The following is a 57,671-nucleotide window of genomic DNA, read 5'->3' as shown; positions in this document are numbered from 1 at the left end:
CCAATAACTACGTCTAATAATGATAATAAAATACCTGAAACAATTAGTATTTTCGTGCTAAACCATTTAATAAGGTATGATGACGCTGGTACTAAACAAGCCATGACGAGTAAGTACCCAGTCGTTAACCATTGCACCGTTGCCGCTGATACTTTAAAGTCAGCCATAATATCGGTTAATGCCATATTGAGTGCTGTTTCACTGAACAGTCCCATAAATCCACCAATCATTAAGACCAGCGCAAACATTTTCGGGCTTTTTACGTTTACTTGTGTTGCCATTTGATATACTCCTTTTTGATGGTAAATGAAGTATAAGTATAAATGAGAGTGTTAAGTATGGATGAGACAAATCAACTGTTTCCATAATCATCGATTGCTTTCTTTTACTTAATTCATCTACATAAGTTATGACTTATTCCTATATTTCCATTGAATTTTTATTATGCTAAGAATGATGCATGCTATATAGAAGATGTTTGATGTTACTCAAGATCCCTTTGTAAAGAAACTTTATGCCACATACCCCTGAATTCAAGCCATCTTTATGCAACATTGTTTCATCATTATGCGACAATCTTCTATATAAATGCTCTAGCTATTTATGTAGTCGAAAAGACTGACCAACTTACTTTAGCAAAATTTCGCCATTATTGTCAACCTAGTTGACAATAATGAATTGCAAAAAAAAATTAGAGTATGTAACGTTGTGTTTATCGTTTTATATACTCTAATTATTCATCTGGCTTATCATTTTCTAATTGCCAGTCTGCTTGTAACAATTGCTCTAAATGTGCAACTTCTGACGCACCGATCACTTGACCAATATGTTCAATGATGTGTTGTTTGTTTTTAATATATTTCTCATAGCACATGATACCAAATTCCGTTAAGGTTACACGTTTTTCTTTCTTATTATTGGGCACACTTTCAATTTGAACAACTTGTTTCTGTTCTAATTGTTTCACTGCTTTATGGATTGCCTGACGCGTTAAATTGATCTTATGCGTGAGTTCTGCAAAAGTAGGCTGATCATATTTAATGATCATAATTAAATACCATTCAGAACTACCTAAATGAACCTGAGGTAATTGTTGTGCCGTCATATATTCTACTTTTTGTCTTAAGTCATGGTGTCGACCACTGATGAGGTTAATCAAATCTGTTTCTTCTATATGCTTATGATTTGTCATTTATTTACTCCTCATTTTAAATTTCACTTCATTGTAAAAAAGCTTATTCATTCATTAAATAGATTCCGACCAAAACATACGATAAAGTATTGCTCATCCACCATATTACAATATGATATAAAAAATTATCTAGCAAAACTTATACATTTCTATATTTACGCATAAAAAAACCCATCCTATTGGATGGGTTTATACGGTCTCGACGGGAATCGAACCCGCGATCTCCTGCGTGACAGGCAGGCGTGTTAACCGCTACACTACGAGACCTAAAAATGGTGACTCCTACGGGACTCGAACCCGTGTTACCGCCGTGAAAGGGCGGTGTCTTAACCGCTTGACCAAGGAGCCTGTCTTAAGCACAAAATAAATTATATCAACTCTTATACCGGATGACAAGCTATTTTTTTAATTTTATTAGTATAATTTTCTATATTAATTGTATAAAGTTCAAATACGGTGCTAAAACGCTTAAAAAGTCTGTCATATTGGTATGGCAGCACATTCATTTTTATCATTTCAGTCACTAAAATATAAGAAATTGATAATTTTTTAAAAACTATTAAAATTTAAATCTTTTTTGTTTTCAATACTTTTTGATAAACTAGTTAAATAAAATATGAGGAGGGCTTATGATTGGCTAAGGTATTATTTATTAATTCAGGATCCATTGGACATCTTAATCCTACGATTGCCGTGTGTAAAGAACTTGTGGCGCGTGGTGAAGAGGTGGTTTACTACATTGGAGATCAATATCAAGATAAGCTAAAAGATACGGGTGTGGAAATACGTACACTACCAACAGATGAGATTATACAACGCTTTACAGCATACGGCTCTGGCAATTTATTCCACGTCGTCAACGGCTTATTGAATACTGCGGATGTAATACTTCCAAAGATTTTGGAAGATACGAAAAATGAACATTATGATTATTTAATTTCTGACTCCATGTTTAGTTTTGGTAACTTAATTGCGCAAAAATTACATATTCCTACCATTTCGTCGATTACGTCTTTTGCACATACTGCAGAAACGTTTGAAGCGGCACTCAACTATAATGCACAGGCGTTATCAGAAACAGAAATGAATGACGTAGAAGACACTTTTGATCATTTACAACAGCATATTCAAACAACCTATGGCGTCGAGGTTAACTCACGTTATGAAACAATGAATAATCCGGGCTATTTCAATATTGCTTATATCTTGGAAAAATTCCAAATAAATCCTGAATTATTTGATTCAACACATTATCGTTTTGTTGGACCATCTGTGATGCAACCACAGTCAACGGATTTTATGAGTCAAGTTGATCAAAGCCGACCAATAGTTTACGTTTCCCTTGGCACGGTATTTAATCAAAATATTGGTTTCTTTAATCAATGTTTTGCCGCGTTAAAAGATCTTGATGTATCTGTCATCGTATCGATTGGTGAAGCAAATAACGCGGCTGACTTTGATACAGTCCCTGATAATGTATTATTGAAATCCTATGTACCTCAGACAGAACTATTACAGCATACAGCACTTTTCTTAACACATGCTGGAATGAATAGTACAAATGAAGCATTATTAATGGATGTGCCTTTATTGGCTTTTCCACAAAATGCGGACCAACCGCTCGTTGCGCAACAAATTGAAAATATCAATGTAGGTCAACAACTGAATTCTGAAACTGTCACAACCGAAGATTTGAAAGCAAAAGTTGTGGAAATGTTACAGAATCGCGCAACTTATCAAGCACAGATTAAAAAAATCAAGCAAACACAAGCCTTGGATCAACCTGGTTACGTAACGGCAGTTGATCAAATCCTCACTTTTCGCGATCATCACATAAATTATTAATATAGATAAACAAAAAACCTTGTAGAAGTACCATCCACTCATTGTGTGATGACATCTACAAGGTTTTTATAATATCTAATCTACAATCTTACCATAGTGATTTTAATAGGTTTGTTTGATTACGGTCTGGACCTACTGAGAAGATTGAAATCTTCACGTCACATAATTCAGAAATACGTTCTAAGTATCTACGCGCATTATTAGGTAATTCTTCTAATGAACGACAACCTGTCACATCTTCTGTCCAACCTGGTAATGTTTCAAAAATTGGCTTACAACGTTGTAAGTCTTTCAAGTTAGCTGGGTATTCCGTAATTTCTTTACCGTCTAACTCATAAGCAGTACAGATTTTAACTTCTTTAAGGCCTGTTAATACATCAATTGAGTTAATAGATAAATCTGTAATACCACTTGCACGACGAGAATGACGTAATACAACTGAGTCGAACCAACCTACACGACGTGGACGTCCTGTTGTTGTACCGTATTCACGACCTACTTCACGGATGTGGTGCCCATCTTCGTCAAATAGTTCTGTTGGGAATGGACCATCGCCGACACGTGATGTATAGGCTTTACACACACCGATAACTTTAGAGACGAATGTTGGACCTACACCGCCACCGACAGTCACATTACCTGCAACTGGGTTACTTGATGTAACGAATGGATATGTACCATGGTCGATATCTAACATCACACCTTGTGCGCCTTCGAATAATACTTTTTCGTCAGCTACAAAGGCATCATCTAAAACTTTTGCAGTATCTGTCACGAATGGTGCTAAACGTTGACCAGCTGCATAATATGTTTCAAAGATTTCTTCAAATGTTGGACATGCTTTGCCAAACATCCCTTCGAAGTATGCACCTTTGTATTCAATATTATCTTTTAATAATTTTTCAAATGTTTCTTTATCTAATAAATCTGCGACACGGATACCAATACGTTGTGCTTTATCTACATAAGCTGGACCGATACCTTTTTTCGTTGTACCGATTTTATTATCTCCGCGACGTTCTTCTTCATATTCATCTTGTTTAATATGATAAGGTAAAATAACTTGCGCACGGTTTGAAATGCGTAAATTATCCGTTGAAATACCTCTTTCGTTTAGCGCGTCTAATTCTTTTAATAGTGCTACTGGATCGACAACGACACCATTACCAATAACTGCTAATTTTTCTTTATAGAAAATACCAGATGGTACTAAGTGTAATTTATATGTTTCTCCACCAAATTTAATTGTGTGGCCTGCATTGTTACCGCCTGAAAAACGTGCAATAACATCTGCTTGTTCTGCTAAGAAATCTGTAATTTTACCTTTACCTTCGTCTCCCCATTGTGTCCCAACGACTACTATTGATGACATATGAGCACCTCCAAGTTTTCTCGATTAACCATTACGTATTTTACCAATACACCAACCATATTGCAAACCAAAAATCGAACATTAATTTATTTATATTTTGAAAATTTTGATGGTGTTCAAAGTGGAAAGAGATACAGTTTAAATCCAGTCACACCAAGTATTAAGACCATTTTTTACATTTATAAGGACACATACTTACTGCGAATACACGGCAATAAACACAAACAAAAACCGTACAATGAAATACGTATTTGTATTATTGTACGGAAATTAACAAGAAAATTATTTTTTTACCTTATCCAAAATCAGCATGTGCATAATCTATATCTGTAAATTTATTATATTGTTTCATAAAGTGTAACTTAACGGTGCCTGTAGGACCGTTACGTTGTTTCGCAATAATGATTTCAATTTCACCATTATCGTCATTCGTTTGTGGTTCGTAATTTGAATCATCATCGTCGTCTTCATCTTCGCCACGATTGTAATAATCATCACGATATAAGAAGGCTACGATATCGGCATCTTGCTCGATAGAACCCGACTCACGTATATCACTCATCATCGGACGTTTATCCTGACGTTGTTCTACACCACGAGATAACTGACTCAATGCAATCACAGGACATTCTAATTCTCTGGCAATCGCCTTTAAAGTACGTGATATTTCTGATACTTCTTGTTGTCGATTGTCAGAAAAACGAGAACCACTACCTGAAATTAACTGTAAGTAGTCAATAACAATCATGTCTAAGCCATGTTCTTGTTTCAAGCGACGACACTTTGAACGAATATCTGTGATACGAATCCCAGGTGTATCATCAATAAATATCTTTGTACGTGATAATTTACCTACAGCAATTGTGAAACGATTCCAGTCTTCCTCAGTCATCATACCTGTTCTTAAGCGGTTCGAATCCACATTGCCCGAGCTACAAATCATACGTGTTGCTAACTGATCTGCGCCCATCTCTAAAGAAAAGATCCCTACAGAAAAATGATCTTCATGTGTTGCCACTTTTTGTGCAATATTAAGTGCGAAGGCAGTCTTACCTACCGAAGGACGTGCTGCTAAGATAATTAAATCGTTACGGTTAAAACCCGCTGTCATTTGGTCTAAATCGCGATACCCTGTTGGAATACCTGGCGTTTGACCACTGTTCTGATCTAATAGTTCTGCATTTTCATAAACATCACCTAAGACATCTCGAATGTCTTTAAATCCATCACTTTCACGTGTGGATGATAGTTCTAATATACGACGTTCAGCATCGTTAAGTATCGTATCTAGTTCCAGTTCATCATTATAGCCATCGTTCGCAATACTATCCGCAGTTTGAATTAATTTACGCTTCGTGGCGTGTTTAAACACAATTTCCGTATAATATTGAATATTACGTGTGGTCGGCACATTACTTGATAATTCTGCAAGATATTGAGGACCGCCCGCTTCATTCAATCGTCCTTCTTGGGATAACTGATCCATAATGGTAACGACATCGATATCTTTATTATCTTCATTGAGGTTCATCATTGCTCTGAAAATGTGCTGGTGTGCCCCTCTATAAAAGGACTCAGGAAGTAATACTTCCTGAGTAGTGTTGATTAATTCTGGATCTATGATAATGGCACCTAAGACAGACTGTTCAGCCTCATTACTGTGTGGCATTTGATTTTGTTCGTACATTCCATCCATTCCATCCATTGCGCTTACACCTCATATCTCAATCCGTTATTATTGTTCAACTGTGTGTACACGAATTGTACCTTCAACTTCTTTGTCTAATTTAACTGGTACGTTAGTGTAACCTAATGCATGGATACCATTTGGTAAGTCCATTTTACGTTTATCAATCTTAATGTCATGTTGTTGTTGTAATGCTTGTGTGATTTGTTTGGTACTTACTGAACCAAATAATTTACCGCCTTCACCTGTTTTAGCAGATACTTCGACTTCAATCTCACTTAATTGTTCTTTTAATTTTTTAGCATCTTCAATTTCTTGTTGACGTTCTGCTTCAGCAGCTTTATTTTTTTGTTCTAATTGTTTTAAGTTACCTGGCGTTGCTTCAACTGCCATGTTTTTCTTCAATAAGAAGTTATTTGCGTAACCAACTGGTACGTCTTTAACTTCGCCTTTTTTACCTTTACCTTTAACATCTTGTGTGAATATTACTTTCATGAATTTTCACTCCTACTCATTTGTTCTGTTATAGCTTGTTGTAATTTTTCAATTGCTTCATCAACAGTCACATCTTTTAATTGTGTGGCTGCGTTCGTTAAATGACCTCCACCACCAAGTGCTTCCATTGTTAACTGAACATTGACTGCACCAAGTGAACGCGCAGACATACCTACGACATTGTCTTCTCTTCTTGCAACTACATAAGAAGCTTCTACACCATCTAAACTTAACAGTTCATCGGCAGCTTGTGCAACTGTAACAGGATGGTAGATTTTCTCATCTGAACCATGTGCAATGGCAACACCATTATCTTGTAGTTTCACTGTTTGGATCAATTCAGTACGATTAATATACGTATCAAGGTCATCTTTTAAGAAATGCTGCGTCAAGATTGTATCGGCACCATGTGCACGTAAATAACTTGCCGCATCAAATGTTCTAGAGCCAGTACGCAATGTGAAGTTACGTGTATCTACAATGATGCCGGCAAACATGACCGTTGATTCTAAACGTGTCAGACGTTGTTCTGTTGGTTGATACTCGAGTAATTCTGTAACGAGTTCTGCTGTTGAACTTGCATAAGGTTCCATATATACAAGTAATGGACTCGAAATGAAACTTTCACCACGTCTATGATGGTCAATGACTACTTTACGATTGGCTTTATTCAAAATATTTTCATCGATGACCATTTCTGGTTTGTGCGTATCTACAACGACAAGCGTTGTCTTGGAAGTCATAATGTCCCATGCTTCATCTGAAGTGATGAAACGATCTTTAAGTTCTGGTTTTTCATTTACCGCATCCATAACACGTCGTAACGTCGGATCGATATCAGATTCATTTAAAACAATATAGGCATCTAGATTATTCATCATCGCAAAACGAGATACACCAATTGCTGCACCAATTGCGTCTAAATCAGGACTCTTGTGCCCCATGATAATCACTTTGTCGCCTTCCATTAAGATATCTTTAAGTGCATGTGAGATAACACGCGCTCTTACACGTGTACGTTTTTCCATTGGGTCAGTCTTACCACCATAGAAACGTACATTACCGTTCACGTGTTTAATTGCAACTTGGTCGCCACCACGACCGAGTGCTAAATCTAGTCCAGATTGAGAAAGTTCTCCAAGATCAATTAGATTTTCAGAACCTTCACCCACACCAATACTTAATGTTAATTGCGCGCGATAACCTACGCTCTTTTCACGTAATTGGCTTAAAATACTAAAGTTAGTTGCTTCAATTTCGTTTAAAATATTTTGGTTTAAATATGCCACGAATTGATCCGAACTATAGCGTTTAAAGTAAATATTATGTTCTGTTGCCCATCTACTGATGACGCGCGTAACCATTGAGTTGATTTCTGATTTTTGCGTATCATTCATATTTTGGGTAATTTCATCATAATTATCCAAGAATAATGTCGCTATAATTGGTTTAGATGATTCATATAATTCATTTGTATAGACTTCTTTTGTAATGTCGAAGAAATAAAGCACGTGTTCTTTTTCTGAATAACGCACACGATAGTGGTATTCATTTTCATTAATTTCTATTTCTTGTGTTTTTTCTAATTGTTTTAAGATATTAGGATATACTTCGTTGACTGGGTCGGAAATTACATTACGATTTAAACGTTCCGACATAAATCTATTCATCCACTCTATGTTTTCATTTTCATCTAAGATAATCATTCCGATAGGTAGATTTTTAATTGCGATATTACTACCTTCAGAGATATGACCACTTAAATTGTCCACATAGCTGTCTAATTTTTGTAAAGCTTGTCTTACCATAAATGCTGTCCCTATAATAATAATCACTAATACAATCGTCGCTATACCTGCTACGAGTTGGTTAAAAACAAACCAAACTACAACCAGCGCAATTGCGGTGAGCGTCATAATTACAAATGGTAAAATCAACGCTTTTTTAGTGGATTGACGGTTCATTCTTCCACCTCAAATCATTTTTTAATGATACTTTTTAAGTTAAAACATAAATCGATTACACCCAGGAGACTTACAATATGTGTTAATGGCATTAAAATTGTCCCTATAACCATTAGTAACACAGTAAGTACGAGTGGCATTGATTTTGCTTTGCCGAAAAAGTGAATAACACTTAACCCCTGAATATACATACATAATGATAACACAATTTCAAAGTTTAAAACGATACTTTGGAAAGTACCAGCTTGGCTTGCAAACATAACACAAATCAAGACAATAATATATATCCATAATAATGAACGGCTCATCTGCCAAGCATATAATGGTTTAAATATTGGTGTAGCGATTTTGAATTTACGTAAAATTGGAAAAGTAATAATTAAATTGATTAAAATAAGTAGAAAAACTGCAATGATTACCATACTTGGTAACTGAACTGCCAATTGACGGAATCCCTCTTCGAGCATTTGTTTATACTCGTTACCAACTGAAGCACCTGAAATAACCTGATGCATTTGATCTTTTATTGGGTTCATTAAAACTGTCGCGCTTGGTATCTTATCAAACGTTTGCAGTCCCATAAATGCAATTAATGAAATCATACTAATATATGTAGTCGTTATATATAGTATACGTTCTTTAGATGTTCTTTCTTTTAATAATTGGCCAACAACGAAACTCGTAATGAGCACGAGGACCATGATACTTAATACAAATATATTACCCAGTAAAGTTGTTAATACAACCGTTACGACAGCTGTCAATCCGAATGATTCAATTGATTTATGCCATAAGATAATGCCCGGAATTGTCGCAAACGCGCTCAATACAAGACCAAGCGGTGGTAATATATGCAAAGCCAAAGCGACTACGATTAGCGTTAGAATACTAAGCACAGTTGCTTTAGGATATATTTTAGAAAACAAATTCGCCACTCCCATACTATTTTTGACTATACCCTTTATTTTAACCTCTTTAAAACTTTTATACAATTATTGGCAACCCATTTTATATAGAAGTTCTATTCAGAAAATACACCTTCACTATAATCCTTAGAAATCATTGTTATATATCAATCGCTTCTTCACTAACAACAACTTATTTATATTTCACACAAAAATAGGATGTAACCAACTTGTTTCTCACCTCTATTTAGTAGTAAGAAGACAACCGGCACATCCCAAAAATTAAATCTATTTAGTTAGTTCATTTACGTTTGATGTTATAGACTTTTAAAAAGTGATATAGATTCGGCGCCCAATCATTGAAGTTAAGTAAAAATCCATCATGTCCTACATTGTCAGGAACGAAAAAGTGTTTATGAAATTTAAAGCGCTCGCCGACTGCTCGAACAAGGTCATCAGGATAAAGTAAGTCATCGGTAAAGCCCATTGTCATAACCTTCGTATCTAAATTACGGAATACTTCATCCACATCATCACGTCCTCTATCGACATCATGACTATCCAAGACATCCAGCAGTGTTAAATAACATGCATAATCAAAATGATTCATAAACTTATCACCTTGATGTTTTTGATAGGCGACAACTTGATCTGGTGAAAAGCGTTTATCATAACTTTTAGATGATCGATAAGTTAAGAAACCCAATTGTCTAGCGATACTCATACCATTTTTAGGATCTAAATGAATGGCTTGCCTCGCTATCTCGTTAAACGCTCGACTGTAGGATGATGTTTTATCCGTTGCAGCAAGTATAACGGCTTTATCGACATTAAATTTGCGATTATATAATAATTCAATCGCTTGCATGCCTCCTAAAGAACCACCAATGAGAATATTAATGTGTTCAAATCCTAACGTTTCTATGCCTATTTCAATTGCACGTACAATGTCTCTTAACGTGAGCGTTTGAGGGAAATCTGCATCTGTTAATGCCGAACTTGAACCATACGGACTACCAATTACATTAAAAGTTAAAAACTGATAATCATTGATAGGCATATAGCCCCCATCAATGATACCTCTCCACCATCCTGGTTGATCATTTGTCCCATATGTTAAATGGTTACCTGTCAAAGCGTGACAGACAACAACTAAAGGTTGTCCTTTCAACCCCACATGTTCATAGCGTAGTTTCAAATTAGATATGAGTTCTCCAGATTCTGTTGTAAAAGGCCCTAATTCTAAAGTATCTACCGTATAATTCGTCATGATTTCCCTCCTACTTAATAAAAAACTTCTCACTCATATAAAATAAGTAAGAAGTTATAATTACTTATCATTCGAGTGTATCGTTGGTTTTAGCACCGTACTACACAGCCGGTTGCTGAAGCATCACTGGGCCAAGTCCCTCAGCTTCTCGAAATAAGATTTGATTTTAATTGTATAAAACGAAAGTATGACAGACTAAAAATCGGAAATATCATAATTTTCTAATTATTCTAATTCTAACGGATATCCTGTGTTTCATCAATGATATTCTTTAAAAAACCCATCTCAACAATGCCATAATAATAATCCCACTTAGAATCGTTATCGTTAAACTCCTTGAAACGATGGCAATTACAATCGTAGGTATCATCGTTATCAAAAATGCCATATTGATTGTGTATCCCATTACACCATCTTGTTGGACCAAGACACCATCAATAATCAACGCTGTAAACAATGTAATTGGGATAAAGGAGAGCCATTTGACTACACGTTCAGATAAATGAACTTTAGAAATCATCACAAACGGTATAATTCGAGTCAACCACGTCACAATTCCGCATAAAATAATAATCGTTAACATATGTATCGTTGTCGTCATCGTTCCATCACCACCCCAAGTGCTGCCGTTATTGTAGAAGCTAAAATAATTGCTAAATATGATGGCATAAATAAACTTAATCCCAACATCATCACAATGACACAAATAATCAGAACTAAGTAAATCTTAACTTTTGAGCGCCTGATTGATTCAAATTGGGAGACGGCAAGAAAAATAAACATAGCCGTTATTGCAAAGTCTAAGCCTAATGCGTCTGGGTCATGGATGTACTTACCAAATAAAGCACCAATAATACATGCAATCGTCCAAAAAACATAAGCTGTTATATTCAAACCGTGTAGCCATCGATCATTACTTTTTTCGCCTTTTAGATGTGGTGTCACTGCAACCCCAAATGTTTCATCTGTTACCAGTGTTGCCAACCCAATTCTATTTAGTAAACTATAATCCTTATAGCTTGGCGCGAGTGTCATACTTAATAAGAACATCCTAGAATTGACGATGAACGCAGTTAATACAATTGCGGATATAGGTGTACTTGCAATAACAAGCGCGCAAATTATAAATTGTGCTGCGCCTGCGTATACAAGCAAACACAGTAAAATAATTTCCAACAAGCTAAATTCTGAAGCAACTGCAACAATTCCAAAAGATAAACCCACGCCTGCGTATCCTAACAAGGTAGGAATACACGCTTTGACACCTTGTTTAAATGTTACATGCGCTTCATTTTCCATACACACCCACCCTCTCATGGCACTTCAAAAATAATATATCAATTCTAATACAACTCATTCTAAATGCGCAATATCTTTAGACATCCGTTTGTGTGATGTTAGACTAACGATTGTCTTAAAAAGCTTAAACACACGTCGTTTATATTTATCTGAATTTTTAGAAATAATTAAGACATACCTCTAAAATATATCTGAATTCCGCCTAATCATATTTGCTATTTTATACTTTTTACACCTCCCCTACCCTTTCGATAGTGCACAAAAAACGCATAGGACCTATTGTCGCTACGCGTTTTTAGCATTACTTTCAGTTTTTTATTTAGTCGGACGGATGACTGTTTTACCACCCATAAATGGAACTAACACTTCTGGAATTGTAACTGAGCCATCTTCATTTTGATAGTTCTCAACGATAGCTGCAAAGGTACGACCTACAGCTAACCCGCTACCATTTAAAGTATGCGCTAATTCTGGTTTCGCATTTTTATCGCGTTTGAAGCGAATGTTTGAACGACGTGCTTGGAAATCTGTAATATTTGAACAAGAGCTGATTTCTTTATAATCATTATAGCTTGGTAACCAAACTTCTAAATCATATGTTTTACTTGAACCAAAACCAATATCTCCTGTACACAAGATAACACGGCGATATGGTAAACCAAGTTCTTCTAAAATCGCTTCTGCATGATGAGTCATGTCTTCAAGTGCTTGCCAAGAATCTTCAGGTTTTTCAATACGTACCATTTCAACTTTATCAAATTGGTGTAAGCGAATAAGTCCTCGTGTATCACGACCAGCAGATCCAGCCTCACTACGATAACAAGCTGATTGAGCTGTAAATTTAGCTGGTAATACGTCAGGTGCAATGATTTCATTGCGGTAATAATTCGTTAATGGCACTTCTGCAGTTGGAATGGTATAAAGACCTTCTTTTTCTACTTTAAATAAGTCTTCTTCAAATTTAGGAAGTTGACCTGTACCATACATAGAATCGGCATTAACTAATTGTGGTACCATCATTTCCGTATAGCCATGTTGTGTCGTATGTTTCGTAATCATGTAGTTCATTAACGCTCTCTCTAATTGTGCACCGTCACCTGTCAAGAATACGAATCTCGCACCAGAGACTTTAGCTGCTCTTTCAAAATCAACCATCTCTAACTCTTCTACTAAATCCCAGTGTGCTTTATCTTCAAATTCAAAAGTTCTAGGTGTACCCCAACGTTTAACTTCTATATTATCTTCATCCGTAGCACCTTCTGGTACATCGTCGTGAATGATATTTGGAATACGAGACAATTTATCATTAAGGTCAACATCTACTTGATTTAAAGTATCATCTAGTACTTTAATTTCATCACCTAGGTTACGCATAGCTGCGATTGCATCGTCTGCATCTTCTTTATTACGTTTTTTCTGAGCAATTTCTCCACTTACTTTATTACGCTCTGCCTTCATTTCTTCGGCTTGACTGATAAGTTGACGACGTTGCTCATCTAGTTCTAATACTTCATCTACTACTTTTGAATCCATACCACGTTTTGCAACTTTTTCTTTAAGGAATTCTGGATCATTACGGAATAATTTGATATCTAACATGCTGCTCATCCTTTCAAATTTCAAAATTTATTGGATAATAACACAAAAAGACCACGTCCCTGTACAAGGGACGTGGTCTACGCGTTGCCACCCTATTTAACAGTCCAAAATTAGACTGCACTCTCACTAAATAACGGCTATAACCGATTGTTCTCATATAGTAGGTAGATTCATATTAAATATGATTACTTGTTCACACTAACCACAAGCTCTCTGAAATCAAAATTCAATATTACTTATCCTACGAACAATAGCATAATTAAGTTAATTTAAATATAGCAAATAACATCAGCTATTTCAAGGGTGACAACGTTTATGTCAATTAAAGTCCCTACATATAAGCAAGATCTTGTAAATATTGCGATACCGCTTCAATATCTTTATGGAACTGTCTATCTTCTGTAATTGATGGTACGATGTGACGTAATTCTTGATACTTTTCATATGTTTTCGGTGATAATTTATCAATATCTTTATATTCAACGGCTTGTAATGCAATAATCGTTTCAATTGCTAAGACACTTCTCGCATTTTCAATGATGTGATAGCCATGACGAGAGGCAATTGTTCCCATCGAAACGTGATCCTCTTGATTAGCTGACGATGGTATTGAGTCAACACTTGCTGGATGTGCGAGTGTTTTATTTTCTGATACTAGGCTCGCAGCAGCATACTGCATAATCATCGCACCACTCTGTAATCCTGGTTGTGGGCTTAAAAAGGCAGGCAATCCATTATTTAATTGAGGATTTACGAGTCGTTCTAGACGACGCTCTGAGACATTAGCCAATTCACTTACACCTAACTTTAAGAAATCTAATGCAAAGGCAATCGGTTGCCCATGGAAATTACCTCCAGAAATAACAAGCGTTTCATCGCCTTCATCAAATATTAATGGATTATCATTAGCAGCGTTCATTTCAAATTCTAATTTTTCTTTCACATAATTAAATACTTGAAAACTTGCGCCATGTATTTGTGGAATACAGCGTAATGTGTATGCATCTTGTACACGTATGTCACCTTGTGTAGTGGTTAACTCTGAGCCATCTAACCAATCTAACATTCTAGCTGCAACATCTATTTGTTCTTGAAAATTACGTGCTTTATGCACTTTTTCATTATAAGCATCTGTAATACCATTTAATGCTTGATGTGTTAGAGCTGCAATCCATTCTGCTTGGTAACCTAAGGCTTCCGCTTCAATATAATTAATCACACCTTGCGCAGTCATCGCTTGCGTGCCATTGATGAGTGCAAGCCCTTCTTTAGCTTGTAATTGTAATGGGTTACGATTTAATTGATTTAAGACATACCAGCTGTCAACTTCTTCACCTTTAAAAAATACATTGCCTTCACCAATTAAAGCTAATGCTAAATGAGATAATGGCGCTAAATCCCCTGATGCGCCTAAAGAGCCTTGCTGTGGAATCACTGGTACAATTCTGTGATTGATATAATAAACAAGTTGCTCTAATAACGCGACTGTCGTACCAGAATGACCTTTCAACAGAGTATTTAATCGTAAGACCATCATTACTAAAGCAACTTCTTCTGAAAATGGTTTCCCAACACCACAAGCATGTGATCGAATTAAATTTACTTGTAATTGATTGTATTCACCTTTATCAATTCGCACATCACTAAATAATCCAAATCCAGTTGTAATACCATAGATTGTTTCTTTGTTTTCTATAATGTGTTCCACCGTTTGTCTACTTTTCTTTACGCGTTCCAGTGCTTCTTGTGTTACTTCAACGGTATCTTCCTTATTTAAGAACATTTTAATATCATTGATTGTCAACATTTCACCATTAAGTTGTAATGTCATTTCCCCATCTCCTTGCTTATCTATTTTGTTCAATTAATTCGAGTATACGCTTACATTTTCACACGAACAATAGGATTGACCATATCCGTAATATGGTATTAAATTACTGATTTAATGGGATAAAGTCGTATCAAAATTATGTTTTCTAAAATTAATATTTTCTTTACGACTTTGCCTATTGACTAATCTCGAAACCAGGTATAATATTTCTTATTGTATTTATAAATGAGCACATGAAAATAAGATATAAGTAACTTAAAAGAAAATGGTTTTAAAATTCTATAATATAGAGAATATAAGATAGCCAACTTTAACATTTATCATTTTAAGCAGATGCTTATCTTTTTCAAGTCAACGTATTAAATTAACGCTAAATGTTTAAAAGGAGGTTTCAAAATGGAAACTTTATCACAAGTAAGCATTCCAAAACGTAAAGATGAAACACATAAAGGTGATTATGGGAGAATTCTTTTAATTGGGGGCAATGCGAACTTAGGTGGTGCAATCATGCTTGCAGCTCGAGCGTGTGTTTATAGTGGTAGCGGATTAATCACTGTAGCTACACATCCAACAAATCATGCCGCTTTACATTCACGTTGTCCAGAGGCCATGGTGATTGATATTAACGATACTAAAATGTTAACAAAAATGATTGAGAACACGGATTGTATCTTGATCGGACCGGGACTCGGTTGTGATTTTAAAGGCAATAATGCCATCACTTTCCTATTACAAAATATTCAACCACATCAAAAATTAATTGTAGATGGGGATGCTATAACAATTTTTAGTAAATTGAAACCAGACATTCCTACGTGTAAGGTTATCTTTACGCCTCACCAAAAAGAGTGGGAACGTTTAAGTGGTATTCCTATAGAGGAACAAACGTATGAACGTAATCGTGAAGCCGCAGATCGCATTGGTGCAACCATTGTTTTAAAAAAGCACGGAACTGAAATCTATTTCAGAGGTAAAGACTACAAACTGCCAATAGGGACACCTGCAATGGCTACAGGTGGTATGGGTGATACTTTATCTGGTATGATTACAAGCTTTGTCGGCCAATTCAACGACACAGAAGAAGCCGTTACAAGTGCTACGTATACGCATAGTTATATTGGAGAACAGTTAGCAGAAAAAATGTATGTCGTGCCACCATCCAGACTAATCAGTGAAATACCTCATGCTATGAAAGCTTTAGAAAATTAAGCCAAAAAAGACCTACCTCATTGAGGTAGGTCTTTTTTATAATGACTATTATCGCATAAAATTACTCTTCTTCGTTATCTTCATTGTCCGCATTATCAATATCTTCATTCACACGGTCCATAAAGTCTTGTCGTACTTCTTGACGATCATCATCATCTGATACCTCACTATCTTCAACTTCTGTATGAATAGCGTTGCCTGGTGCATCGTCCTCTATCACAGCTTCACCTTGTTGTGAATCTTGTGCTATTTGTTCAGTTGCATCAGTATTTTCTGAATCGGAGGCAATTGCTTCAGTTTCTGTTTCAGCTTCATCTTCCTCATTTACTTTAGCTACTGTAGATACGAATTGATTTTCACCTAATTTAATCAATCTCACACCTTGTGCTGCACGGCCGTTTTGTGAAATATTCTCTACATCAATACGGATAATCACGCCAGAGTTTGTAACAACCATCAAGTCTTCTTCACCAGTCACTGATGTGATACAAACTACATTACCATTACGTTCTGTGATAGTCGCTGTTTTAATACCTTTACCACCACGGTTTGATAATCTGTAATCTTCAACTGGTGTACGTTTACCGTAACCATTTTCAGTCACGACGAGTATTTCATCATCGCTTTCGACTTTTGTAACATCTAAACCGACTACTTTATCGTCTTCTCTAAGTGTAATACCTTTCACACCGGCTGCGGTACGGCCAAGTGGACGTAAGGCAGTTTCAGGGAAGCGAATTAATGAAGCATGCGATGTACCGATTAGAATATCAGTTTCACCATCAGTTAAACGTACTGCAATCAATTCGTCATCCTGTTTGAAACTAATCGCAATTTTACCGTTTTTATTAATATGTGAGAAGTTACTTAGGGCAGAACGTTTCACTCTACCTTTTTGAGTAGCAAAGACTAAATAATCTTCTTCACTTTCTAAATCTTTAACAGCAATCATCGTACTAATCGATTCGTCATTGTCTAACTCAATTGCGTTAACTACTGGAATACCTTTAGACTGACGAGAAAGCTCTGGCACTTCGTAGCCTTTAAGTTTATAGACACGACCTTTATTCGTAAAGAATAGCACGTTGTCATGTGTACTTAACGTCACAAGTTGACTTACAAAGTCTTCTTCTAGCGTATTCATACCTTGAACACCACGACCACCACGGTGTTGTGCTCTATAAGTTGAAACTGGTAATCGTTTGATGTAGTTATTATGACTTAACGTAATCACAATTTGTTCTTCTGGAATTAGATCCTCATCTTCAATGTCATCTAAACCACCAATTTGGATTTCAGTCTTACGTTCATCACCATAACGCTCACGGACATCAATCAATTCATCACGAACAATTTGTAATAGTTTTTCTTCGTCTGCAAGGATAGATTTCAATTCTTCAATATAAGCAATTAGTTCATTATATTCAGCTTCAATCTTATCTCTTTCTAAACCAGTTAAACGTCTTAAACGCATATCTAAAATCGCTTGTGCTTGACGTTCAGATAATTTAAATTGTTCTTGTAAACTTGCCATGGCAATCTTATCGTTATCTGATTCACGAATAACTCTGATAATTTCATCAATATGATCAAGCGCAATTCTCAAACCTTCTAAGATATGTGCACGATCTAAAGCTTTTTTCAAATTATATTCGGTACGTCTTCTTACAACGACTTTTTGATGTTCTAAGTATTCAACTAAGGCATCTTTAAGTGAAATAAGTTTTGGTCTGCCATTAACTAAGGCAATCATGTTTACACCAAATGATGTTTGTAATGGTGTTTGTTTGTATAAGTTATTTAAGACAACACTCGCGTTGGCATCTTTACGGATATCGATTACTACACGGACACCTGTACGTAAACTTGTTTCATCTCGTAAGTCTGTGATACCGTCTATTTTCTTATCACGCGCTAATTCAGCAATCTTTTCTATCATACGTGCTTTGTTAACTTGGTACGGTACTTCTGTAACAACAATACGTTGACGGCCGCCACCACGTTCTTCTATTTCTGCACGAGAGCGCAATTGTATTGATCCACGACCTGTTTCAAATGCACGACGAATCCCACTCTTTCCAAGGATAATACCTGCAGTCGGGAAGTCTGGCCCTTGTATATCTTCCATCAATTCAGCAATGGTAATATCGGGATTATAACTTAAACTTAAAATACCGTTGATGACCTCTGTTAAATTATGTGGTGGAATATTTGTAGCCATACCAACAGCGATACCTGATGCACCATTAACTAATAAGTTAGGGAATCTAGCAGGTAAGACTGACGGCTCTCTTTCATTACCATCATAGTTATCGATAAAATCAATGGTATCTTTATTTAAATCTCTAAGTAATTCAAGTGTAATCTTAGACATACGTGCTTCTGTATAACGCATCGCAGCCGCACCATCGCCATCCATAGAACCAAAGTTACCTTGTCCATCAACTAAAGGATATCGATAGCTGAAGTCTTGTGCCATTCTAACCATTGCTTCATAAATTGATGAGTCACCATGTGGGTGATATTTACCCATTACGTCCCCAACAATACGCGCAGATTTCTTGTATGACTTGTCTGGTGTCATACCTTGTTCATGTAATCCATACAATATGCGTCGATGTACTGGTTTCAAACCATCTCTAACATCAGGTAAAGCACGTGAGACAATAACACTCATCGCATAGTCTAAGAACGACTCGCGCATCTCACTCGTTATATTTCGTTCATTAATTCTTGATTCAGGTAATTCAGCCATCAAGATATCCTCCTTCAAAAATTCAGTTCATCGTATTAGAAATCTAAGTTGGCATAGACTGCATTATCTTCAATAAACTGTCTACGGTTCTCTACAACGTCGCCCATTAACATTTCGAAGACTTGGTCCGCTTCAATCGCATCATCCAATGATACTTGTAACATGGCTCTATTTTCTGGATTCATGGTAGTTTCCCATAATTGATCCGCATTCATTTCACCAAGACCTTTGTAACGTGAAATCGACCATTTTGGCGTTGGTTCTAACTCAGCTTTAAGTTTTTCTAATTCACGTTCATTAAAGACATAGTATTTTTGTTTACCTTGTGTCAGTTTGAATAAAGGTGGTTGTGCAATATACACATATCCTGCTTCTAACAATGGTCTCATAAAGCGATAGAAGAATGTTAATAACAATGTTCTAATATGTGCACCATCGACATCAGCATCTGTCATAAGGACAATCTTATGATAGCGTGCTTTACTTAAATCAAATTCGCCACCAATACCCGTACCAAATGCCGTAATCATCGAACGAATCTCGTTATTATTTAAAATTCTATCTAAACGTGCTTTTTCAACGTTCAAAATTTTACCACGCAATGGTAATATAGCTTGTGTTTCTGAATCACGACCGGATTTTGTAGACCCACCGGCAGAGTCACCCTCGACGATAAAGATTTCACTACGTGATGGGTCTTTACTAGAGCAATCGGCCAATTTACCAGGTAAGCTTGATATTTCTAATGCTGATTTACGGCGTGTGACTTCACGTGCTTTTTTCGCAGCAAGACGTGCGTGCGAAGCCATGATACCTTTTTCAACTACAATACGGCCTACTTGAGGATGTTCATATAAGAAGCGCTCAAATAACTCGGAGAATAGTTTATCAACGATTTGACGTACTTCAGAGTTACCTAATTTTGTTTTTGTTTGTCCTTCAAATTGTGGATCACCGTGCTTAATTGAAACAATTGCTGTCAAACCTTCACGTGTGTCTTCACCTGAAAGTCTTTCTTTATCTTCTTTGATAATTTTACTATTTAATCCGTAACTATTAAGTACACGAGATAGCGCACGTTTGAAACCTTCCTCGTGTGTACCGCCTTCATATGTGTGAATATTATTCGCATACGTCAACAAGTTTGTTGCAAAACCTTTGTTGTATTGTAAGGCAATTTCAACTTCAATATCATCTTTCGTTTGATGCACGTAAATAGGTTCTTCATGTAAAGGCTCTTTGTTATCATTTAGCATTTCAACATAAGATTTAATACCACCTTCATAGTGATATGTGTCTTCACGAACTTCTTCACCGCGTTCATCTCTTAAAGTAATTGAAATACCTTTATTTAGGAACGCAAGCTCTCTTGTACGTTGTTGTAATGTTTCATAATGATATGTTGTCGTTTCTGTGAAAATTTCAGGATCCGCTTTAAAACGAATGACTGTACCTGTATTATCATCATCTGTTTCTTCAATGACTTTCAAGTCAAATTGAGGTACACCTTTTTTATAACCTTGATGATAAACTTTGCGGTCTTTATACACGTATACTTCAAGATCTTCTGATAACGCGTTGACTACTGATGAACCTACACCATGTAAACCACCAGAAACTTTATAACCGCCGCCACCGAATTTACCACCGGCATGTAATACAGTTAGAATAACCTCAACTGCAGGACGTCCCATTTTTTCTTGAATGCCAACAGGTATACCACGGCCATTATCCGTTACCTTAATCCAATTATCTTTTTCGATCACAACTTCAATTGTGTCGGCATAACCTGCAAGTGCTTCATCGATACTGTTATCGACAATTTCCCATACAAGATGGTGTAAACCTTTTTCTGAAGTTGAACCAATATACATACCTGGTCTTTTACGTACCGCTTCTAGACCTTCCAATACCTGAATCTGTCCAGCACCATAATCTTCCGTGTTGTTCACATCTGACACTGCTTCCACCTTCACTTTCCATTACTTTATAATTTCGCCCTGATTAATGCGATAAAGTTTAGCGTTTTTCATAATTTCATGTTCTATACCGTCTACGGATGTCGTAGTAACAAAAGTCTGCACTTTATGTTGAATAGTGCTCAATAAATGAGATTGACGTGAATCATCTAACTCACTTAATACATCATCTAGCAATAGAATTGGATACTCACCTACTTCAATATTCATTAACTCAATTTCAGCGAGTTTGATTGATAGTGCAGTAGTTCTTTGTTGACCTTGCGAGCCATAAGTCTGAGCGTCCATTCCATTCACATTAAAACCTAAATCATCTCTGTGAGGTCCGTATAAACACACACCTCGGTCTTTTTCTCGTTCCATATTGTCATTAAGTATCGTTAAGACTTCCTCTAAGCGTTCCGTCTCACTTTTATCTTTATTTTCTAGTTTAATACTAGGTAAATAGTTTAAAGACAATGTTTCACGATCATTTGTAATCCCAGAATGGATAGGTTTCGCTAGTGATTCAAGTTCATTAATAAAATGTTCACGTCTTAGCGTAATTTTGAATGCGTATTCTGCAAATTGTTGGTTTAAGACTTCAAGCATCGTGCTGTCTGTCTTTTGTCCATATTGCAGTTGCTTCAAATAATTATTCTTTTGTTTTAAAATACGTTGATACTGTGACAAATCATTTAAATATACTGCTGAGATTTGTCCAAGTTCCATATCTATAAATCTACGTCTAATCTGCGGTGATCCTTTGACAATATTTAAATCCTCAGGCGCAAACAAAACGACGTTCAAGTGCCCAATATACTGAGTCAGTCTACTTTGTTCTAAGTGATTGATTTTGACTTGTTTACCTTTTTTAGTGATGTACATCGTTAAAGGCATCTCACCATATCTATAACTAAGGTCACCCTCTATTTTAGCATAGTCGCTATCGAAACGTATGAGTTCTTTGTCATTAGACGTTCTGTGACTTTTAGCTAGTGCTAACGTATAAATAGATTCTAATAAATTAGTCTTCCCTTGAGCATTTTCACCAATCAATATATTGACATCGGGATGACAATTTAAGGAAATCGACTCATAATTACGATAATTTTGTAACTGGAGTGTCTTTAATTTCATTCTTCACCTTGATGTAATATCAAAAATGAACCGACTTCTGGTATGACAATGCTATCTCGATGATTTAATTTCTTACCGCGACGCGTTTCACGCTCATCATTGATCATGACATCAAAATCTTGTAAGAACCATTTTGCTTGTCCGCCAGATTCGATAATACCTTCTGTCTTTAGAAATTGCCCTAAAGTAATGTCTCCATCAACAATTACCTCTTCAACCAAATCAATCACTCCATTTCTTTTAAGCTCACTTATATATTATACCTTTTTTTGCGGAAAATTTCATGCAAAATACAGTGAGTAAGCGATTTCTTTTAACTTATTTTAACTATTTTTAAATAATTAGTTTCAAAGTTATTTTTAAAGTTGTTTCATATGTCATATTATATCAAAAATAAATACATTATATGGGCATTCTTTACAAATAATATTAATTTTCACTAAATACCTTAATCTGCTTAAAAATTTATGTATGATAAACGGACTATATTTATTTTGCATTTAGAGCTGTTTTAAGACACTTTTATTACTTTTAAGTATTTTCCCCCTAAGAAAATGTTCAAAATGCTTATATTTGCCCTTTAAATGTCTTTAATCATGAAATTAAGTAATAACATTAGCAAATTTCTATTTATCTCTTACTATCTGCTTTTAAACTCAGACTCTTTTTTTCAAATAAAAACAGGAACAAACCAGAAATCACTAAGATTTCAAAGGCTTGTTCCTGTTAAGTTGCACTTTTATGAGAAAAGTAATTGTATTAATCTATTTAACAATACGATTAATACGTTCTAATCGGTAAGATGAGTTGTGTAACTGAATCATCGTCTTTTGGTTTTAAAATAAATGGTTTCATTGTACCGAAAAATTCTACTTCCACTTCATCGTTATCAATGGCTTTTAAAGCATCCATCATATATTTTGAGTTGAATGAGATTTTTAAGTTGCCACCATCTACATTACTTGCTTTAACATCTTCTTTTACCGTACCAATTTCTGGTGATGTTGAAGATAATTCTACAAGTTCATTACCTGTACTTAATTTAATGACATTATTGCCGCCTTCACGTGCTAATAAAGATGCACGATCGATGGCATGATAGAATTCACCATTATCAATTCCTAATTTAATTTCGTAATTCTCTGGGAATAAACGAGATGTATCAGGATAATGACCTTCTAATAAACGTGAAATAAAGTTTACGTTACCCACTTTGAATAACACTTGATTTGAAGCAAAGAAAATATCGATGTCTTCTTCACTGTCTGACATAATCTTATTTAACTCAGATAATGCTTTACCAGGAATGATGACATTTTTATTTTCTGAGTCATCTTCTAATGCTACCTTTCTTACAGCCAAGCGGTGTGAGTCAGTGGCTGTGCATATTAATTCATTTTCTTGTATAAGCCAGTTGACACCAGTAAGCACTGGGCGTGTTTCTGAGGTGGACACTGCGAAATTAGTCTGTGCGATAACGTTTTTAAGCACTTTAACTGATAATTGGATCGCATCATCACGAGAAACTTGTGGCAATAACGGATATTGATCTGGGTCTAAACCACTTAAGTTAAATTCAGAATGTCCAGATGTAATAAGTGTTTGGAACTGTTCATTTGTAGAAAGTTTAACTTCTTTACCTGGTAATTTTTTTATAATGTCTACGAAGAAACGACCAGGAAGCACGACTGATCCAGTTTCAGCAATATCAATAATATCTTCACCATCGACTTGTTTAGGAATAGTGATTTCGATTGAGATTTCTGAATCAGAACCAGTTAGTATAACTTCGTTGTTTTTAACTTCAATTTTGATACCAGTTAAGATAGGTAATGTTGTTCTTGGTGAGATGGCCTTAAGTGTGTCATTTAATTGATTAATAAAATAATCTCTTCTTATTGTGAATTCCATCTTTATTAAACTCCTTCCAGTCGTTTATATATTAAATTATATAGGTTTTAAAACAGTAGTAATAGTAGTAGGGCTTGTGGATTAGGGGATAAGTTAATTTTAGTGAACAGTGACGTCGATTAAAGACTGTGGATAACTTGTGCACTGTGTGTATGACTTTTTAACATTATCCACAATAACGTTTATAATCCCTCTATTAACTATTCCTCAAAATACCTACGATTAATCTGTTATAGTACAGTTTATTTTATTGGTTTCTTATTTCTTTTTCTAAATTTTCAACTTCTTGTTTAAAAGTTGGATCATTTTGTATATCTTTAACTATTTTTTCATGTGCATGAATAACCGTTGTATGATCACGACCGCCAAACTCTTCACCAATTTTTGGTAATGAAAAATCGGTTAACTCACGTGATAAGTACATTGCAATTTGACGCGGATAAGCGATGGATTTTGTTCGTTTTTTAGCGCTAAAATCTTCAATTCTTACACTATAATACTGACCAACAATTTTCTGAATATCTTGTATCGTGATTTTTTTAGATTTAGGTGCTTGAATAATATCTTTAAGTGCTTCAGCTGTTAACTCAGTCGTAATGGGTTGTCCCTGTAATTTTGAAAATGCTAAGACACGTGTTAATGCACCTTCAAGTTCACGAATATTAGACTGAATTTGATTGGCGATGTAAGTAAGCGCCTCAGTTGGAATGTTAAGATTTTCTTCGCCAATTTTCTTCTGTAAAATCGCCATTCTTGTTTCATAATCAGGCGGCGTAATATCTACGATTAATCCCCATTCGAAACGTGAACGTAAACGATCTTCTAGTTTAGCAATTTCTTTTGGAGGTCGATCACTAGAAATTACAATTTGCTTATTTGCTTGATGTAATTCATTAAATGTATGGAAAAATTCTTCTTGAGTCTGTTCTTTATTTTGAATAAATTGAATATCATCAATTAATAAAACGTCGATATTACGGTATTTTTCCCTAAAACGTTCAGTTTTATTATCACGAATAGACTTAATAAATTCATTTGTAAATTTTTCACTAGACGTATAAATAACTTTAGCGTCTGGATTGTTATCCAATACATAATGACCAATCGCATGCATTAGATGGGTCTTACCTAAACCAACACCCCCATAAATAAATAATGGATTATACGCTTTAGCTGGTGCTTCTGCCACTGCAAGACTTGCAGCATGAGGGAATCTATTACCTGGTCCAATGACAAATGTTTCAAACGTATTATGTGTATTGAACTGTTCACCGCCAATGACAGCTTCATTAACGCCTGGCGTATACTTTTTGGCTGGTTGTTCTGGTTGATTTTCTTCTTTTTGCTCACTTGTATGTAAGCTTTTTAGCTCTTCTTCAGTATAAAAGACTGGTGCTATCTCATGACCAATTGCTTCATATAAAGCAGCTTTAATAATTTCTGCGTAATTCATCTTTAACCAATTAGCAACAAAATCGTCATCAGTAACTACAATCGCTTGCTTATTCTGCAGTTTAAACAATTTTGTATCTTTAAGAAATGTTTGGTAGCTTGCACTACTTACTTTTTCTTGAGCCAAGGTTAGAACTTTTTCCCATATTTCTTGTTCTGACATAATAACAAACTCCAACTTTCGTAAATTTTAAAGTTATACACAAAAACAACAGGTACAAATAAAAAGAATCACAGGCTGTTGATAATTATCCACAAGTTACGCACAATCAGTGGATAACTATTACCTAACTTTGATTTATACACAGGCTTTTGTTGTATAATTTATTAATTTAAACCCTGTAGCAATCAATATCTACATAACTTATCCACATAATTATACTTTTTAACAACAACCTCTGTCAAATGGGTGTGAATATGTTCTTAAATGCTGAGGAACTCTGTGAATAACATTATACTTATCCACAAATTTGAGGTATAGCGTTGTGTACAAGTGGATAACTTTGAGCAATAGACAGTATACCAAATTTTAAGGTGTTTGTGGGTTTGGGAAATAATTTATAAAGATTGTATGAAAAATGTATAACACAAAATGGATAAATGCAGGGGTGCTGCAAAAGGGGAGTATTTACATAGACAGAAGCACTTTTGGAGTGAAACATAGTAAATGCTTGATTGTAATATAATAAAGGAAGTGTATGATGTAACTCATATATTTTAAATCAGTCACTTAAATTGAGACTTGCTTTATAAAATAGATTTTGTTATATTGTAGTAGTTGCTTGAATTATGACTAGAAATTAATAACAGTTAAATCAAGACTTGAAGCAGAAGCGTATATTAATTTATCTATTATAATAGTATAGAACCGAATAAAGATGGAGGTGTTTTTGCATGGTAAAACGTACTTATCAACCAAATAAACGTAAACATAGTAAAGTTCATGGTTTCAGAAAACGCATGAGCACAAAAAATGGTCGTAAAGTGTTGGCGCGTCGTCGTCGTAAAGGCCGTAAAGTATTATCAGCATAAGATCACTGACTCATCAGTGGTCTTTTTTTTGGTTTTAGTGAAGTAAAATTGCTAAAAATTACGTAGATTTCTACTATTAATTTATGATAACGAATGAATAGAACGAAACATAAGGTTCGTTGGTATATGTATTGAAAAGATATGATAAGTGAGTGATGCTTGGTGGAGAAAGCTTACCGAATAAAAAAAAATAGTGATTTCCAGTTTATTTATAAGAAAGGGAAATCGGTTGCAAATAGACAATTTGTAATATATACGCAACCTAATAAAGCGTTGAATCATTTTCGCTTAGGTATTAGTGTTTCTAAAAAGTTAGGTAATGCAGTCGTAAGAAATAGAATTAAACGTGCCATTCGCGAAAATTTTAAAATCCATAAAGAAGATATCTTACCAATGGATATTATTGTGATAGCGAGGCAACCAGCAAAAGATATGGACACATTACAAATACAAGCGAGTTTGGAACATGTACTCAAAATAGCAAAGGTATTTAATAAGCGTGTTTAAGTAGGGAAGGGGAAGAAAGATGTTAGACAACCGTAAGTCTTACCTCAGACAAACCGAAGAATAACTTTTACGAAATGGTAAACAAGATACTCGCTTTTTAATAGGAAACTATTTACAATATTATAATGATAAAAATGAAGTCGAAAAGGAGGCGAGATGGATGATGGATTTAGATACGATAACGAGTATATCCACACCAATGGGTGAAGGTGCAATTGGTATTGTACGTTTATCAGGTGTAGATGCTGTAGATATTGCAGATAAACTTTATAAAGGTAAAGAAAGACTTGAAGATGTAACGTCTCACACAATTAACTATGGTCATATTATTGATCCTGAATCGAACGAAGTGGTGGAAGAAGTTATGGTTTCCGTACTACGTGCACCAAAGACGTTCACACGTGAAGATATTGTCGAAATTAACTGTCATGGTGGTATTTTAACAATTAATAGAATACTAGAATTGACGATGACCTATGGGGCCCGTATGGCTGATCCAGGTGAATATACAAAACGTGCTTTCTTAAATGGCAGAATAGATTTATCTCAAGCAGAAGCGGTGATGGATTTTATTCGTTCTAAAACCGATCGTGCGTCTAAAGTTGCAATGAATCAAATAGAAGGTCGTTTAAGTGATATGATAAAACGACAGCGACAATCCATTCTCGAAATCCTTGCTCAAGTCGAAGTGAACATAGATTACCCAGAATATGATGATGTCGAAGATGCGACTACAGAGGTATTATTAGGGAAATCAAATGAAATTAAAACAGAAATTAATAAATTACTCGATACAGGTACACAAGGGAAGATTATGAGAGAAGGGCTTTCTACGGTTATCGTTGGTAAGCCTAATGTCGGTAAATCATCGATGCTCAATAACCTCATTCAAGATAATAAAGCCATTGTGACTGAAGTGCCTGGTACTACAAGAGATACTTTAGAAGAATATGTCAATGTCCGTGGTGTACCATTAAGACTTGTCGATACAGCAGGTATACGTGAAACAGAAGATATCGTCGAACGTATTGGTGTAGAGCGATCAAGAAAAGCGTTAGGCGAAGCGGATTTAATACTATTTGTACTTAATTATAATGAAAGATTAACAGATGAAGATCGTAAGCTGTATGAAGTGATTAAGAATGAAGATGCGATTGTTATTGTTAATAAGATGGATTTAGACAAGCATTTAGATCTTGATGAAGTCAAAGATATGATTGGCGATATGCCATTGATTCAGACATCGATGCTCAAACAAGAAGGCATTGATCAATTAGAAATTCAAATTAGAGATTTATTCTTTGGTGGCGATGTTCAAAACCAAGATATGACTTATGTTTCTAATTCAAGACATATTTCATTATTGAAACAAGCAAGAAATACCATTCAAGATGCAATAGATGCAGCAGAATCAGGTGTACCGATGGATATGGTACAAATCGACTTAACAAGAACATGGGAAATTTTAGGTGAGATTATCGGTGAATCTGCAAGTGATGAATTAATTGACCAGTTATTTAGTCAATTCTGTTTAGGAAAATAATAAGGAGGAAATAATAATGGCTCAAGAATATGATGTGATAGTAATAGGAGCCGGACATGCTGGTATTGAAGCTGGATTAGCTTCAGCACGTCGTGGTGCCAAAACGTTAATGTTGACGATTAACCTAGATAATATTGCTTTTATGCCGTGTAACCCATCAGTGGGTGGTCCAGCAAAAGGTATTGTCGTACGTGAAATCGATGCATTAGGTGGTCAAATGGCGAAAACCATTGATAAAACGCATATTCAAATGCGTATGTTAAATACTGGTAAAGGTCCAGCAGTAAGAGCGTTACGTGCTCAAGCAGATAAAGTCTTGTATCAACAAGAAATGAAAAAAGTAATTGAAGATGAAGAAAACCTTGATATCATGCAAGGTATGGTAGATGACCTCATTATTGAAGATGATGTCATTAAAGGTGTAAGAACAAATATCGGTACAGAATACTGGTCAGAGGCAGTTATTATTACAACAGGTACATTTTTACGTGGTGAAATCATTTTAGGTAACATGAAGTATTCAAGTGGTCCAAACCATCAATTACCTTCAATCTCTCTAGCTGATAACTTAAGAGGATTAGGTTTTGAAGTCGTTAGATTTAAAACAGGTACACCACCACGTGTAAATGCCAAAACGATTGATTATTCTAAAACGGAAATCCAACCTGGTGATGATGTTGGAAGAGCCTTCAGCTTTGAAACAACAGAATATATTTTAGATCAATTGCCATGTTGGTTAACTTATACAAATGGTGATACACACCAAGTGATTGATGATAACTTACATTTATCAGCTATGTATTCAGGTATGATCAAAGGTACTGGTCCAAGATATTGCCCATCCATTGAAGATAAATTTGTAAGATTCAATGACAAACCACGCCATCAACTATTCTTAGAACCAGAAGGTAGAAATACAAACGAAGTTTATGTCCAAGGTCTATCAACAAGTTTACCTGAACATGTGCAACGTCAAATGTTAGAAACGATTCCTGGTTTAGAAAAAGCAGATATGATGCGTGCAGGCTATGCCATCGAGTATGATGCGTTAGTTCCAACACAATTATGGCCAACACTTGAAACTAAAAAAATCAAAAACTTATACACTGCTGGCCAAATTAATGGGACATCAGGTTATGAAGAAGCGGCTGGACAAGGTATCATGGCTGGTATCAATGCAGCAGCACGTGTTCAAGGTAAAGATGAAGTTATCTTAAGTCGTTCAGATGCCTATATTGGTGTATTAATTGATGATTTAATTACCAAAGGTACAAACGAACCTTATCGTTTATTAACTTCTCGTGCTGAATACCGTCTATTATTAAGACATGACAACGCTGATTTACGTCTAACAGACTTAGGTTATGAATTAGGTATGATTTCAGAGGAACGCTATGCACGTTTTAATGAAAAACGCGCTATGATTAAAGCAGAACAAGAACGTCTAAATGGCATTCGCGTCAAACCAAACGACCGTGTGCAAGAGATTATTGAGGCTCAAGGCGGGTCTCGTTTGAAAGACGGTATCCTTGCTTTAGAATTATTACGTCGTCCTGAAATGACATACGATTTAATTCTAGAAATTTTAGATGAATCACATCAATTGCCTTCAGACGTTGAAGAACAAGTTGAAATTCAAACTAAATATGAAGGTTATATCAATAAATCTTTACAACAAGTTGAAAAAGTTAAACGTATGGAAGAGAAGAAAATTCCAGAAGATCTAGATTATAGTAAGGTAGATAGTTTAGCGACTGAAGCACGTGAGAAATTAGCAGAAGTTAAGCCGCTCAATATTGCACAAGCTTCACGTATATCTGGTGTCAATCCAGCCGATATTTCAATTTTACTTGTATATCTTGAACAAGGTAAAATCCAAAGGGTGAATAACTAAGATGAGTGTAGCATGGTTAACACAGCAACTGAGTACACATGGAATAGAACTTTCAGATAAACAACAACAACAGTTTCAAACGTATTATCAAATGCTTGTTGAATGGAATGAAAAAATGAATTTAACAAGTATTACTGAAGAACATGAAGTATATTTGAAGCATTTTTATGATTCAATTGCGACAAGTTTTTATACGAATTTAACTAAAGAATTAACGATATGTGACGTGGGTGCTGGTGCTGGTTTTCCTAGCATTCCTTTGAAAATCATTTTTCCGAATTTGAAAGTTACAATTGTAGATTCACTGAATAAACGCATTCACTTTTTAAATCAATTAGCGGAAGCTTTAGAGTTAGACAATGTGAGTTTTGTACATGATCGTGCCGAAACTTATGGTAAGGGAGACTACAGGGCGTCTTACGATATCGTTACAGCACGTGCAGTTGCTAGACTTTCTGTATTAAGTGAGCTATGCTTACCATTAGTTAAAAAAGGTGGTCACTTCATAGCACTGAAATCGTCTAAAGGTGAAGAAGAATTGGAAGAAGCACGTTTCGGTATTGGCGTATTAGGTGGTAAAGTACTTGATACAATTTCATATGAACTACCTGAAGATGCAGGTGAAAGACAGATGATTATCATAGACAAACGTAGTCAAACACCTAAGAAATATCCTAGAAAACCAGGAACACCAAATAAATCACCGTTACTTGAAAAATAGTAAAATTCAATACAATTAATTTAGAGGGAGCGCATAGTAAATGAAAAAACCTTTTTCTAAATTATTTGGTTTAAAGAACAAAGATGACATCGTTGGTTATATTGAAGAGGATTATAATAATAGCGTTGAATCTATTCATACGGAACGTATTGTGCCAAACCGTTATCAACCAAGACAAGTATTTGAGCCAAATAAGATTAAAGAACTCGCAGAATCTATAGAAGAACATGGTTTGTTACAACCGATTGTCGTACGTCCAATTGAAGAGGATATGTTTGAGATTATAGCAGGTGAACGTAGATTTAGAGCTTTACAGAGCCTAAGTAAAACGCACGCTGATGTAATTATTAGATATTTAGATGATGAGGAAACTGCTGTAGTCGCACTCATTGAAAATATTCAACGTGAAAATTTATCTGTTGTTGAAGAAGCCGAAGCTTATAAAAAGTTACTAGAAATCGGGGATACCACACAGAGCGAATTAGCTAAAAGTGTCGGTAAAAGTCAGAGCTTTATTGCTAATAAACTTCGTTTATTAAAATTGGCGCCTAAAGTATTGGAACGTTTACGTGAAAGTAAAATTACGGAACGCCATGCGCGCGCGATGCTCAGTTTATCAGAAGAAGATCAAGAAATATTAGTTGAAACGGTTATAAGTCAAAAATTAAATGTAAAACAAACAGAAGCACGCGTGAAACAAAAGATAGGCCCTGAAAAAGTAAAAGCACAAAGATTTGAATTTGAAAAAGATTTAACTGATGCGCGTGAAGCGGTTGGTAAAAGTTTAGATTCTATCGAAAAAAGCGGTATTAAATATGAGCATCAAGCCAAAGATTATGATGATTATTATGAAATTAAAATAAAATTATTTAAACATTAATAGTGATAGAGGTTTACCTATGATAAGACGAGGTAAGCCTCTATTTTTTGTACTAAAATATATGATTAGGTATTAATTAAGGTTTAATAAAATCAAAAATACATATTTATAAAATTAGAATAAAAAACAAATGTAATATTGTGAAATTTTACCATTTATGATTAAATTAAGAAAACGCTTTCAAGTTATCTAAGGGGGAATGGTAACATGATTACTTTTATTGTAGCTATTATTTTATTGGTGGTGGGTTATTTCACTTATGGAAAATACATAGACAAAATGTTTGGACCAAATAAAGAGCGACCCACACCAGCGTATGATCAAAGAGATGATGTTGATTATTTACCAATGAAAACGCGATCTAACTCGCTTATACAATTGTTAAATATCGCAGGTGTTGGACCTATATTTGGACCTATTATGGGAGCACTTTATGGACCCATAGCATTTATTTGGATTGTTGTAGGCTGTATCTTTGCAGGGGCAGTACATGATTATCTGACCGGTATGATTTCAATTAGAAATAAAGGGGCGCACTTACCAGAACTTGCAGGGAAATTTTTAGGTCAAGTGATGAAGCACTTTGTTAATATATTTTCTATTTTATTATTACTCTTAACAGGAACTGTATTTGTGACTAGTCCGGCACTTCTATTACATAATTTAATGGATGGACGCATTGCACTGGGTATTATTATTTTTGTTATATTTGTGTATTATATATTATCTACAATTTTACCTATAGATAAGATCATTGGTAGAATTTATCCAGTGTTTGGCGCATTATTATTAGTGAGTGCGGTAGGTATAGGTTTCCGTCTTATTCAAACAGGGGCACCTATTCCAGAACTAAATTTTAGTAATATGCATCCTGATGGGGCGCCAGTATTTCCATTACTATTCTTTACAATAACTTGTGGTGCATTGTCTGGATTTCATGCGACACAGACACCGATTATTTCTAGAACAACAAATAAAGAACAGAATGGTAGATTCATCTTTTACGGTATGATGATTGCGGAAGGTATCATAGCAATGATTTGGGCTGCAGCGGGTATGAGTTTATTTAATGGCTATAATGGTTTGAATGATGTCTTAGCACGTGGTGAAGCTGCATTAGTAGTGAGCCAGGCATCACATCTATTACTGGGCTCTGTATTCGGTACGATCGCCGTGTTAGGTGTTATCATTTTACCAATCACTAGCGGGGATACGTCTTTCAGAAGCGCTAGAATGATTATTGCAGATTATTTAAACTATGGTCAGCGAAATATTGTTAAACGTATTATTGTAGCAGTGCCATTGTTCGTTATTAGCTTTGGTCTTACACAAGTTGATTTCACGATTCTATGGAGATATTTCTCTTGGGCAAATCAAACAACAGCGGTTGTTGCACTATGGGTAGGTGCGATGTATCTATTGATTGCGAAAAAGAATTTCTGGGTGGCAGCAATTCCAGCTGTGCTTATGACATGGAATATTTTTACTTATATTTTAAGTCAGAAAATTGGATTGGGTTTAGACCTCAATTTAAGTTATATCATAGCCTTTGTGCTAACGATTTTATGGGTAGCTTATTTCAGTTATCAATACAAAAAAATCACAGCAGGTGCTAAATTTGAATTGGATTATCAAATACCTTATAAGCAACAACAAACAACATAATATTATATTAAAGGATAGGGGCTTGCTAATATAACAAGTTTCCTATCCTTTGGTATGTCTAAAAGGTAGTATTGATTCCCTGTGACAACAGTATGTAAAAATATTTAAGCATGGCAAAATGATGCAGATGTCAACGAACTTTGATAGTCTTATATTGAAAATCATCATAATCTCTACTTAAAGGAGCAGAACAATGAATTTAGGACATCAAATTAAATATTATCGGCAACGCGATCATTTATCTCAAGAAAGTTTAGCTGAAAAATTATATGTTTCACGACAAACAATTTCTAATTGGGAGAATGATAAAAGCTATCCAGATATTCATAATTTATTGATGCTAAGTTCATTGTTTGATGTTTCTTTAGATGACTTAGTCAAAGGAGACGTGGAGATTATGGAGCGTAAGTTGAAAGAAAGCAGATTTAATCTATCCTCGCATTTAATGATATGGCCGATGTTGATAGCAGGAATATTAATTGGACCTGCGATGTATTACTGGGGAGCATTTGGTTTAATACTAGAAATATTATTATTAGGTACTGGTATTATTGCATCATTTAAGGTAGAGCGTTTTAAGAAATCATATCAAATACAAACCTATGATCGTATCGTAGCTTTTATGAATGGAAAGGAACCAAATGAAGTACATTCATCTAATTTAAGAAATTTAATTACTTCGATATATAGTTTCGTATTAGTCGTGGGTATTTTTATCGCAGTTGTATTAATTAGTATATATCTATTTAAGCCATAAGTATGATATAAAACATGTGGATGATAGTTCGATTTTTAAAAATTAGAAATTTCTCCTTGAGGTTGACGTAACGTAAGGGTGTAACGTGTTATTTGTCAGGAGGTGAATTATGGAATATACCGTAAGTCAATTAGCTAAACTATCAGGTGTAAGTCCTCGCACATTGCGCTATTATGATCAAATTGGATTGCTTAAACCAGATAGAATCAATTCATCAGGATACCGGATATATGGCAAAGAACAAGTAGACATGCTTCAACAAATTATATTCTATCGAGAGTTGGATGTAAGTATTGAAGAAATAAAGAACATCGTTCAACAACCTGGATTTGATCAAGTAACTGCTTTAGAAAATCATTTTCAAAATTTAAAACAAAAGCGTGCACACCTCGACAAAATTATAGAAACCGTTGAAAAAACCATTGCGTATACGAGAGGAGAAATTAATATGCAAGATAAAGAAAAATTTGAAGGATTGAAAGTACAAGCAATTCAAGAAAACGAACGTGAATATGGTACTGAAATCAGAGTAAAATACGGGGATAAGTCTGTAGATGAAAGTAATGCAAAATTTAAAGATATGACTGAAGCGGAATATAATGAATGGCGTAAATTAAAGAATGAAATTATTGAGTTATTACCCAAAGCATATCAAACCGGCGATCCATCATCTGAAGTTGCGCAAATGTTAGCTGCGAAGCATAAAGCATGGTTAATGTATACATGGTCTGATTATACTAAAGAAGCACATTCAGTTTTAGCTGAAATGTACGTGGCTGATGAACGATTTTCTAGATATTATGATAAATATGTAGAAGGTGGTGCTCAATTTTTAAGAGATGCCATAATCGCTTTTGTTAAGAAATAAAGATAGATAAGACGGCGGGGTGTCTTAGATAATATCTTTTGAGCTATAGATTATATATTAATTAAGAAGTTAGACAACACAACGTTGTTTAGCTTCTTTTTATTATTTCGGGATGGTAAAAGTAGGGAGTTAATCAATTTTAAGTTTATAGTTTTTGGTAGTAAAAGTGTTGGAAATGAGGCATTCTTTAATATGCTTCAACGTAGTTTAAGTAGGTACGCTGATACATTAGCAGGTGGTATAATAATAGAGTCGCCTTAACTTCCGGCGGGCGATATTTTCGGCGGGAGGAGGTGTTTAATATGCTTATGATCTTCGTTCACATCATTGCACCAGTCATTAGTGCCTGTGCAGTTGCGTATTTTACTTATTGGCTTAGTAGTAAACGCAATAAATAGAAGGCGACGTTAAGCGGCATCAAAAAATCCCCTCACTACCGCAAATAGTGAGGGAATTGGTGCTTATATGCATATAACCTTCGTTAATTGAATTATAACATCATAGTGCGTAGGAATGCAAAATCGAAATTGTGAAATATAAATATTTAATATAAAGGGAATGGGATAGTAGAAATATATACTTAACTATTTAAGTGAAAGATTTTATATAACCTTTATAAGCGTAATAAAAACACATGCAATATTATGCATGTGTTTTAATTTTTTATTGACTTTATACTTAAAAAAACGAATGTGTATGATATATCACCAATTAATAAGACCTGAATATAATTTATATGATTTAACAGCATTTTTGTTTTGTTTGTCTTCACTATTTGAACATGCTGCAGCTAAGAGGAGTGTAGAAATTAGTATGGCAATAACTTTAATTGCATTTTTCAATTGATTCCCTTCTTTCTAATTGTATAAATATAGTTTACGTTAATTGATAATAGTTATCAATTGAATGTTTTAAATATAAATTAAAAATATTCCGTAAAAAATATAAAACACCAAGTTTAATGGGTATTATTATATTGAAAAGTTGAGTTATTTTAATAATTTATATAAATAAAAAAGGTACGGCAGACATATGGCTATCTGCTGTACCTCTTTTTAAATTTCTATTTAATTGTTATGCCGAAAGTCATTTAAAGTTCACTTTTTCACTGGTGTGACAACCTTCTTTTATACCACAAGACGTACACTTACCGGCTTTTGATTTTTTCAAGAACCTAGTGAGCGCATAAATCGTGTAACTGAAAATAGCCAAAATAATGAAGATGTTGATGATTAATGTCATAAAATCACTTCCTTACATAAATAGATGACCGATTTGATAGAATACCAGTGTCAAAACGTAGGCAGTAATCAGTGGATAGGCGACTGCGAAGACGGTCCATTTTATAGAATAGGTTTCTTTACGAATCGTTGCGACCGTGGATAAGCACGGAATATACAATAGAATGAAAATCATAAATGCATACGCTGATAAAGGCGTAAACTGGTGTTGAATAATATTAACTAATCCGGATTCATCAGATGCATAGATAATGGCCATTGAACTTACGATGACTTCTTTAGCAAGGAAACCAGGTATTAAAGTTGCGCCTGCTTGCCATGTACCGAAGCCTGATGGGGCGACTAAAATGGCAAAGAAGCTACCAATTGAATGTAAAAAGCTATCATCTACATCGACATTGAACCCACCCGGGCCAGTATAATTGAGTAACCAAATGACAACAGAACCAGCGAAGATAAAGGTACCGGCTTTTTTAACGAATCCTTTAGCTTTTTCCCAAGTACTTCTCCAAAGTGTTTTACCTGATGGCATTCGATATGTTGGTAACTCGACAATAAATATCGAATCATCATTTTTCATTACTGTTTTAGTAATCAGTACACTGGTAGCCAAGGCAACCACGATACCTAATACGTATAGGCTAAGGACGATAAGGGCTTGATGTTGTTCGAAGAATACACCAACAAATAATGCATAGACGGGTAAGCGCGCAGAACATGACATGAAAGGTGCGATTAAAATGGTTGTGAGACGTTCTTTTTCACTTTCAATACTACGCGCTGCCATAATGCTCGGCACATTACAACCAAAGCCAATAATCATGGGAATGAAAGATTTACCACTTAAGCCAAAGACTTCCATAATACGATCCATGAGCACAGCGATACGTGCCATATAACCTGAGTCTTCAAGTAAAGAAATAAAGAAGAACAGCACTAAAATTTGTGGTACGAATACAATAACCGCACCTACACCAGCGATAATGCCATCCGTAATTAAATCTTGTAAAAATGGAAATAATCCTATGTTATCCATGACGGATTTAACTGTATCGGTGAGTGTACCACCTATGAATTCGTCGATTTGGTCTGATAGGGGTGTACCAACCCATGTAAATGTAATTTGAAATATCAGCCACATAATGCCTAGAAATATTGGAATACCTAAAATTTTATGAGTTAAAATTTTATCTAAGCGTGAAGAGAAATATTGACGGTCTTCGTCTGGATAAGTGATAGCACCTTCTAATAAATGGTCTATATAAGCGTTACGTTTTTGTTGGATTGTTTCTCTAATAGATAGCGTTAATGGAGCGGCTAATTGTTGACGTATAGGGGCTATGATATCTATTAAATTTGTTTCAAGGAGGTCTAGCACTTTGGGATTGTCTAACAAGAATTGAATGGCGATAAATCGATAAAGGTGTGATTCAAAGGTACAATGTTGTTTTAAATGTTGCATTATTTTAGTGATTGCTGCTTCAATATTAGCACCATAATCAATATGTAAAGGACGATGGTTAGATAGACGATGATCTTTTAAAGCATTTAATAATTGTTGTGTGCCTTTACCATTTCTTGCAATGATAGGCAGCAAAGGTAATTTTAATTTTTTAATCAATGCACTTTGATCAATATGAATGCCTCGTTTTGCAGCGACGTCTACCATATTTAACCCGATAATCATTGGTGCGCCTAATTCCATTAACTGTACCGTAAGTTGCAAGTTACGTTTTAATTGACTGGCATCTACGATATTGATCATGCCAGAAAAAGATTCGTTTAATAAATAGTCAGTCACTACGGTTTCATCTTTGGAAATCGGCGATAATTCATAAATACCAGGTAAGTCTATAAGATTCCCAGCATTTGATTTAAGACGTCCGACCTTCTTCTCTACCGTTACACCGCTCCAGTTACCAACGTATTCGTATGTACCAGTGAGTGCATTAAATAATGATGTTTTTCCTACATTAGGATTTCCAATAATACAGTAATGATTAGCCATGAGATTCCTCTAAGAAAATCTGACATGCGTCACAACCACGAATACTTAAATTTTGACCATTCATTTCTAAAATGTAGGGTCCCTTAAATAAACATTTTTGTTTGATTTTTATCTTGGTTCCATGAGTTAAACCTAATGCATGGAGACGCTGAAGCATGTGCTTGTTTCTAATTTTTAAATCAGTTACTGTGTAATTTTTTTCTAAAACGCCAGTCTTTAAATTCAACATATACATCACTCTTTCACAATAATAATCATTATCAATTATATAATTAGGTTTAGTGCAATAGAAGTGGTATAAATATTAAATTTATGAACATTTTGTTAAACTTTATTGCTGTATGCATACAACTTTAACGTGGATAATGATATTAAAAAAAGGGTATAGAAAAGTGAGCAAAGAGATTGTATTTACTTATATGTAATATTACACTATAGATACTATCGAAATATGAAACAATAATGTTTTACCTTGAATGTGTACATGACTATACATAATGATTAACGGCAACTAGGTGATTTGATCTCAATCCAATAAGTAGCAGATGTGATAAAAATGAAGTTGATGTTTGTCAAATGCACATGAATGTTAGGAGGGATTCAAATGGCTATCCGTGAAAATAAACGTATTAAAGTAAAAAGAGTAAACGAAACACGTTCAAATGGTATTTCTGTCATGATTGAAGAAGGTGGATTGGGAGCCGATCAATACTATCAGATAGAAAAGCAAAATGCGAAGACCTCAGAAGAACATTTGCATCAATTTGAACATGAAGTCAGCGAGAAAAGCGACGTAGAATTGGTTGATTTATTAATTATTAATGCACAAGAAAGTACAAATCGTGAATATAATGAAGCATTAAAAGTGATACAGTTAGAAGTGTTACAACGCATGAAGCATTAATCGTATAGTGTACTGTATGATCTGCTGAAATAGAATACCAATAAACTTTGGAATGAAGTAACGATACGCTAAAGTTTATTGGTATTTTTTTAATGTTAAAATAAACGCGTATGAAGTATAACCTACAAGTCTATTGTAAATTCAAAGAATTAGGGTGAACACATGTATAATCCTCAAATCAAAACATTTATTAAAGTTGCTGATTTAGGAAGTTTTAATTAATTACAGAATGAATAGCATCTTTTTTCAAAGACAACTTAGAATTGAAAATAACGGAGAGGGACAAAAATCCAATTTTCTAATAGAGATTTTGTAGTCCTACCTATGCAATCAAGGCAAGGATGACTAGAATTGAAAAAAGCTTGATACAAAGGTATTTTTAATTCAGTCATCTACTGCTTAATTGAAAAAGAGCCTTAGACATCATTAAATGTCTAAGGCTCTTTTATGAGGAAAAATGAGTATACTATCCGTTGAATTCTAAAGGATTTGGTCCAATTCTATGATCTTGATTTAACGCATCGATGCGTGCGATTTGTGCTTGCGTTAATGAAAAATCAAATATATTTATATTTTCTTCGATTCTATGTGGTGTGACTGATTTAGGTATAGTCACCACACCATGCTCAATATTCCATCTGATAACGACTTGAGCTGGGGATTTTCCAATTTCATCAGCGATTGCGACGATTGTCTCATCTGTAAGAATTTCAGCATTCATTAAAGGAGACCAAGATTCCATTTGAATAGATTCAGAAGCAAGATAATCTCTTAATGATTGTTGTATAAGGTATGGATGGAATTCCACTTGATCGATGACCGGTTTGATAGAAGTATGTGCTTTTAAAGTTTCAAGGTGTTCAATATCAAAGTTACTGACACCAATATTTTTTACTTTTCCATCATTATATAATGCTTCCATGCCTTCCCATGTTTTTATCATTAGCGACTGATCAGTACCTGGCCAATGAATAAGATAAAGGTCTAAGTAATCTAAACCTAAAAGTTTTAATGAAGTTTCATAACCTACTTGAACGTTATCTTTACCGTAGTGGTCTAACCATAATTTTGATGTGATAAACAAATCTTCTCTTTGAATACCAGCTTCAAGGATACCTTCTTGAATGCCCTGACCGACCATTTCTTCATTACCGTATACGAAAGCAGCATCAATACTACGGTAGCCACTAACAATTGCATGTTTAACAGCATCCTTTGCCGTATCATTATTTTCCACTCTAAAAACGCCTAAACCTAGTTGAGGCATCGTATGTCCATTATTAAATGTTGTATATTGCATCAAAAAACTCCTTTTTATCTAAATTCGTAATATGACGATAATTATTATTTTAAAGGGCATACTTTAAAAAAGTAAGTACGCACTTTAAAGTACCCGTGCAATAGATAATGCCAAGAAAATAAGTGATGTAAAAAAGTCCCTGAATATAAGGTGGGTGATTAACGGATAACTTTGTAAAATATATGAAAATACAATAAAAGTTAATTCTTTCTTCAATAGCATATACATCAGATTCAAAAATCATTATACTTAAAAACATGTTTGTTTTAAAAATAGCAAGGAGAAGTAAAAAATGAATCTTATACAAAGCTTATTACGAAAAGAAGATGTATCTCGATATCAAAATAAAGATGCGCATCTAGAACGTACACTCCGTGTAAAAGACTTTTTAGCGCTAGGTGTAGGGACAATTGTTTCTACAGCGATTTTTACACTGCCTGGTGTTGTATCAGCAGATCATACGGGGCCATCTGTCAGCTTATCCTTTTTAGTGGCGGCGATTGTTGCTGCAATGGTCGCATTTGTCTATGCTGAAATGGCAACGGTAATGCCTTTTGCGGGTTCTGCATATACTTGGATTAGTATTTTATTTGGAGAGTTCTTTGGATGGATTGTTGGATGGGCATTAATTGCTGAATATCTGATTGCCGTATCCTTCGTTGCTTCAGGTTTTTCTGCTAATTTAAGAGGGCTGTTAGACCCCTTCCATATTTCATTACCGAATTCACTTTCTAACTCATTGGGTACGGATGGCGGTATCTTAGATTTGATAGCAGCAGTCGTCATTGTTATTACTGCCTTGTTATTATCTCGTGGAACTTCTGAAACAGCACGTGTTCAAAATATATTAGTAGTACTTAAAGTACTCGCGATTTTTTTATTTATTATTGTAGGGGTATCAGTGATAGATCTTGGAAATTATGTTCCGTTTATACCTGAATATAAAGAAACTGCAGCAGGTGCATTTGGAGGATGGCAAGGTATTTATGCTGGAAGTTCAGTCATCTTCGTAGCATATATCGGTTTTGATTCAATAGCAGCTAATTCTGGTGAAGCGATTAATCCACAGAAAACAATGCCAAGAGGTATACTAGGTTCGCTACTGATTGCCGTAACGCTCTTTATTGTTGTAGCTCTTGTGCTAGTCGGTATGTTTGACTATAGTTCATATAAAAATAATGCAGAGCCAGTTGGTTGGGCATTACGTACAAGTGGTTATGGTACGATTGCTGTCACTGTTCAAGCCATTTCAGTTATTGGTATGTTTACTGCCTTAATCGGTATGATGTTGGCTGGTTCCCGTTTATTATATTCATTTGGTCGGGATGGTATCCTTCCGTCTTGGCTTGGAAAATTAAACAATAAAAATCTACCGAACCGTGCATTGATTGTACTTTCTATTGTTGCTGTAGTTATTGGTGCAGTCTTTCCGTTTGGTTTCCTTGCACAATTAATTTCTGCAGGTGCTTTGGTAGCATTTATGTTCGTTACGGTTGGTATCTATGCCTTACGTAAGAGAGAAGGAAAAGATTTGCCAATGCCAGCATTTAAACTACCATTTTATCCAATCATGCCAATCATTATCTTTGTGTGTGTATTCGCTGTATTTTGGGGCTTAAGTGGACAAGCTAAGCTCTATACATTGATTTGGTTTATCATTGGTATTGTGTATTATCTATTTTATCTAGTGAAAACGAATCGACAGCAAAAATAAGTAGTTCAAATAAAAATAAAATGATTCAATTGAGCAATAGCATTCACAGTAATTAACATTGAAGTTGCTATTGGTAGTGTAAGTTGAGTGATATTATAACCTTTATCTATAAGGCCCCTCGTTAATTTAGTTTAGTAGTATTTATTAAATTATACGAAAGGGCCTTATTTTTTTAAAAGCATTGTGATATAAAAGGATAATAAACTTATGCGAATGCTACAACTATATAAAATGTTTATAAAAGCAACGATGTATAAAAATAATTAATATTTTTGTAACGAAAATATTAAATAATATAATGTCGAAATCTAAGTTTTAAAAAAATAGAAATGCTGTAAATAATCACCATTAATATAGTAAATATGATGAGTCAAATAGACGAGATGTGTTAAAACATTGATTTGAATTTATTTATGCTCAAACCGCGTTATAAAGACATAAAATAGTTAATCTTGATTTGTAAAATTTAAAATTTTTGCATAATTTTCAAAAATAATGGTATATTACATGTAAGGGTTTACATTTACATAAAAAGGAGCGCTTTTTAAAGGGGAAAGCTTATAACAGATTGGATTAAATAAAGATAGGAGACACCTATATGAAAATTATTCCATTTTCAAAATTGACAAGCATCATTAATAAAGGTGATGTTATAGCTCTGGCAGCCTTATCAACGGCTAATTTACCAGCTGAGATACTCAAAACGTTAGTCGAATATAATGATGAAGATCAATCGTTAACAGATTTTACATTTATGTTAGCAAATGATATTAGTGATTATCGTGGCGATAGCTATGACTTAGATGCATTTACAACAAGGGGTATGATTAAGCGATTAATCACAAGTATCATCACAGCGTCACCGGCAACAATCAATGCAATGCGCAATAACGAGATCGAAGCGTATTACTTACCTCAAGGCGTGATTACCACGCATTACAGAAGTAAGACGCAAGCCTCACCAGGTACCATATCTAAAATTGGCCTGAACACCAATGTAGATCCTAGGTATACAGGTGGTAAAGTCAATGAGCGCACGACCGAAGATTTAGTCTCGTTGATTGAAATTAATCAACAGACATATTTACAGTATGACTTTCCAGACATAGATATTGCGCTATTAAGAGGTACATATGCGGACATGGATGGCAACATATACATGACACATGAAGCACATCTTGGTGAAGGATATAGCTTAGCATTAGCAACACATAATAATCGCGGAAAAGTGATTGTTCAAGTTAAAGCAGTTGTTCAAAATGGTAACTTTAATCCCAATGATGTATTTATTCCAGGAAAACTGGTCGATTATGTTGTTGTAAACACGAATCCTAAACTGCATAGGCAAGTGATGCAAACGCAATATGATCCAGCACTATCAGGACATTATCAAATTACAGAAATGCGAGAACCATATATAGCATTAGGTACCCGTAAAGTGATTTTGAGACGTGCGGCTCAATTTTTATTAGAGGGTGACGTAATCAGTATTGGTTTTGGCATAAATAATGAATTATCTAATGTCTTATCGGAAGAACAAGTCAATCATTTAGTTCAGCCTAATATTGATACGGGCGTATTTGGTGGATTAATCAGTAGTCGAGAACACTTTGGTATGAATTACAACTTGAGTGCACGAATGAGACATGATATGACTTGGGATTTTATCTATAACAATGGCTTGGATGTTGCCTATTTAAGCTTTGCTGAAGTTGATCAGATGGGTAATGTCAATGTGTCTAAGTTTGGTGAAAAAATGAACGGCTGCGGTGGTTTTATAGATATTAGTCAGACAGTAAAGACAATTGTATTTTCAGGAGCGATGGTTGTTGGGGGTCAACTATCATACGAGAATAATAAAGTAACTGTAGAAGCGCAAGGACGCGCTACAAAATTTGTGGATAAAGTGGGTAGTATGGACTTCAATGCTGAAAATGCAATTAAATTTAATCAAGAGGTCTACTTCGTAACGGAACGTGCAGTATTTGAATTAACGCACAAGGGTTTAAAACTTATTGAGATTGCACCAGGTTTAGATTTAGAACAAGATATTTTAGCCAACATGGCTTTTAGACCGATTCTTTCTGATGATATCAAGCTAACACAGAGTGATATCTATCAAGCGCACTGGGGAGGATTGGCTCAAGCAATTAAGTCGGATTATCGTATTTAAATAAGGGGGAGAAAAATATGAACTACGACTGGATTAAAACAAGAGCAACGTTTGACGAACCAAAAGCAGCGGTCATTGATCCATTCAAAGGTACAGAATGGACATATCAAGATTTAAATATTAGAGCAGAGAACTTGGCGAATTATCTACAAGAACAAGGGGTTCAACGTGGTGATGTTGTTGGTATTTTTTCACCAAATGATGTTGCGCTATTAGACCTATTGTTTGCTTCATTCAAACTAGGCGCTGTGTATTTGCCCATTAATTGGCGATTAAAGACACAGGAAATTGAAAGCGTGATTGCTGATTCTGATGTGAAATTAATATTTTATTCAGCAAAGCATTTATCAAGTTTAGAAGGCATCGCAGATGAACTGATTCATATGGATATTGATTCTAAGACATATGATGATATCGTTGATCCAACCCATCATCGTCCTTTTACAACGGTTAGTGTTGAAGGTGATGATTTAGCATCTTTAATGTACACGAGTGGTACGACAGGATTACCAAAAGGCGTAATGTTCTCTTATGATTCATTTGTAAATAATCCAATTACCATAGCATTGACATACAAAGTATACGCATCCTATACAACCATTATTTCAACACCGATGTTTCATGTACTAGGATTTAATGACTTAACGATTCCATTATTAATGGCAGGTGGAACATTGGTATTACAACGGTACTTTAACGGTGAATCATTAAATGATTTAATGGCTCAATATCAACCGAATTTCTTAATTCAAATCCCAACGATGTACTACGCCATGTTGGTTGCTGACAACTTTGATTTAAAGAACTTTGCCAATATTGAATTCCTCATACAAGGGGGGGCAGCGCCTTTACCAACTGTACAGAAAAAATTTGTGAGCTTGGGAATTCCTATTATTACAGGTTATGGTTTAACAGAGGCACCACTTGTCAGCGTCAATACAGCAGCGAATAACGAACGTAAACCAGCGAGTATTGGGCAACCCGTGATGTTCACAGATATCCGTATCTTCGATGATCATTTTGAAGAAGCACAAGTTGGAGAAATTGGAGAACTGGGCGTTAGAGGTAATAATGTGACACCAGGTTATTGGAATAAACCAGAAGAAACAGTCAAAGCATTTAGTGGTGAATTTTTCTTAACAGGAGATTTAGCCAAGATAGATGAAGATGGAGATGTTTATATAGTGGATCGCCGCAAAGAGATGATTATTACTGGCGGTGAAAATGTTCTCCCTTCCGAAGTTGAAAGGGTACTATCAGAACATCCACTTGTCGCTCAAGGTGTTGTGGTCGGTTATGATAGTCCGAAATACGGGGAGTCAGTTTCAGCAGCAGTTGTTTTAATAGAAGATGATCCAGATTTTGAACAGAAATTAGATGCACATATGCGAGAACATATTGCGGGTTATAAAATACCGAGATTGTATCTCAAATTAACACATATTCCATTAAACTCAACATCGAAACCAGATAAATTAGAAATTCAAAAATATATGAATGACAAAGCGCAAAAGCAAGACCAAAGTAAAGACGAATTAACATAACCCGTCGATTTGAAGCAGGATGTATTTAAAAGTTGGAAAAATTTTTAACTGTAAATGTAAGCGCAATCATAATAAATGGAGGTTTGTATTATGCCAACAAAAGAAGAAGTAATCAAAGCATTATACCCAGAAGATATTTTAAGTATCGCAAAAGATTTAACGGAAGGAGAAGTGAAATTATTAAAACAACTTAACGATATGTTAGAAGAAAAATATCGTGATTCTGTTAATGAACATTGGTTAAATGCAACTGAGCCTGAAGACTATTTTGAGGAATTAGGAAAATTAAATTACTTCCAAAATCCATTGCTTTTTGAGGGACGTGAAGGCGAAAAAACGCCTAGCCAATTATTCCAATTCTTTATGTCGTATACAATAGCGAAATTTGATGTATCTCTAGCAACATTACTCGGTGTACACCAAGGACTCGGTCATAATTCATTTTGGTTTGGAGGCAGTAAAGAACAACAAGCTTACTATTTACCGAAATTACAATCACATGAATTACGTACCTGTTTCGCATTAACAGAACCCGAACATGGCTCTGATGTTGCTGGCGGTCTTGAAACCACTGCCAAACGAGATGGTGATAAATGGATTATCAATGGACAGAAGAAATGGATTGGCGGTGCCAATGTAGCAGATGTGATTCCAGTCTATGCAGTTGATGTAGAAACTGGCAAACCTAAAGGCTTTATTATCGAACCCAGTCAAGAAGGTGTCGAAATCGATGTGATTGAAAATAAAATCGCCTTACGTATCGTACCGAATACAAATATTCATTTGAACAACGTAGTCGTCAAAGAAGAACAACGTCTACAAAATATTAATAGCTTTAAAGATATTGCACGAGTACTTTACTCAACACGTGCAGGTGTTGCATACATGGCGACAGGCGCTATGGCAGGTGCGTTAAAAGCCACAACAGATTATGTAACGAAGCGTAAACAATTTGGTAAAGAAATTAGTAAATTCCAGTTAATTCAAGAGAAATTAGCCATGATGCAAGGAAATCTTGCACAAGCCATGGCAACATGTGCACAATTGGCGCGCATGCAGGCAAATGGAGAATATGATGAAGTGGCTACTTCTACAGCTAAGATGATGAATGCCTTACGTCTAAGAGAGTCTGTTGCGATGGGCAGAGGGGTTCATGGCGGAAATGGTATTCTAGCTGGTGAGTATGATATTGCCCGATTCTTTGCAGATGCAGAAGCTATCTACACATATGAAGGTACACATGAAATTAACGCACTTGTCATAGGCCGTGCATTGACAGGTGATTCCGCGTTTATCTAATAGATGAACGCATTGATATAACGCATTAATTCAGAACATTAAATTTGGAGGGTTTAGTATGACAATAAGAAAAGCAACGGTGTTAGGTGCAGGAACAATGGGGAGTCAAATTGCTGCGCTACTAGTCAACGCAGGATTAAAAGTAAAATTACTAGATATTGTGATTGACGAGAACGAACCAAATAAAATTTCAAAAAAAGCATATGAAATTATCACAAATCCTAAACGTCCACAATTATTCGATTTATCATTTGCCTCTAACCTGACGTACGGTAATTTTAATGAGGATTTAGCAGGGGAAGACGATGCAGATATCTATATTGAAGCAGTAAAAGAAGAAGTTGATATCAAACATCAAATTTGGAAAAAAGTGAAAGACGTGGCTAAAGACGAAGCAATATTTGCCACGAATACGTCAGGTATTCCAATCGAATCAATTGCAGATGTCTTTGAAGATAGTGACAAAGAAAGATTTTTCGGAATGCATTTCTTTAATCCACCACGCATCATGAAATTAGTTGAAGTGATTCCTAATAGCAAGACTTCGAAATCGGTTGTGGATCGCGTGCAACGTTTTGCGGAAGATGTGTTAGGTAAAGGTGTCATCGTTGCTAACGATGTACCTGGATTTGTAGCGAACCGTGTAGGTACACAAACAATGAACGACATTATGTATCGCGCAGAAGTACAAGGATTTTCAATCACAGAAGTAGATGCACTGACAGGTCGCAGTATCGGTCGTCCAAAAATGGGAACTTATGGTTTATCAGATTTGGTAGGTCTTGATATCGCGATTGCAGTTATTAAAGGACTACAACAAATACCTGAAGAACAACCATTCTTCCATGATGTGAAACTATCCGAAAAACTTGCAGAAAAAGGTGCACTCGGCAATAAAACAAAACAAGGATTCTATAAAAAGGTAAACAAAAAGCGTTACGTCTTTGATCCTAAACAAAATGATTATGTTGAGCCACAGAAACCACAATTAGAAATATTAGGTCAATTCGGCAAAGATTTAGCTAAAAATTTAGATGTCATTTTTAATGCACAAGATGATGCTGGTGTGTTTTTATGGGAGACGCTAAGAAATAACTTCTATTATTCAGCAATTAATGTACCTAAAGCGGCAGAATCTTTCAAAGACATTGATAGAGCGCTTGTATGGGGCTTTAACTGGAAACAAGGTCCATTCCAATTATGGGATTTAATGGGCTTCGAACGTGTGAAAGCACGTATGAAAGAAGAGATAGGACAGTTACCTGATTGGATAGAGCAACGCAATGAATCATTTTATGCGCAAGGTGAGTCTATAGAGCGCATTACGCCCGTAGCGGAATATGTTGATCAAGAACTATGGGATAGATCAGATTCTAATCTGTCTGTAGCAAATAAAGATCAATTATTATTAAAACTACAAAGTAAGAATAATGTTATTTCAAATAGCTTCCTGGATGACTTACTTGAAGCTATCGATACATTAGAGCGTGAAGACTATAGTAGCATGGTGATTTACGCAGGTGGATTTAATTTCAGTGTCGGTGCAAACTTATTCCAAATGAAACAAGCACATGAAGAAGGACGCGTTGTAGAAGAAGTCGGTGCAGCCGTTGAGCAACTGCATCATGTCTTTGCAAGATTAAAATATGCGCTTAAACCGATTGTTACAGCTGTACAAGGTAAAGCGCTTGGTGGTGGCTGTGAACTTGTACTACATTCACCAATTGTTGTTGCTGCCAGTGAATCATATATTGGTCTAGTTGAGACAGGTGTCGGATTATTACCTGCAGGTGGCGGTCTTGCAGAGTTAACAGATAGAGTCTTGCGCACAAATCATAAAAATGATGACAAACAAAAATCAATTACCGATATACTCATGCAAATCGGTTTTGCCAAAGTATCAACTAACGCATATGAAGCGGTTAGATATGGTTATTTAAGAAATACAGATACAATTATTTTAAATACAGAAAAACGTGTCGAAGTTGCTTTAAACCGAGCGCGTTACGAATCGCAAACAAATTATATTCCAACACCAAAAGCACAATATATTGCTTTAGGTAAAGACTTTAAAGCGCTGGCAGAAGGACAATTGGATGCGCAGCGTATAGGTCATTTCATTAGTGACTATGATTATGAGATTACGTTGAAAGTGGCTGAAGTATTAGGCGGTGGGGATATTCCTCGTAACACATATATCAATCAAAGATATTTGCAAAAGCTTGAAAAAGAGAGATTTTTAGAATTGTTACAAAACAAAAAAACATATGACAGAATTTCTCATATCTTAGAAACTGGTAAACCACTACGCAACTAATTATGAATCAGTACAGGAAGGGTGAATTTAAATGCGAGACGCATATATAGTAGCTTACGGACGTTCAGCAGCTGGCAAAGCCAAAAACGGTGCTATGGCACATGAAAGACCAGATGAGGTTGCTGCAAAAGTATTAAAAGGTGTATTAGAAAGAGTCGGTGGTTCGTTTGAACCGAGTATGGTTGAAGATGTCATTGTAGGGAATTCATTCCCAGAAGGTTTACAAGGGCAAAATATCGCTAGAACCATTGCTTTGCTAGCAGGTCTACCGAATGAAGTGCCAGGTCAAACGGTCAATCGTTATTGCTCATCAGGACTTCAAACTATTGCACATGCAGCAAATCAAATTATTGCCGATCAGGCAGATGTGATTGTCGCAGGTGGTATTGAATTGATGAGCGCTGTGCCAATGGGTGGTAATGAACCAACGAATAATCCGATTCTTCAAGATGAAGATTCAGGCGTTTCATACCCGATGGGACTTACAGCGGAAATGGTAGCAGAAACATATCATGTTTCTAGAGAAGATCAAGACGCATATGCAGTTCAGAGTCATCAACGCGCAGCAGAAGCGCAACAATCTGGTAAATTTGATGATGAAATTATACCTATTGAAGTCAATCAAGTAACATATGACGACAATGGACCTGTTGTTAGTAAAGCAGTATTTAAAGAAGATGAACTCATTAGACCAGATACAAATAAAGAAACTTTAGCTAAATTACCAACTGTATTTAAGGCTGACGGTACAGTGACGGCAGGCTCCTCGGCCCCATTAACAGATGGCTCAGGTTTTGTCGTTGTGATGTCTGGTGAAAAAGTGAAGGAGCTAGGCGTAGAACCTATTGCACGCTTTGTTGGATTTAAAGCAGTAGGGGTAAACCCTAAATTAATGGGTATCGGTCCAGCATATGCGATTCCAGAAGTATTGGAACAAGCTAACTTAGACGTTAATGATATTGATTTAGTAGAATTAAATGAAGCATTTGCTTCTCAAACATTGGCTTCTATGAGAGAAGTGGGATTAGATGCTGAGAAGACGAATGTGAATGGCGGTGCCATTGCACTTGGACATCCACTTGGTGCTACAGGTGCGATGTTAGTAGGACGCTTATTGTCTGAAATGAAGAAACGCCCAGAAACACGTTACGGTATGGTTACCATGTGTATCGGTGTAGGTATGGGCGCAGCTGGAATTTTTGAATATGTGAGATAGCACATGGATTAGTAAATGAAGTTATAACAATAAATAAAATATTTGGGATATAAACATTTCAAAATAAAAACGACAATTTCTGCAGTAATGGAAATTGTCGTTTTCTTTTTATGCGAATGACATTTATGAATTTCAGTAAAAGATGCTATCGCTATCTCGTAATAAATGATGGTTATTGTGACAGTACGTATGCCTTTGACATTTCAACTTCAACTCTATGATTATGATATCGTTTGATTTAAAATACGCGTTAAGTATGTTTTTTTAGTCGTTGTTTTGCAGTATGTGTGGCTTTGCTTACAGGTTCATTACCGAGTGCTTTGCCGAGACCGAAATCAGGCATATTGATATAAATATTTTCATATTGATGGGAATCTACATTATATGTTTCATGGTAAAAACCAACGGCTTCATTATGCTTTAATTTTTTCGAGAATTTGCGCCAAGCTTTTAAATGTACAGGCATTTTTGCATAACTAAGCAATTTTTCGTTTGTTTCCCAATATTGAACGATCATAACACCACGATATTTAAACAACATTTCATAAGATAAACAACCGAGTGATTTATCCTTTGATAATTCGGAGAGCATTGGTGGCATAGCTAAAAGTACAGGCAACCAGTGATGAACTTTATACCACTTGTTGATGTGAAGACCAATCAAAAATACAGTGACCGATTCATTAGGTAGTACAGTATAACGACCTTGATTCATATCAAATCATCCCTTCCGTTTTGAGAGCATGGCATTAATTTCGTCTATATCTTGTTGATTACGTCTTGTTTCAATACCCCAAATGATAAAATAAACAATTGTATAAATGACCACAAATAGTATGATTGCTGAAAGTTTAAGAGGAAACCATCCAGCTAATATAGCCAGTGGGAACATGATGATGAGCATTAAACTAAAGTGAGTTAATGTTTTAAACCATAATGTCTTTCGTGAATTCGAAAAGATAAGCGCGCCATAACTGAATGTGATACCGATTAATGCCCATATCACAACAGCAATAAACATAATTTGTAATTCAGTTAAATGTGCAAAGTAAATGCTACCCATCGTTGATTCTGGAGAAACTGGATGAAATTGGTGGTGCGCAAATAGTGTTGAAAATATTAAAGAGACAAAGACGCCAATCGTAATACCAATGGTTACACCGTGAAAGAATCGTTTCATAGCTTTAAAGCCTCCTTAATTAATGGTAAGTATCTTCTAGAAGAGTACGTAAATGATTGATCAGTAAAACGAATTTCAATCGTGCCATTTTTATTTAATGTTAGATAATCAATGAAGTTCACATTGATGATTTCAGATTTTGAAATTTGTAGAAAGCTATGATTAAGCTGTGCTTTTATTTCGTATAAACGTTGATTCATCGTATATTGACGTTGAGCGGTGATAACATTTAATATCTTATTTTCTATCCGAAAACAAATGATATCTTGTGGTTTAAGATAATAGATGGTTTCGTTGTATTTTCCGGGAAATAATATATTTTGAGATAATTGTTGAATTGAGTTGATAATATCTGATAAATTGTTGGCATCTTTATGCGCGTATAGCATGATTTCATCTTCGTCTAATGTTTGATCATAAACAACCTTTACTTTCATGTTCAGTCCCTCCCCTTACATTAAGTAAAACAAATTTTTGATTGTAATACTATATAGAACAGCCAAGTGGCTTCTATATGAAGCTAAGTGGCGCGATTAAGGGTGAAAACGTGTGAATAAAAACACCCAAAAGATTGAATTTATCATACAATCTTTTGGGTGTTTACTTATATCATCTATACTAACATTACTTAGTCTAAAGTGATCAATTGATAAACATGTTGCTCTGTTAATTCATTTGGCCATGTTATGTTCAAAGGATGCCAACTTTTACCACCATTGTCGGAAGAGAAGATACCTTTATTATTCGCAATATAAAAGATACCATCTCTTTCAGTGACAGCGGAGATAAGCGTGCCATTTGTGGAAGGTAAGCCTTCAGTTGCTTCAATCCAGGCATTATCTTGTGATTTATCAATGGCATAAATGGTTGAAAATGTATGACTTCCATAACTATGGGCATTCATTGGCGAATTTGATGTTGAGATGACGATATTCTCAGCATTATTTGAATTGATTGCCAAGCCATAACCATATCTATGCTCAATGCCATCTATAAATGTTGTCCATGTTTTACCGTAGTCATCACTTTCAATAAAGGTATCTCTACCACCATTTAAAAAGGCATCTCCGAGAACGCCATATAATTTGTTGGGATGTTCGTCATGACTTTTGAGTACGTGAATATCGATAGGCGCATGATCCGTTTGCGGTACTTCCCAATGTTGTCCAGAATCTGTAGATTGAATCAAACCACCAGCCTCAATTGTAAGAGAAATGATATTGGGCGAGCGATGATTGTTATCTAACCATTTAACGTGATGTGTGTGCGGTCTTGGAGGGAAAAACCATTGTTCTTTTCCAGGAATATGTGCGAAATCTGTCAGTAATTCAAATGAGTCACCTTGATCATAGGAAATAAAGAGTGCACTTGGTTCTGTACCTACTAATACCGCACCAGTATTGTTACCTGTATCTATGACTGAGACTGCAGTAATGGATGTCATAGGAATGTCTTGCTTTTTAAAAGGACTATTATACGTAAAGCGTGTGCCAATAGGTAACCATGAATCGCCTTTGTCCACGCTTTTCCACAAACCGCGATCAAACGTGCCACAATATAATATGTCAGGATTGAATGGATCCTGAGCGATGGCGATGGGGTTCATTCCTTCTAGTTTCTTTTCTATATGAAAACGACCATTAACTTGTTTAACTAATAATAGTGTATTTGCATATGTTGCTATGAATTGACTCATCAGATTAGCCCCTTTTTTATCATTTTTTGAAGTCTATTTGTGACGTACTTAATATACATCACGTTGGTAACGTTGATTTTTAATCATTTCTGTCAAATAGGCTTCGGCTTCAGTTTCATCCATGTTACCTTCTTTGATGAGTACTTTAATTAATGATTCGTGTACACCGCTTGCCATCTCATCTTTATTACCGCACAGGTAAATTGTGGCACCTGCCTGAATCCATTTATAGAATTCAGCACTATTTTCTTCGATGCGGTGTTGGACGTAAATTTTATTTTCAGTTTCTCTTGAGAAGGCTAAGTCTAATTTGCTTAATACACCTTCTTCGAGCCATTGTTCCAAATCATCTTTATAAAGGAAATCATGATGATAATTTTGATTGCCAAAAATCAACCATTGCTCACCTTTAAGATTGAGATAGGCTCTTTCTTGAAGATAAGCACGATAAGGCGCAATGCCTGTACCTGCACCAATCATGATGACAGGTGTTTCTGTGTCATATGGAAATTTGAAATTTGGATTCTTTTTCAAGTATACAGGTAGCTTATCCCCAACAGACGTACGATCTGCTAATTGGACAGAACAAACACCAAAGCGTTCACGACGATGTGCTTCGTATTTCACAACACGTACAGTAATGTGTACACTATTAGGATTTACCTTGTTACTACTTGCAATTGAATATTCTCGTGGCGGTAATTTTCTTAACAGTTGTGGTAGCATGTTGGGTTCAAGCGCAACAGGCGTAAAATCTCTAATTAAATCAATGACATCTTTACCGTAAATATAGTTTTGGACCCATTCCGATTTTTGAATATTAGCATTTAACATGGGATTACCTAATAATTCTGCAGCATTTTTCATCAGCACAGGCGTTAATTTTGCAATTTCAAAATCATGTGTTAAAGCCTCTTTAAGCGAACGCATTGAATCACTGTCGTTCATTTGAATAGGTGTTTCAGCATCCCAATTAAGTGCATCGATGAGTTGGTTCACGAGTACAGGATCGTTTTGTGGGATAACGACTAAGCTATCACCGGGTTCATAGGCCTCACGATAACCTTCAAGTGATATTTCAAGGTGTCTTACTTCTCGAGAAGCTTCTGGTTGTGTAAGAATGGTATTTTTCAGTACTTCTGCTTGAAAAGGATTAGATTTTGAATAAGGTGCTTGAGGTTCTTCTATTGTGACGTCCTCATTTTCAACGCTAGGCGTCTCTTCATTTGTATTGGATGAGGCTTGTGTTAATAGCTCAAGCATATTGGTAATCCATTGTTCAGCTGTCTCTTCATAATCAAAGTCGCAATCCACTCTATCTGCCACTCTATTCGCACCGAGTTGACCTAAGATATGATCAAAGTCTTTACCAGCTTGGCAAAAATCAGGAAAATCTTGGTCACCAAGTGCTAGTACCGCAAAGTTGACTTGATCTAATTGTGGCGCATCATCACCGTGAAGGTAATCATATAAATCTAACGCATTGATAGGTGGTTCGCCAACGCCTTGTGTTGAACAAATAATAAAAAGGTGTTCAACCTCAGGTAATGAATCTCTCGGAAAATCATCCATATCCCAGAGATGGACATTTAAGTTCTGGGATTTGAGTTTTGTTTCAAATGTTTCAGCAATTTCTTCAGCATTACCAGTTTCAGTACCATATAGTACATGCACGTCTAGTGGTTCTGTTGAAGCTGATACAGGTTCTGACACGGACTGGTCAGTAGAAGTGCTAGTTTCAGTTTCGGTAATACCAGCCTCATTTTCTTGTATGTCCGTTTTGTTATCTGACACTGAAGTTGTTGCTGGATTGAGTAGATAACCACTTAACCAATGTTGTTGTTCAGGTGTTAACATAGGTAGTAGTTGATTGATAAGTGCCAATTGTTCCTCATTAAAAGGGGTGTTGGTTTGGTTCAGTTGCACGGATGTCACCTCTATTGATTATATTTATATAGAAAATAGGTGCATTTGCCCTATGATAAACTATATTGAATTTTATTGAATTATAACATTGATTGAATCATTTTAAATGATAGGAATTATCATTTATTTGAAAATCAAACTAATGACCTATACAGCTCATATATCCAGTAAACTTAAATATGCCCACATCATATCGATAATGATGCGGGCATGTTATATATTTTAAAGGAGAATCGTAAATTAAGAAGTGCTCAAGTTCTTAATTTTTAATATAATGGCTAGGTTTTAATAGTAATAAACGAAATACGATGTTGTCATATGCGAATATTTGTTTAAGGTTTTATAGCAAATGCGCGTACAGGGAAACCTGGCGCATCTTTAGGCTTAGGACTGATTGTGTAAATAATTGCCCCTCGACTTGGGAGTTGATCAAGATTTGTCAGTAGTTCTACTTGGAAAGTATCTTGACCTAATACATAACGCTCACCAATAATGTCACCGTTTTTTGCGACATCGATAGAGGCATCGGTATCAAAAGTTTCATGACCGATGGCTTTCACATGGCGCTCTTCAAATAAATACTTTAATGCGTCTAGTCCCCATCCAGGTAAATGGAGCGCACCAGCATCATCTTTATTCTCGAAAGCTTCAATGTTGGGCCAACGTTTAGACCAATCACTTCTAAATGCAACAAAGGTGCCTTGCTCAATAGGGCCGTTATCAGCTTCCCATTGTTCAATGTGTCGACGCGTTAAGATGAAATCCGAATTTGCTTTAACGCTTTGTGAAAAATCTAAAACAACGAGTGGTAGGGCAAGTTCTTTTAAATTTAATTCATGTAAATAGCGCGTATGTTCCACAAAATGAATCGGTGCATCAATATGGGTACCATACTGACTCACAACATTCCAATTTTGAACATAGAATCCGTCGTCTGCGACATTGAATAGTGTCGACACTTGTGCCCGTTCAAATTCGCTAAAACACGGTATGGTTTCATCAAAAGTGTGGGTCAAATCGACCCACGTTGCTGATTTTAATTCTTCTAATTGCTTCCATAAAGGATAACTCATACGCATCACCTATTTAAGTTAATTTTAAACAGTTGCTGGATTTGTTGATTTACGTAATTTATCGACAGAATTAACTAACACACTTAAGGCTTCTTTAACTTCATCTTCTTTACGCGTCTTCAAACCGCAATCTGGATTTACCCAGAATAATGAACGATCTATTTCTTGTAATGCTCTGTTAATTGCAGCTGTAATTTCTGATTCAGTTGGAATTCTTGGACTGTGAATATCGTATACACCTAAACCAATACCTAAATCATAAGTAATATCTTCAAAATCTTGAATCAAATCACCATGGCTACGAGAAGTTTCAATAGAAATAACATCCG

The 57,671-nt window shown here is 35.4% G+C and carries 49 protein-coding genes, 2 tRNA genes, 1 riboswitch and 1 other annotated feature (2 of these 53 only partly in view); of the genes, 19 read left to right on the top strand and 32 right to left on the bottom strand.

The genetic code is table 11. The features are described from left to right. From KA893_RS07985 to KA893_RS07970, 4 genes are all read right to left on the bottom strand, one after another. Nucleotides 1-281, bottom strand: partial view of a DHA2 family efflux MFS transporter permease subunit gene (locus KA893_RS07985; RefSeq protein WP_129334944.1) — the beginning only. It extends 1,126 nt beyond the left edge of the window; only the first 281 of its 1,407 coding nucleotides appear in the window; its start codon is at nucleotides 279-281; its stop codon lies off the left edge, out of view. Nucleotides 282-733: 452 nt separating this feature from the next. After that, nucleotides 734-1,192: a MarR family winged helix-turn-helix transcriptional regulator gene (locus KA893_RS07980; protein ID WP_129334943.1), complete on the bottom strand. Its 459-nt coding sequence runs from the start codon at nucleotides 1,190-1,192 to the stop codon at nucleotides 734-736. A 194-nt stretch (nucleotides 1,193-1,386) separates the two neighbouring features. Next, a tRNA-Asp gene (locus KA893_RS07975) sits at nucleotides 1,387-1,459 on the bottom strand. A gap of 6 nt (nucleotides 1,460-1,465) precedes the next feature. Next, nucleotides 1,466-1,540: transfer RNA gene (locus KA893_RS07970), tRNA-Glu, on the bottom strand. 285 nt (nucleotides 1,541-1,825) lie between these two features. On the opposite strand from KA893_RS07970, the gene KA893_RS07965 reads away from it, so the two are divergent. Continuing rightward, nucleotides 1,826-3,037, top strand: coding sequence for a macrolide family glycosyltransferase (locus KA893_RS07965; protein WP_129334942.1), 1,212 nt, complete (start codon nucleotides 1,826-1,828; stop codon nucleotides 3,035-3,037). Between the two features lie 88 nt (nucleotides 3,038-3,125). Here the strand turns inward: KA893_RS07965 and KA893_RS07960 are convergent, their stop codons facing one another. From KA893_RS07960 to hutH, 10 genes are all read right to left on the bottom strand, one after another. Continuing rightward, entirely contained in the window at nucleotides 3,126-4,409 is a 1,284-nt protein-coding gene (locus KA893_RS07960; protein ID WP_002481979.1) for an adenylosuccinate synthase, read from the bottom strand. Nucleotides 4,410-4,704: 295 nt separating this feature from the next. Then, on the bottom strand, nucleotides 4,705-6,105 hold the full coding sequence (gene dnaB, locus KA893_RS07955; protein ID WP_037537355.1) for a replicative DNA helicase: 1,401 nt from the start codon (nucleotides 6,103-6,105) through the stop codon (nucleotides 4,705-4,707). A 39-nt stretch (nucleotides 6,106-6,144) separates the two neighbouring features. Continuing rightward, nucleotides 6,145-6,591, bottom strand: coding sequence for a 50S ribosomal protein L9 (gene rplI, locus KA893_RS07950; RefSeq protein WP_002481977.1), 447 nt, complete (start codon nucleotides 6,589-6,591; stop codon nucleotides 6,145-6,147). Next, the gene (locus KA893_RS07945) at nucleotides 6,588-8,555 is read right to left on the bottom strand and encodes a DHH family phosphoesterase (RefSeq protein ID WP_002481976.1); all 1,968 of its coding nucleotides are present in this window, start codon (nucleotides 8,553-8,555) and stop codon (nucleotides 6,588-6,590) included. The genes rplI and KA893_RS07945 overlap by 4 nt, the downstream gene beginning before the upstream one ends. 14 nt (nucleotides 8,556-8,569) lie before the next feature. Then, complete coding sequence (locus KA893_RS07940) at nucleotides 8,570-9,496, bottom strand: DUF2232 domain-containing protein (RefSeq protein ID WP_172606392.1); 927 nt, start codon at nucleotides 9,494-9,496, stop codon at nucleotides 8,570-8,572. Nucleotides 9,497-9,761: 265 nt separating this feature from the next. Continuing rightward, nucleotides 9,762-10,730 (bottom strand): homoserine O-acetyltransferase MetX, encoded by a 969-nt coding sequence (metX, locus tag KA893_RS07935; protein WP_069793483.1) that lies wholly within the window; start codon nucleotides 10,728-10,730, stop codon nucleotides 9,762-9,764. A 61-nt stretch (nucleotides 10,731-10,791) separates the two neighbouring features. Beyond that, a riboswitch (SAM riboswitch) is annotated at nucleotides 10,792-10,890 on the bottom strand. A gap of 111 nt (nucleotides 10,891-11,001) precedes the next feature. Next, the gene (locus KA893_RS07930; RefSeq protein WP_037537336.1) at nucleotides 11,002-11,331 is read right to left on the bottom strand and encodes an AzlD domain-containing protein; all 330 of its coding nucleotides are present in this window, start codon (nucleotides 11,329-11,331) and stop codon (nucleotides 11,002-11,004) included. Then, the gene (locus KA893_RS07925) at nucleotides 11,328-12,029 is read right to left on the bottom strand and encodes an AzlC family ABC transporter permease (RefSeq protein ID WP_210125672.1); all 702 of its coding nucleotides are present in this window, start codon (nucleotides 12,027-12,029) and stop codon (nucleotides 11,328-11,330) included. Before KA893_RS07925 ends, KA893_RS07930 begins: the two co-directional genes overlap by 4 nt. Before the next feature lie 315 nt (nucleotides 12,030-12,344). Beyond that, nucleotides 12,345-13,628: a serine--tRNA ligase gene (gene serS / locus KA893_RS07920; RefSeq protein ID WP_011302016.1), complete on the bottom strand. Its 1,284-nt coding sequence runs from the start codon at nucleotides 13,626-13,628 to the stop codon at nucleotides 12,345-12,347. 63 nt (nucleotides 13,629-13,691) lie between these two features. Further along, nucleotides 13,692-13,880, bottom strand: a binding site (T-box leader). Between the two features lie 79 nt (nucleotides 13,881-13,959). Beyond that, nucleotides 13,960-15,459 carry a histidine ammonia-lyase gene (hutH, locus tag KA893_RS07915; RefSeq protein ID WP_129334940.1) on the bottom strand — a complete coding sequence of 500 codons (1,500 nt, stop codon included), beginning with the start codon at nucleotides 15,457-15,459 and terminating at the stop codon, nucleotides 13,960-13,962. 396 nt (nucleotides 15,460-15,855) lie between these two features. Here hutH and KA893_RS07910 point away from each other — a divergent pair, with 396 nt between their 5' ends. Next, nucleotides 15,856-16,668, top strand: a complete 813-nt coding sequence (locus KA893_RS07910) for an NAD(P)H-hydrate dehydratase (protein WP_002481968.1) — start codon at nucleotides 15,856-15,858, stop codon at nucleotides 16,666-16,668. Nucleotides 16,669-16,729: 61 nt separating this feature from the next. Here KA893_RS07910 and gyrA read toward each other — a convergent pair whose 3' ends face one another. The 6 genes from gyrA to dnaA form a co-directional block, all read right to left on the bottom strand. Continuing rightward, entirely contained in the window at nucleotides 16,730-19,423 is a 2,694-nt protein-coding gene (gyrA, locus tag KA893_RS07905) for a DNA gyrase subunit A (RefSeq protein WP_002481967.1), read from the bottom strand. 35 nt (nucleotides 19,424-19,458) lie between these two features. Continuing rightward, nucleotides 19,459-21,393 carry a DNA topoisomerase (ATP-hydrolyzing) subunit B gene (gene gyrB / locus KA893_RS07900; protein WP_174543737.1) on the bottom strand — a complete coding sequence of 645 codons (1,935 nt, stop codon included), beginning with the start codon at nucleotides 21,391-21,393 and terminating at the stop codon, nucleotides 19,459-19,461. Nucleotides 21,394-21,405: 12 nt separating this feature from the next. Next, a complete protein-coding gene (gene recF / locus KA893_RS07895) occupies nucleotides 21,406-22,521 on the bottom strand; it encodes a DNA replication/repair protein RecF (RefSeq protein ID WP_002481965.1) in 1,116 nt (371 codons plus the stop codon). Next, on the bottom strand, nucleotides 22,518-22,751 hold the full coding sequence (gene yaaA, locus KA893_RS07890) for a S4 domain-containing protein YaaA (RefSeq protein WP_171914394.1): 234 nt from the start codon (nucleotides 22,749-22,751) through the stop codon (nucleotides 22,518-22,520). The genes recF and yaaA overlap by 4 nt, the downstream gene beginning before the upstream one ends. A 550-nt stretch (nucleotides 22,752-23,301) precedes the next feature. After that, complete coding sequence (dnaN, locus tag KA893_RS07885) at nucleotides 23,302-24,432, bottom strand: DNA polymerase III subunit beta (RefSeq protein ID WP_041080283.1); 1,131 nt, start codon at nucleotides 24,430-24,432, stop codon at nucleotides 23,302-23,304. A 247-nt stretch (nucleotides 24,433-24,679) separates the two neighbouring features. Continuing rightward, nucleotides 24,680-26,047 carry a chromosomal replication initiator protein DnaA gene (gene dnaA, locus KA893_RS07880; RefSeq protein ID WP_210125670.1) on the bottom strand — a complete coding sequence of 456 codons (1,368 nt, stop codon included), beginning with the start codon at nucleotides 26,045-26,047 and terminating at the stop codon, nucleotides 24,680-24,682. Between the two features lie 731 nt (nucleotides 26,048-26,778). Here dnaA and rpmH point away from each other — a divergent pair. The 10 genes from rpmH to KA893_RS07830 all read left to right on the top strand — a co-directional run bounded on the left by rpmH (nucleotide 26,779) and on the right by KA893_RS07830 (nucleotide 36,149). Then, a complete protein-coding gene (rpmH, locus tag KA893_RS07875; protein WP_000240855.1) occupies nucleotides 26,779-26,916 on the top strand; it encodes a 50S ribosomal protein L34 in 138 nt (45 codons plus the stop codon). A 159-nt stretch (nucleotides 26,917-27,075) separates the two neighbouring features. Then, complete coding sequence (gene rnpA, locus KA893_RS07870; protein ID WP_011304029.1) at nucleotides 27,076-27,423, top strand: ribonuclease P protein component; 348 nt, start codon at nucleotides 27,076-27,078, stop codon at nucleotides 27,421-27,423. A 163-nt stretch (nucleotides 27,424-27,586) separates the two neighbouring features. Next, on the top strand, nucleotides 27,587-28,966 hold the full coding sequence (mnmE, locus tag KA893_RS07865; RefSeq protein ID WP_100217365.1) for a tRNA uridine-5-carboxymethylaminomethyl(34) synthesis GTPase MnmE: 1,380 nt from the start codon (nucleotides 27,587-27,589) through the stop codon (nucleotides 28,964-28,966). A 16-nt stretch (nucleotides 28,967-28,982) separates the two neighbouring features. After that, nucleotides 28,983-30,860 carry a tRNA uridine-5-carboxymethylaminomethyl(34) synthesis enzyme MnmG gene (mnmG, locus tag KA893_RS07860; protein ID WP_041080284.1) on the top strand — a complete coding sequence of 626 codons (1,878 nt, stop codon included), beginning with the start codon at nucleotides 28,983-28,985 and terminating at the stop codon, nucleotides 30,858-30,860. Nucleotide 30,861: 1 nt separating this feature from the next. Further along, nucleotides 30,862-31,581, top strand: a complete 720-nt coding sequence (rsmG, locus tag KA893_RS07855) for a 16S rRNA (guanine(527)-N(7))-methyltransferase RsmG (RefSeq protein ID WP_002481958.1) — start codon at nucleotides 30,862-30,864, stop codon at nucleotides 31,579-31,581. 40 nt (nucleotides 31,582-31,621) lie between these two features. Next, the gene (locus KA893_RS07850; protein ID WP_002481957.1) at nucleotides 31,622-32,461 is read left to right on the top strand and encodes a ParB/RepB/Spo0J family partition protein; all 840 of its coding nucleotides are present in this window, start codon (nucleotides 31,622-31,624) and stop codon (nucleotides 32,459-32,461) included. A gap of 207 nt (nucleotides 32,462-32,668) precedes the next feature. Continuing rightward, the gene (locus tag KA893_RS07845) at nucleotides 32,669-34,126 is read left to right on the top strand and encodes a carbon starvation CstA family protein (RefSeq protein WP_210125668.1); all 1,458 of its coding nucleotides are present in this window, start codon (nucleotides 32,669-32,671) and stop codon (nucleotides 34,124-34,126) included. A 193-nt stretch (nucleotides 34,127-34,319) separates the two neighbouring features. Beyond that, a complete protein-coding gene (locus tag KA893_RS07840) occupies nucleotides 34,320-34,883 on the top strand; it encodes a helix-turn-helix transcriptional regulator (RefSeq protein WP_002484368.1) in 564 nt (187 codons plus the stop codon). A 109-nt stretch (nucleotides 34,884-34,992) separates the two neighbouring features. Next, nucleotides 34,993-35,751, top strand: coding sequence for a MerR family transcriptional regulator (locus KA893_RS07835; protein ID WP_041080286.1), 759 nt, complete (start codon nucleotides 34,993-34,995; stop codon nucleotides 35,749-35,751). Between the two features lie 302 nt (nucleotides 35,752-36,053). Continuing rightward, on the top strand, nucleotides 36,054-36,149 hold the full coding sequence (locus KA893_RS07830; protein WP_115338749.1) for a type I toxin-antitoxin system Fst family toxin: 96 nt from the start codon (nucleotides 36,054-36,056) through the stop codon (nucleotides 36,147-36,149). A gap of 306 nt (nucleotides 36,150-36,455) precedes the next feature. On the opposite strand, the gene KA893_RS07825 is transcribed toward KA893_RS07830, so the two are convergent. From KA893_RS07825 to KA893_RS07810, 4 genes are all read right to left on the bottom strand, one after another. Further along, nucleotides 36,456-36,593 carry a hypothetical protein gene (locus KA893_RS07825; protein WP_181877476.1) on the bottom strand — a complete coding sequence of 46 codons (138 nt, stop codon included), beginning with the start codon at nucleotides 36,591-36,593 and terminating at the stop codon, nucleotides 36,456-36,458. Nucleotides 36,594-36,837: 244 nt separating this feature from the next. Continuing rightward, nucleotides 36,838-36,993, bottom strand: coding sequence for a FeoB-associated Cys-rich membrane protein (locus KA893_RS07820; protein WP_080773297.1), 156 nt, complete (start codon nucleotides 36,991-36,993; stop codon nucleotides 36,838-36,840). Nucleotides 36,994-37,005: 12 nt separating this feature from the next. Next, nucleotides 37,006-39,000: a ferrous iron transport protein B gene (feoB, locus tag KA893_RS07815; protein WP_115338748.1), complete on the bottom strand. Its 1,995-nt coding sequence runs from the start codon at nucleotides 38,998-39,000 to the stop codon at nucleotides 37,006-37,008. Then, a complete protein-coding gene (locus KA893_RS07810; RefSeq protein ID WP_115338747.1) occupies nucleotides 38,993-39,229 on the bottom strand; it encodes a FeoA family protein in 237 nt (78 codons plus the stop codon). The genes feoB and KA893_RS07810 overlap by 8 nt, the downstream gene beginning before the upstream one ends. Before the next feature lie 375 nt (nucleotides 39,230-39,604). On the opposite strand from KA893_RS07810, the gene KA893_RS07805 reads away from it, so the two are divergent. After that, complete coding sequence (locus tag KA893_RS07805; RefSeq protein ID WP_011304021.1) at nucleotides 39,605-39,904, top strand: hypothetical protein; 300 nt, start codon at nucleotides 39,605-39,607, stop codon at nucleotides 39,902-39,904. A gap of 466 nt (nucleotides 39,905-40,370) precedes the next feature. Here KA893_RS07805 and KA893_RS07800 read toward each other — a convergent pair whose 3' ends face one another. Continuing rightward, entirely contained in the window at nucleotides 40,371-41,204 is an 834-nt protein-coding gene (locus tag KA893_RS07800) for an aldo/keto reductase (RefSeq protein ID WP_041080289.1), read from the bottom strand. A gap of 292 nt (nucleotides 41,205-41,496) precedes the next feature. On the opposite strand from KA893_RS07800, the gene KA893_RS07795 reads away from it, so the two are divergent. The 6 genes from KA893_RS07795 to KA893_RS07770 all read left to right on the top strand — a co-directional run bounded on the left by KA893_RS07795 (nucleotide 41,497) and on the right by KA893_RS07770 (nucleotide 51,467). After that, complete coding sequence (locus KA893_RS07795) at nucleotides 41,497-42,918, top strand: APC family permease (RefSeq protein WP_194376047.1); 1,422 nt, start codon at nucleotides 41,497-41,499, stop codon at nucleotides 42,916-42,918. Between the two features lie 598 nt (nucleotides 42,919-43,516). Then, entirely contained in the window at nucleotides 43,517-45,091 is a 1,575-nt protein-coding gene (gene fadX / locus KA893_RS07790; protein ID WP_041080290.1) for a fatty acid degradation protein FadX, read from the top strand. Between the two features lie 17 nt (nucleotides 45,092-45,108). Then, on the top strand, nucleotides 45,109-46,635 hold the full coding sequence (fadD, locus tag KA893_RS07785; RefSeq protein ID WP_194440938.1) for a long-chain-fatty-acid--CoA ligase FadD: 1,527 nt from the start codon (nucleotides 45,109-45,111) through the stop codon (nucleotides 46,633-46,635). A gap of 90 nt (nucleotides 46,636-46,725) precedes the next feature. Continuing rightward, nucleotides 46,726-47,934 carry an acyl-CoA dehydrogenase FadE gene (gene fadE, locus KA893_RS07780; RefSeq protein ID WP_011304013.1) on the top strand — a complete coding sequence of 403 codons (1,209 nt, stop codon included), beginning with the start codon at nucleotides 46,726-46,728 and terminating at the stop codon, nucleotides 47,932-47,934. Between the two features lie 58 nt (nucleotides 47,935-47,992). Continuing rightward, a complete protein-coding gene (gene fadB / locus KA893_RS07775) occupies nucleotides 47,993-50,251 on the top strand; it encodes a 3-hydroxyacyl-CoA dehydrogenase/crotonase FadB (protein ID WP_115347601.1) in 2,259 nt (752 codons plus the stop codon). 31 nt (nucleotides 50,252-50,282) lie between these two features. Further along, a complete protein-coding gene (locus KA893_RS07770; protein WP_002484357.1) occupies nucleotides 50,283-51,467 on the top strand; it encodes a thiolase family protein in 1,185 nt (394 codons plus the stop codon). A gap of 250 nt (nucleotides 51,468-51,717) precedes the next feature. Here the strand turns inward: KA893_RS07770 and KA893_RS07765 are convergent, their stop codons facing one another. From KA893_RS07765 to metE, 7 genes are all read right to left on the bottom strand, one after another. Further along, on the bottom strand, nucleotides 51,718-52,182 hold the full coding sequence (locus KA893_RS07765) for a DUF4188 domain-containing protein (RefSeq protein ID WP_011304010.1): 465 nt from the start codon (nucleotides 52,180-52,182) through the stop codon (nucleotides 51,718-51,720). Between the two features lie 6 nt (nucleotides 52,183-52,188). Next, a complete protein-coding gene (locus tag KA893_RS07760) occupies nucleotides 52,189-52,647 on the bottom strand; it encodes a DUF3021 domain-containing protein (protein WP_069820323.1) in 459 nt (152 codons plus the stop codon). Then, nucleotides 52,644-53,084 carry a LytTR family DNA-binding domain-containing protein gene (locus KA893_RS07755; RefSeq protein ID WP_069822139.1) on the bottom strand — a complete coding sequence of 147 codons (441 nt, stop codon included), beginning with the start codon at nucleotides 53,082-53,084 and terminating at the stop codon, nucleotides 52,644-52,646. Before KA893_RS07755 ends, KA893_RS07760 begins: the two co-directional genes overlap by 4 nt. 191 nt (nucleotides 53,085-53,275) lie before the next feature. Further along, nucleotides 53,276-54,343, bottom strand: coding sequence for a WD40/YVTN/BNR-like repeat-containing protein (locus KA893_RS07750; protein WP_069822140.1), 1,068 nt, complete (start codon nucleotides 54,341-54,343; stop codon nucleotides 53,276-53,278). A gap of 48 nt (nucleotides 54,344-54,391) precedes the next feature. Then, entirely contained in the window at nucleotides 54,392-56,269 is a 1,878-nt protein-coding gene (locus tag KA893_RS07745) for an assimilatory sulfite reductase (NADPH) flavoprotein subunit (protein WP_069822141.1), read from the bottom strand. 332 nt (nucleotides 56,270-56,601) lie between these two features. After that, the gene (locus tag KA893_RS07740) at nucleotides 56,602-57,342 is read right to left on the bottom strand and encodes a cyclase family protein (protein WP_011304005.1); all 741 of its coding nucleotides are present in this window, start codon (nucleotides 57,340-57,342) and stop codon (nucleotides 56,602-56,604) included. 24 nt (nucleotides 57,343-57,366) lie between these two features. Further along, nucleotides 57,367-57,671, bottom strand: partial view of a 5-methyltetrahydropteroyltriglutamate--homocysteine S-methyltransferase gene (gene metE, locus KA893_RS07735; protein ID WP_194440941.1) — the end only. The gene runs 1,942 nt beyond the window's last position; the window shows 305 of its 2,247 coding nt (coding positions 1,943-2,247); its start codon lies beyond the right edge, outside the window — the gene reads right to left on this strand; its stop codon occupies nucleotides 57,367-57,369.

This window comes from Staphylococcus sp. GDY8P126P (assembly GCF_017891965.1).
Classification (GTDB): Bacteria; Bacillota; Bacilli; order Staphylococcales; family Staphylococcaceae; genus Staphylococcus; species Staphylococcus saprophyticus.
The sequence above is the reverse complement of the archived record's forward strand: the minus strand, read 5'-3'. Positions and strand labels throughout refer to the sequence as shown.

What these genes read in the sequence shown, in the direction of transcription:
- KA893_RS07980 (WP_129334943.1), bottom strand. Translation starts at nt 1,192, where the DNA reads ATGACAAATCATAAGCATATAGAAGAAACAGATTTGATTAACCTCATC.
- KA893_RS07960 (WP_002481979.1), bottom strand. Translation starts at nt 4,409, where the DNA reads ATGTCATCAATAGTAGTCGTTGGGACACAATGGGGAGACGAAGGTAAA.
- dnaB (WP_037537355.1), bottom strand. Translation starts at nt 6,105, where the DNA reads ATGGATGGAATGTACGAACAAAATCAAATGCCACACAGTAATGAGGCT.
- rplI (WP_002481977.1), bottom strand. Translation starts at nt 6,591, where the DNA reads ATGAAAGTAATATTCACACAAGATGTTAAAGGTAAAGGTAAAAAAGGC.
- KA893_RS07945 (WP_002481976.1), bottom strand. Translation starts at nt 8,555, where the DNA reads ATGAACCGTCAATCCACTAAAAAAGCGTTGATTTTACCATTTGTAATT.
- KA893_RS07940 (WP_172606392.1), bottom strand. Translation starts at nt 9,496, where the DNA reads ATGGGAGTGGCGAATTTGTTTTCTAAAATATATCCTAAAGCAACTGTG.
- metX (WP_069793483.1), bottom strand. Translation starts at nt 10,730, where the DNA reads ATGACGAATTATACGGTAGATACTTTAGAATTAGGGCCTTTTACAACA.
- KA893_RS07930 (WP_037537336.1), bottom strand. Translation starts at nt 11,331, where the DNA reads ATGACGACAACGATACATATGTTAACGATTATTATTTTATGCGGAATT.
- KA893_RS07925 (WP_210125672.1), bottom strand. Translation starts at nt 12,029, where the DNA reads ATGGAAAATGAAGCGCATGTAACATTTAAACAAGGTGTCAAAGCGTGT.
- serS (WP_011302016.1), bottom strand. Translation starts at nt 13,628, where the DNA reads ATGTTAGATATCAAATTATTCCGTAATGATCCAGAATTCCTTAAAGAA.
- hutH (WP_129334940.1), bottom strand. Translation starts at nt 15,459, where the DNA reads ATGACATTACAACTTAATGGTGAAATGTTGACAATCAATGATATTAAA.
- KA893_RS07910 (WP_002481968.1), top strand. Translation starts at nt 15,856, where the DNA reads ATGGAAACTTTATCACAAGTAAGCATTCCAAAACGTAAAGATGAAACA.
- gyrA (WP_002481967.1), bottom strand. Translation starts at nt 19,423, where the DNA reads ATGGCTGAATTACCTGAATCAAGAATTAATGAACGAAATATAACGAGT.
- recF (WP_002481965.1), bottom strand. Translation starts at nt 22,521, where the DNA reads ATGAAATTAAAGACACTCCAGTTACAAAATTATCGTAATTATGAGTCG.
- dnaN (WP_041080283.1), bottom strand. Translation starts at nt 24,432, where the DNA reads ATGGAATTCACAATAAGAAGAGATTATTTTATTAATCAATTAAATGAC.
- dnaA (WP_210125670.1), bottom strand. Translation starts at nt 26,047, where the DNA reads ATGTCAGAACAAGAAATATGGGAAAAAGTTCTAACCTTGGCTCAAGAA.
- rpmH (WP_000240855.1), top strand. Translation starts at nt 26,779, where the DNA reads ATGGTAAAACGTACTTATCAACCAAATAAACGTAAACATAGTAAAGTT.
- mnmE (WP_100217365.1), top strand. Translation starts at nt 27,587, where the DNA reads ATGGATTTAGATACGATAACGAGTATATCCACACCAATGGGTGAAGGT.
- mnmG (WP_041080284.1), top strand. Translation starts at nt 28,983, where the DNA reads ATGGCTCAAGAATATGATGTGATAGTAATAGGAGCCGGACATGCTGGT.
- rsmG (WP_002481958.1), top strand. Translation starts at nt 30,862, where the DNA reads ATGAGTGTAGCATGGTTAACACAGCAACTGAGTACACATGGAATAGAA.
- KA893_RS07850 (WP_002481957.1), top strand. Translation starts at nt 31,622, where the DNA reads ATGAAAAAACCTTTTTCTAAATTATTTGGTTTAAAGAACAAAGATGAC.
- KA893_RS07845 (WP_210125668.1), top strand. Translation starts at nt 32,669, where the DNA reads ATGATTACTTTTATTGTAGCTATTATTTTATTGGTGGTGGGTTATTTC.
- KA893_RS07840 (WP_002484368.1), top strand. Translation starts at nt 34,320, where the DNA reads ATGAATTTAGGACATCAAATTAAATATTATCGGCAACGCGATCATTTA.
- KA893_RS07835 (WP_041080286.1), top strand. Translation starts at nt 34,993, where the DNA reads ATGGAATATACCGTAAGTCAATTAGCTAAACTATCAGGTGTAAGTCCT.
- KA893_RS07830 (WP_115338749.1), top strand. Translation starts at nt 36,054, where the DNA reads ATGCTTATGATCTTCGTTCACATCATTGCACCAGTCATTAGTGCCTGT.
- KA893_RS07820 (WP_080773297.1), bottom strand. Translation starts at nt 36,993, where the DNA reads ATGACATTAATCATCAACATCTTCATTATTTTGGCTATTTTCAGTTAC.
- feoB (WP_115338748.1), bottom strand. Translation starts at nt 39,000, where the DNA reads ATGGCTAATCATTACTGTATTATTGGAAATCCTAATGTAGGAAAAACA.
- KA893_RS07810 (WP_115338747.1), bottom strand. Translation starts at nt 39,229, where the DNA reads ATGTTGAATTTAAAGACTGGCGTTTTAGAAAAAAATTACACAGTAACT.
- KA893_RS07805 (WP_011304021.1), top strand. Translation starts at nt 39,605, where the DNA reads ATGGCTATCCGTGAAAATAAACGTATTAAAGTAAAAAGAGTAAACGAA.
- KA893_RS07800 (WP_041080289.1), bottom strand. Translation starts at nt 41,204, where the DNA reads ATGCAATATACAACATTTAATAATGGACATACGATGCCTCAACTAGGT.
- KA893_RS07795 (WP_194376047.1), top strand. Translation starts at nt 41,497, where the DNA reads ATGAATCTTATACAAAGCTTATTACGAAAAGAAGATGTATCTCGATAT.
- fadX (WP_041080290.1), top strand. Translation starts at nt 43,517, where the DNA reads ATGAAAATTATTCCATTTTCAAAATTGACAAGCATCATTAATAAAGGT.
- fadD (WP_194440938.1), top strand. Translation starts at nt 45,109, where the DNA reads ATGAACTACGACTGGATTAAAACAAGAGCAACGTTTGACGAACCAAAA.
- fadE (WP_011304013.1), top strand. Translation starts at nt 46,726, where the DNA reads ATGCCAACAAAAGAAGAAGTAATCAAAGCATTATACCCAGAAGATATT.
- fadB (WP_115347601.1), top strand. Translation starts at nt 47,993, where the DNA reads ATGACAATAAGAAAAGCAACGGTGTTAGGTGCAGGAACAATGGGGAGT.
- KA893_RS07770 (WP_002484357.1), top strand. Translation starts at nt 50,283, where the DNA reads ATGCGAGACGCATATATAGTAGCTTACGGACGTTCAGCAGCTGGCAAA.
- KA893_RS07765 (WP_011304010.1), bottom strand. Translation starts at nt 52,182, where the DNA reads ATGAATCAAGGTCGTTATACTGTACTACCTAATGAATCGGTCACTGTA.
- KA893_RS07760 (WP_069820323.1), bottom strand. Translation starts at nt 52,647, where the DNA reads ATGAAACGATTCTTTCACGGTGTAACCATTGGTATTACGATTGGCGTC.
- KA893_RS07755 (WP_069822139.1), bottom strand. Translation starts at nt 53,084, where the DNA reads ATGAAAGTAAAGGTTGTTTATGATCAAACATTAGACGAAGATGAAATC.
- KA893_RS07750 (WP_069822140.1), bottom strand. Translation starts at nt 54,343, where the DNA reads ATGAGTCAATTCATAGCAACATATGCAAATACACTATTATTAGTTAAA.
- KA893_RS07740 (WP_011304005.1), bottom strand. Translation starts at nt 57,342, where the DNA reads ATGAGTTATCCTTTATGGAAGCAATTAGAAGAATTAAAATCAGCAACG.